General features: G+C 43.1%; 27 protein-coding genes. 5 read left to right on the top strand and 22 right to left on the bottom strand.

Annotated elements, in window-relative coordinates:
* Nucleotides 1-209 precede the first annotated feature (209 nt).
* Nucleotides 210-1,499 (top strand): DUF1080 domain-containing protein, encoded by a 1,290-nt coding sequence (locus RDN79_RS14905; RefSeq protein ID WP_298555078.1) that lies wholly within the window; start codon nucleotides 210-212, stop codon nucleotides 1,497-1,499.
* A gap of 59 nt (nucleotides 1,500-1,558) precedes the next feature.
* Here the strand turns inward: RDN79_RS14905 and RDN79_RS14900 are convergent, their stop codons facing one another.
* From RDN79_RS14900 to RDN79_RS14820, 17 genes are all read right to left on the bottom strand, one after another.
* Nucleotides 1,559-1,930, bottom strand: a complete 372-nt coding sequence (locus RDN79_RS14900) for a hypothetical protein (protein ID WP_298555075.1) — start codon at nucleotides 1,928-1,930, stop codon at nucleotides 1,559-1,561.
* Between the two features lie 124 nt (nucleotides 1,931-2,054).
* Entirely contained in the window at nucleotides 2,055-3,653 is a 1,599-nt protein-coding gene (locus tag RDN79_RS14895; RefSeq protein WP_298555072.1) for a beta-N-acetylhexosaminidase, read from the bottom strand.
* Between the two features lie 333 nt (nucleotides 3,654-3,986).
* On the bottom strand, nucleotides 3,987-5,204 hold the full coding sequence (locus tag RDN79_RS14890; RefSeq protein WP_298555069.1) for a glycoside hydrolase family 99-like domain-containing protein: 1,218 nt from the start codon (nucleotides 5,202-5,204) through the stop codon (nucleotides 3,987-3,989).
* 18 nt (nucleotides 5,205-5,222) lie between these two features.
* Complete coding sequence (locus RDN79_RS14885; protein WP_298555066.1) at nucleotides 5,223-6,932, bottom strand: RagB/SusD family nutrient uptake outer membrane protein; 1,710 nt, start codon at nucleotides 6,930-6,932, stop codon at nucleotides 5,223-5,225.
* Between the two features lie 26 nt (nucleotides 6,933-6,958).
* Entirely contained in the window at nucleotides 6,959-10,369 is a 3,411-nt protein-coding gene (locus RDN79_RS14880) for a TonB-dependent receptor (RefSeq protein ID WP_308573256.1), read from the bottom strand.
* A gap of 306 nt (nucleotides 10,370-10,675) precedes the next feature.
* Complete coding sequence (locus RDN79_RS14875) at nucleotides 10,676-11,614, bottom strand: FecR family protein (protein WP_298555060.1); 939 nt, start codon at nucleotides 11,612-11,614, stop codon at nucleotides 10,676-10,678.
* Between the two features lie 76 nt (nucleotides 11,615-11,690).
* Nucleotides 11,691-12,239, bottom strand: coding sequence for an RNA polymerase sigma-70 factor (locus RDN79_RS14870; RefSeq protein WP_298555057.1), 549 nt, complete (start codon nucleotides 12,237-12,239; stop codon nucleotides 11,691-11,693).
* 194 nt (nucleotides 12,240-12,433) lie between these two features.
* Nucleotides 12,434-13,639, bottom strand: a complete 1,206-nt coding sequence (locus RDN79_RS14865; protein WP_298555054.1) for a glycoside hydrolase family 88 protein — start codon at nucleotides 13,637-13,639, stop codon at nucleotides 12,434-12,436.
* Nucleotides 13,636-15,495, bottom strand: a complete 1,860-nt coding sequence (locus RDN79_RS14860; protein WP_298555051.1) for a heparinase II/III family protein — start codon at nucleotides 15,493-15,495, stop codon at nucleotides 13,636-13,638. The genes RDN79_RS14865 and RDN79_RS14860 overlap by 4 nt, the downstream gene beginning before the upstream one ends.
* A 16-nt stretch (nucleotides 15,496-15,511) precedes the next feature.
* A complete protein-coding gene (locus tag RDN79_RS14855; protein WP_298555048.1) occupies nucleotides 15,512-18,595 on the bottom strand; it encodes a polysaccharide lyase family 8 super-sandwich domain-containing protein in 3,084 nt (1,027 codons plus the stop codon).
* A 147-nt stretch (nucleotides 18,596-18,742) separates the two neighbouring features.
* A complete protein-coding gene (locus tag RDN79_RS14850) occupies nucleotides 18,743-21,400 on the bottom strand; it encodes a heparinase II/III family protein (protein ID WP_298555045.1) in 2,658 nt (885 codons plus the stop codon).
* 7 nt (nucleotides 21,401-21,407) lie between these two features.
* A complete protein-coding gene (locus RDN79_RS14845) occupies nucleotides 21,408-23,441 on the bottom strand; it encodes a right-handed parallel beta-helix repeat-containing protein (protein WP_308573255.1) in 2,034 nt (677 codons plus the stop codon).
* Nucleotides 23,442-23,601: 160 nt separating this feature from the next.
* Complete coding sequence (locus RDN79_RS14840) at nucleotides 23,602-24,594, bottom strand: DUF4466 family protein (protein WP_298555039.1); 993 nt, start codon at nucleotides 24,592-24,594, stop codon at nucleotides 23,602-23,604.
* A gap of 15 nt (nucleotides 24,595-24,609) precedes the next feature.
* A complete protein-coding gene (locus RDN79_RS14835) occupies nucleotides 24,610-25,113 on the bottom strand; it encodes a hypothetical protein (RefSeq protein WP_298555037.1) in 504 nt (167 codons plus the stop codon).
* 17 nt (nucleotides 25,114-25,130) lie between these two features.
* Nucleotides 25,131-27,020 carry a RagB/SusD family nutrient uptake outer membrane protein gene (locus RDN79_RS14830; protein ID WP_298555035.1) on the bottom strand — a complete coding sequence of 630 codons (1,890 nt, stop codon included), beginning with the start codon at nucleotides 27,018-27,020 and terminating at the stop codon, nucleotides 25,131-25,133.
* Between the two features lie 11 nt (nucleotides 27,021-27,031).
* Nucleotides 27,032-30,385, bottom strand: coding sequence for a TonB-dependent receptor (locus tag RDN79_RS14825; RefSeq protein WP_298555032.1), 3,354 nt, complete (start codon nucleotides 30,383-30,385; stop codon nucleotides 27,032-27,034).
* A 210-nt stretch (nucleotides 30,386-30,595) separates the two neighbouring features.
* A complete protein-coding gene (locus tag RDN79_RS14820) occupies nucleotides 30,596-31,654 on the bottom strand; it encodes a FecR family protein (protein ID WP_298555030.1) in 1,059 nt (352 codons plus the stop codon).
* Nucleotides 31,655-31,837: 183 nt separating this feature from the next.
* Here RDN79_RS14820 and RDN79_RS14815 point away from each other — a divergent pair, with 183 nt between their 5' ends.
* Both RDN79_RS14815 and RDN79_RS14810 read left to right on the top strand, forming a co-directional pair.
* Nucleotides 31,838-32,392 (top strand): RNA polymerase sigma-70 factor, encoded by a 555-nt coding sequence (locus RDN79_RS14815; protein ID WP_298555027.1) that lies wholly within the window; start codon nucleotides 31,838-31,840, stop codon nucleotides 32,390-32,392.
* A gap of 116 nt (nucleotides 32,393-32,508) precedes the next feature.
* Nucleotides 32,509-35,325 (top strand): TonB-dependent receptor, encoded by a 2,817-nt coding sequence (locus RDN79_RS14810; protein ID WP_308573254.1) that lies wholly within the window; start codon nucleotides 32,509-32,511, stop codon nucleotides 35,323-35,325.
* A gap of 358 nt (nucleotides 35,326-35,683) precedes the next feature.
* On the opposite strand, the gene RDN79_RS14805 is transcribed toward RDN79_RS14810, so the two are convergent.
* Complete coding sequence (locus RDN79_RS14805) at nucleotides 35,684-36,283, bottom strand: rhomboid family intramembrane serine protease (protein ID WP_298555022.1); 600 nt, start codon at nucleotides 36,281-36,283, stop codon at nucleotides 35,684-35,686.
* 157 nt (nucleotides 36,284-36,440) lie between these two features.
* Between RDN79_RS14805 and cls the strand changes: the two genes are divergently transcribed.
* Complete coding sequence (cls, locus tag RDN79_RS14800) at nucleotides 36,441-37,886, top strand: cardiolipin synthase (RefSeq protein WP_298555020.1); 1,446 nt, start codon at nucleotides 36,441-36,443, stop codon at nucleotides 37,884-37,886.
* On the opposite strand, the gene RDN79_RS14795 is transcribed toward cls, so the two are convergent.
* Genes RDN79_RS14795 through RDN79_RS14785 form a run of 3 tightly spaced genes read right to left on the bottom strand, consistent with a single transcriptional unit; the run spans nucleotide 37,858 to nucleotide 39,869 of the window.
* A complete protein-coding gene (locus RDN79_RS14795; RefSeq protein WP_298555017.1) occupies nucleotides 37,858-38,415 on the bottom strand; it encodes an RsmD family RNA methyltransferase in 558 nt (185 codons plus the stop codon). The genes cls and RDN79_RS14795 overlap by 29 nt on opposite strands.
* Nucleotides 38,403-39,230 (bottom strand): DUF3822 family protein, encoded by an 828-nt coding sequence (locus tag RDN79_RS14790; RefSeq protein WP_298555014.1) that lies wholly within the window; start codon nucleotides 39,228-39,230, stop codon nucleotides 38,403-38,405. The genes RDN79_RS14795 and RDN79_RS14790 overlap by 13 nt, the downstream gene beginning before the upstream one ends.
* Before the next feature lie 9 nt (nucleotides 39,231-39,239).
* Nucleotides 39,240-39,869, bottom strand: coding sequence for a hypothetical protein (locus tag RDN79_RS14785; RefSeq protein ID WP_281714874.1), 630 nt, complete (start codon nucleotides 39,867-39,869; stop codon nucleotides 39,240-39,242).
* 92 nt (nucleotides 39,870-39,961) lie between these two features.
* Between RDN79_RS14785 and RDN79_RS14780 the strand changes: the two genes are divergently transcribed.
* A complete protein-coding gene (locus RDN79_RS14780; protein ID WP_298555001.1) occupies nucleotides 39,962-41,380 on the top strand; it encodes an ATP-dependent RecD-like DNA helicase in 1,419 nt (472 codons plus the stop codon).
* Nucleotides 41,381-41,642: 262 nt separating this feature from the next.
* Here RDN79_RS14780 and RDN79_RS14775 read toward each other — a convergent pair whose 3' ends face one another.
* Entirely contained in the window at nucleotides 41,643-45,269 is a 3,627-nt protein-coding gene (locus tag RDN79_RS14775) for a DUF6383 domain-containing protein (RefSeq protein WP_298554999.1), read from the bottom strand.
* Between the last annotated feature and the right edge of the window lie 886 nt (nucleotides 45,270-46,155).

Here is a 46,155-nt window from a genome sequence, read left to right as displayed (position 1 = left end):
ACTTTTTTTCATCTTTATCCACATCTCTATTTTCAGGCTTTACACACGGCGTTTAATGCGTATTATAATGTACAAGAAAAACAGCCTACAGGCAAAAGAGATACTATACTTTTGAGTATCTCAAATCATAGGTATGAATTGGGGAACTCATTACTATGATGTATCTTTGTCACCATATCAATTATTCACCTAAAAAACTTAATTCAAGAATGGAATCAGTAATGAAAAGAACGACAGCCACCGGCTTTTTGGCCACTTGTGCCATATCGTTGGCCCTATTTTCTTCGTGCACCGGCGTAGAACCCAATACGCTTACGCCCGAAGAAATCGCAGACGGCTGGCAACTCCTCTTCGACGGAAACACATTGAACGGTTGGAAAGACTACAACGGAACCACCCTGACGCAACCCTGGCACGTGGTCGACGGATGCATCCAGGCTAAAGGAGACGGCAGCGATGCGAGTGGTTATATCGTAACCGACAAACAGTATGAGAACTTCGAATTATCCTGGGACTGGAAATTATCCAAAGGAGGTAACAGCGGTATGCTATACCACGTAGTCGAACGTCCTCAGTTTGCCGTTCCTTATGTCACAGGCCCGGAATACCAGTTAATAGACGAACCGAACTTCCCGGAACCGCTGGAAGAATGGCAAAAGTTAGGCGTGGATTATGCTATGCATCTTCCCGATAAGTCGAAAATGAAAGTAAACCCGCAAGGAAAATGGAACAATTCAAAGATTGTATTCGACAACGGGCATGTAGAACATTGGCTGAACGGAGTCAAAATTCTGGAATTCGAAGCCTGGACAGACGACTGGCATGCCAAAAAGAACAGCGGCAAATGGGCGAATGCTCCGGAATACGGTTTGGCAAAAAAAGGTGTCCTTTGTCTGCAAGACCACGGATATCCTGCTTCTTTCCGTAATATCAAGATTAAAGAACTACCCCGCAAAACACGAGAAGTGACCTTATTCAACGGAACAGACCTGAAAGGCTGGGAAGCTTACGGCACAGAGAAATGGTACGTTAAGGACGGCATGCTGATCTGCGAAAGCGGCCCTGATAAAAAATACGGCTATCTGGCTACACGCGATTATTATGACGATTTCGACCTGACGGTAGAATTCAAACAAGAAGCCGACGGAAACTCCGGCGTATTTATCCGTTCTTTTATAGAAGAAGATGTAAAAGTAAACGGCTGGCAGGTAGAAGTAGCTCCCAAGGGCCATGACACAGGCGGCATCTACGAATCATACGGACGCGGCTGGCTGATCCAAATCCCGGATGAAAAAGAAAATATCCTGAAAGAAGGCGACTGGAACACCATGCGTATCAAAGTACAAGGAGACAATGTCCAGACTTGGTTGAACGGTCAAGAGATGGTCAATATCAACGACGAAAAGATCGGAGCCGGACAGGGACGCATTGCTCTGCAAATTCATGATGGAGGCGGTATCAAGGTTCTCTGGAGAAACCTGAAAGTAAAAACATTATAAGTTCTTGTCCCGTAAAAAACAACTCCCGTCCCAAACTATATGAGACGGGAGTCGTTTTTTCATCCCTTGCGACCATGTCCTTTACGAGGAGACTGGGAACGTTGCTTTTCGAGATATTGTTTATACTGATCTTCCGTCAATATCTTTTTCATCTCCGCATCCCGCTCATTCCGCATGGTAATCATCTTTTCGCGCATCTTCCGGCGATCCGAATCAGCCTGTTTTCTTTCCGCTTTCATCTTATCTCTGAACTCAGCTTCTACTTTGCGGAAATCTGCCGCCTGTTTCTCATTCAATTTCAGATCGGCAATCATCTTTTCACAACGTTGTGCCGGATCACCTCCTTTTTTTGCACTTCGTTTGCCACCCTGGGCAAAAACTGAAACCGAACTGATCAAGAGAACCAAACACAATCCTATTACCTTCTTCATAAACTAATTACCTGTTATTAATATTAAACTTATTTGTTTTTGAAGCGCTTCTGGATAATAGACTTGGAGACGGACGAAAGGTTTAACCCGGATCAATGTTATTTTATTATTTAACAATGATTTACTATTGAACCGGCCCACAGGTAATTCCTTCTGCATTCCATTTTTGCAGGAAGAAATCCAACTTGTTCAGGAAACGTTGATAGTCCTTGTTCGAAGCATCTGTCCACCCTGTTTCCGCATAAGCGGCCAGGCGGGGGTAGACTTTCAGATTCATGCTCTCGACTGTCGGAATAAATTCTCCCCACATCTGGCATCCCAATCCCAACACTTTACTTTTCTGATCATCCGTCAGGCCTTCCGGTACAGGATTGAACGAGTAAGCTTTTTCCATAGGAATCGACTCGTATGAATAATCCAGATAGGTATATTCATGATAAGAATTCACGACATCATATCCTTTTTCTATTGTTTTCCTAACAAGAGCCGTGTCTCCTTTCCAGAAATGGACAACCGTGCCGGAAGCCAACTCTTGTTTTACACCTTCCGTATCGGCATCCGATTGATATTCATGCAATTTATCTCCGGTAATTTCATTCCATCCCATCATTCTCTTGCCTTTTGCTGCCAACATATTGGATATCTCATTCGTAAAATAGACCTGGAGCTCAGCCGGAGTCTTCAGGTTATGTTTGGCCATATAAGCACGGACCACAGGGGAGTTTTTCCATTGGTCGTACTTTACTTCATCGCCTCCGATATGGAACACGGCTCCGGGGAAGATCGCAATCACCTCATCCGTCACATTGTCCAAAAATTGCATTACTTTAGGATCGGCCACATTAAAAACTTCATAATGCACGCCGAATTTACCCGGCACTTTGATCTGCTTCCCGCTTGTACCGAGCCAAGGATAAGAAGCGATTGCCGCACTGGCATGTCCCGGCATACTTACCTCCGGCACTATCGTGATGTGACGTTTAGCCGCATACTCCACAATCTCTTTTAAATCTTCCTGCGTATAAAAACCGCCATGACGTTTACCGTCATATACGTCACTCCCAAAATGATTAATCTCGGAAGAGTCCCTGAAAGCTCCTATTTCCGTGAGTTTCGGATATTTCTTTATCTCGATACGCCATCCCTGATCATTCGTCAGATGCCAATGGAAAACATTCATTTTCAGGTCTGCCATGTCATCCAGCAATTGCTTCACCACCTCTTTGCCTTTGAAATAACGTCCTTCATCCAACATAAAGGCACGCCAGGAAAAAGCAGGATAATCCGTAACGGTCGCTTTCTGTACCATCAACTTGCCGTCTTTTTCCTTGATCACCTGCCGTAAAGTCTGGACACCATTCAGAATACCGGCCGGTGAATTGGCTTTTATCATGATCTTTCCGGATATAGCGTCCAACACGTAGCCTTCCTTTTTATCCGGCAAAACCGCAGGATCCAACTGTAAGGTTATATCTGCCTTTCCACCACCATCTTTCAATACGGCTTCGACTGAAAAGTCGGAAGACAAATAGGATTGAAGAAGTTGAGCTTCATTCGCCAGTTCTGAAGGATAAGCGACAACCGGCTGACTTTTCAATTTGACAAACCCGGAAGTGTAGGCGATTTCCGCCGGTTGGGGAATCACGGCATATTCTTCTACCGGAGGTTCCTGACAAGAACAAAGAAATGCCAAACAAAGGGAAATAAGAATACTTGACTTCATAGATATCTGAATTTAAAGTTAGCTCAATATGATAACTGTATCACACTGAACTACAAAATTAATCTTTTTATCTAATAGTCGAAGTGCTATATCTAAAAAACAACACTTTAATGTCTTAATGTCAAATTGACTAATCAGCCATCTTTTCTTTGACATAAATCCAATCAAAAGCAAAGGTTTTATTGCCGAAGACATTTTCCAAAAGTTCTTGTTTTACAATAAGGAAGTAGATTGAACCGAATAGAACCGCAATATCACGAATGATAGCCCTTACAAATACCGTCCCCAAAACCGAATATCTGTAAGGGCAAAAAATAATTATCCAAATATCAACTATTTGGTGTATTTCCCATATTTACCATCAACCATCACATCTTTTACCACATTCAGATAATCAAAACCATATTTCATATCCGGTAACAGATAAGCACCTTCCACCCATTCATTCCAGGCATAAAGTGTAATCAACTTTGGTTGATCAGGATGTTCATCACAATACTCTTTTGCCTTTTGCAAAAAAGCGGCAAAGCTTTGTGGAGATTGGTTCAAATGAACCACATCTTTCTGTGTCTTATGAGGGAAACGAGGCGTATCATCCCAACCGATAGAGGCATTCGGAAAATAAGGGATAGAAACTGCTTCATCCCATTTCTGAAGACGTTCCAACGCTTCCGTACCCCAACGGACATAATCTTCATAGATCGGACCGCCCCAATTGTATTGTGTCAAACTATTAACATCTAACGCTTTGATCTTTTCAAGCAAACCTTCATTCGGTACACCACCAGCCATCAATTGGACATGTAACCCAGGAAATCCTGCCTTTTTTACTTCTTCCTTAAAATACTCCAGGCCTTTACGAGTTTCTTCCACACTTCCGAAAGTTTTAATCAGATTATCCAAACTAAAAACAGAAAAGACCGGCTTACCATCCAATTTCAAATAATTCGGTTGTTTAAAATACTGGTCGATCACGCGTTTTACAACTATACGGAAATTCTCCCAATCGATAGCCCCATCCCACAAACGAGAGTTATCTTCTTTATAACGGTGTACATTCCAATAATTTCGTGCCACATCATGGTCAGCCCACATGATATAGAAATTCATTTTATGATTATTCTGGGCTTTCAAAAAACCATCATTTAAGCAGCCTTCCAGAAACGGACCGTTATTGAACCAGTACCAATCGAATATAAACGTATTCACACCGTGGTCGGTAGCTGCATCGATCCATTTCTCCATTACTTTACGATCATTGTCCAACTCGTATCCCCACAAAGGCACTTTCGGTTGATAATGTCCTTCAAAACGAGGATTTCCCTTTTTAATAATTTCCCACTCTCCGGTTCCTTCCGGCCATAGCACTTTATTTCCCATCGGATCGTCATGGCAAGAAGGCCAAATATAAGCAGCCACATAATACTCTGGGACGGCATTGGCATGAACCTTCTTTTCCCCATTTTTCTCCGCCTGCACATTCAGGCAGGCACCCATCAATAAACCCATGCACATAGTGCAAAACACCAACCAACTCGATTTGATTCTCATAATATGACAATTTAATGATTAATTCCATCCTGGATTTTGTCTCAGATTAGGATTCAATGTTAATTCATCCTGCGGAATAGAATACAAATAATCCTGTTTATCTCTAAATTGATAACCATCAGGCATTACTCCTTTATAATAGTCAATCAATCCATTTTCGTCTACCTTTGAACTGAAATTCGGATTTTGAGCCAAATCAACGGGATATCCTTTCGGCCGTTTATTCTTAAAGAGCGTACTTGCCGCCCATCTCATATAATCTTCATCCCGTTGTCCTTCCAAAGCCATCTCCACTCTCCTTTCCCTCCGGATCTCATATAATTCATCCGTAATGGAATACCCATAGTCCACCTTATTCTTGTCCAGACTTTGTGCATTCACGGTAAAATCAGGCATTCCGGCACGTTGTCTCAATAAATTCAAAGCTTCGTATGCAACCGAATTATCCAATTCACATTTGGCTTCTGCATAATTGAGCAAAACTTCACCATAACGCAACAGGATAAGCCCAGTTTCTGCCTGTGTTTCCCAGGATTTTCCGGCAGCCGGGGAATTGGGGTTTGCGGTCTTTTTTACCTGGAAACCTGTCGGACATAATTGTAAGGCACCACCTTCAATGGCCGGTCCATTAAAATAGGCATTCTCTCCTACTGACATCAAATCGCCGGGAATCCAAACGGTCGATTTTAAACGGACGTCACAATCTTCTGCGATCTTCGTCAAAAATGCATTTCCCTTATTCGCTGCCGCCGTGTTCAAATAGTCATACGGCTTGCCATTTTTACCTAAATAGGAGGAAACGAGTTCCCAAGTGATACCCTTCGAGTTACTGTTATAGGTAATAAATCCTTGGGTCGAATTGCCAGCCCCTTCCGCAGCATTGAAAGCGCGATAGAGAAGCACTTCATTTACATCCGACATATTATCGAAACCAAACAATTTATAATAGTCTTCATCCGGATTTCCCGTACTATAAATGCCGACTTTATAATCTCCCTTCATCAGTTCTTCCGCCGCTTCCACACAAATCTCAAAGTACTTGGACGGATCAGCTCCGGCAGTTCCGAAATCCGTACTTGCATGGTATTTTTGCCAAGAACCTTCAAATAAAGCGACACGGGTCTTAAACGCCAACGCTGCTTCTTTATTAATCCGGTTATTCCCGACATCTTTTCTCAACTCAAGATGTGTAATGGCATTATCGAGGTCTGCCAATATCGAATCGGCTATCAACAAACGAGAATCCCTCGGACGCATCAACTCTTCGGCATCGTCCATTTGTATCACATGTGAATACCAGGGAACATCCCCGTATTTCTTCAATAAATTAAAATAGAACCAAGCACGGAAGAAATAGGCCTCTCCCAAATACTGCTTATATGCGTCATATCCACTTTGACATTTCGTATAATGTTCAAAGAAGATATTTACATTACGGATGCTTGTCCATTCTCCAGTCCAATTGCCGGTAGTTTTTGAACGGACCCCATTCATGACTACGCTCGGACTTCCGGTTATCATATCGTCATTATCCGTTGCCATCTCCGCAACCATCTGTGTCCATGGACAAAATGATGGATAAAATTGCCGCATATAATATTCCAACTCAGTCGAAGTACTCCAATAATCATCCATCGTAATTTTATCCATCGGCTGCAAATCAATAAAATTCTCACACGAACACAATAATGTCATAAATGAGACTGCTGTCAATATGAATCGTTTCATAATCTTTTCTCCTTAATAAATTAAACTTAATAAGTTACAGTCAAACCAATAGAATAGATTCTATCAGCACCATAAGTCAAGCGTCCCGAACCGGCAGTGCCAAAAAACTCACCTCCTGTAGGAAAACCGACCGGAGCAACCGGGTCTATCCCGTTCGGCAACTTCGAAAATGTCAATAAATTCTCACCTGAGAAATAGATCCGAAGCTTTTCCAAATGCATCTTTGAAGTAATACTACGAGGGAAACTATAGCCTAACTGAACATTTTGCAAACGTAAATAAGCCGCATTCTGCAAATAGCGCGTATTCGCATGATTTTTATTTTTCGCTTCTTCCGTATTATTCAGATAAGGTCTGGGCCAATAAGCATCCGTATTTATATTGGCATCCCCTTCATACAATCCGCTATATTTAGAACCCGGCTGATCTCTAAAATAATCCAGATGTTCAGGAGTCAGACAAGACTCCCACCAACCGCCCATAAATCCCCAATATATATTGGATCCGCGGTAGAAATACATATCCTTTTTAGCAACGCCTCTCCAAAGCATAGAGAAATCAAAACCTTTATAAGACACGCCTCCGTTTATCGTATATTGATAATGAGGTTGATCATTACCGATAACCGATAAATCACCATGATTTCCAATCGTATTCGTTCCGTTATTGACCTTACCGTCATGATTTATATCTTCATATTTTAAATCTCCGGTATTCCAATTAGCAGCAATATGAGTCATATCGACTTTTGACAAATATGAATCCAGATCCTCTTGCGAGCGAAACAAATCATTCACGGTATATCCCCATATATCACCGACCTCCGCTCCTTCATACCAGGTAGACAATGTCCCTGTCGGATTAAAATATTTTGTGACAACAGATTTATAGTCATACAAACTTACACCTATATTATACGACAATCCATTTTCCAAAGCATGTTTCCAATTCAAACTAATTTCCCAACCGCGGGTTCGCAAAGTCGAATTATTCTCTTTAGGGACACTCGTACCCAATACACCTGGCATCGCCTGAGACGGTCCGACCATATCAATAGTCCGTCTTTCAAACCAATCTGCAGTAGCCGACAATCGATTATTCAAAAAAGACAAATCCATCCCGAAATTAGTAGTAGTAGCCGTTTCCCATGTCAAATTTCTATTCACTAAATTAGGTCCAGAAGTATAGCCTACCGGCCTCGTTGAACCATAATTAAAGATCCAGTTCAATTTACCAGCTGATATCGGAATTAATTCCAAATCGCTATAAGGAGAAATATTCTGATTTCCTAATTGTCCCCAAGAAGCTCGAACTTTCAGCGTATTGACATAAGGCTCGATATTTTTCCAAAACGATTCATTATATAAATTCCACCCGACAGAGAAAGACGGGAAGGTTCCCCACCTTTTCCCATTACGGAAAACGTAAGACCCATCATAACGGACATTCGCTTCAAATAAATATTTCTCTTTATAATTATAATTCAATCTCGCAAAATAACTCTCCGTAGCATTATGAGCCAAAGCTTCTGACAGAAGAGCATCACCGGTTGCAGTCGGGAATGAAGGCACTTTTTCTGAAATTAAATCAGTTTTATAACCTTGAACCCATGATTCATCTCCTCGTTCAAACTGCATACCCGCTAAAATTGTAAAGTTATGTTCTTCATTGATATCAAAATCGTATGAAGTATAAATATTTGTCGTCCAATACTTTTTTATGTATTTTTTCCGAGTCAGATTATTCGGGATGCTTATGCCGTTTTCATATGGTTGATTATTTATATCATATGTATATATATACTTTTCCACTTCCGAAATTTCCTGGTTATACACATTATAAGCGAAATCCGCATTAATCTTCCAGCCTTTCAACGGGCGAAGTTCCATCCGAAAATTATTCCAAAAATCAATGTCATCCTGTTTGTCTGTCCCTGCCGACATAGAAGGAATATGAGACTCAAACATATAATTGCCAAATCCATCATATAATGGTGTAATAGGATAATTGCGAGAGATATGACGATATAAGAAAGAATAGTCTCCCTCATTCGTCATATTCGGTTTTTCCCTGATCTTCTTTGCAAAACGTGTTTCATATCCGAAATCCCACCAATCGGTAATAGCCACACTGATTTTTCCCAATGTGTTCATTCTTTTAAAGTAGTCCGTTCCGTAATTCAACACACTGCTGTCGTCCATATAACCGGCAGAGAAATAATATGAAACCTTATCCATACCTCCATGCAAAGAGATATCATGCTTCTGATTCACGCTATTACCAAAATAGATATCCCACCAATCCGTATTGGCATAATTCAAGTTGGCATTATTCCAAACATTTCCTTCCGGCATTGCTCCAAAGATCGTAGCGCCTTCCGGCCAACCAGGGATTGAATTTTTAATATATTCAAAATCTCCTTTTTGATAGGCTATAACACGGTCAATGGTCTCGTTGCTAAACGGATGTCCCCCCATATTATCTCCCGCCTCATTCAAGATTCGGGTCCAAGTATAAGAGTCCAAGCTTTCCGGAAGTTTCTGAGCAGTCTTTACAATCAAATTACCAGTATAAGAGACACTGACTTTCTCATTCTTCTTTCCTTTTTTCGTTGTAACCAAGATAACACCATACGGAGCTCTTGCACCATAAATGGCAGAAGCAGCAGCATCTTTCAAAACGGAAACCGATTCGATATCTTCCGGATTCAAATTATTCAAGTCACCAGGAAAACCATCGATCACGACATAAGGTGATCCCCCATTCAACGATCCCATACCACGAATCGAAATATTCATGGTTGCTCCAGGTTCAAATCCATCCTGTGTACCGATATCAAAATTAAATCCGGGTGCAGCACCCTGTAGCAATTGGGAAACTGTCGAAGCCTGACGATTTTCAAAATCTTCATTAGAAATCACATTTACGGCACCTGTCAGATTTACCTTTTTCTGGGTTCCGTAACCTACGACCACGACCTCATCCAGACTTTTCGTATCTTCAATCAGATTTACATTCAACATATTCCTATCTTTTACGGAGACTTCACGCGTCATATATCCAATGAATGAAACCTGTAAAACATCCGTATTGGAAACTTCCAATATAAAATTTCCATCCACATCCGTAACAGTGCCATTCGTCGTTCCTTTTACAACAACATTAGCACCTATCACCGGTTCGCCGCTCTGATCTTTCACAGTACCCTTCAACACTTTTCCTTTTTGTTGTGGAAGATCCTCTTTCTTCATCAACAAGATATTATTCCCTTCCACTGCATATCCGATATCCGAGTTCTCAAAAATTCGGTTCAAGACATTAATAACGGAAATATCCGAAGCATTGAGAGAAATTCGTTGGCTCAAATTCACCTTTTCATTGCTGTACACGAAAAGATAATCGGTCTGGTCTTCTATCTGTCTGATAATTTCTTTCACTGACAACTTGTTTGCCACAATATTGACACGGGCTGTCTGGGAACTCACGTTTTCAGAAAAGACGACCGACACACATAATAACAAAAAACTTAAGATTAACTTCATTACTCTACATGTATGTTTAAATTCACTTAATAACAGGGTATAGTCTGTCCCCGTACACTTTTTTTTCATAACTTTGTAGTATCAAAATGTTAGTACTCGATTTAATTACTGGTTATGTCAACAGGCTGACATTTTCACCGGATTATGCTGGAACCATAATCCGGTTTTCATTTTATCTATATTCCTTATTCCATAGGCAATTCATTTTATAGTTATCAGATTCAATTCATTATCTTTCACATAGGTAAATTTATGCTCTAACTGCAAAACTTTCAGCACTTGTTCAATTCCATCCTTTACGCGGAATTTACCGGAATAACGTTCTTTCAAGAAAGGTAAATCCGCTACTTCTATTTTGATATCATAATATAAGCGCAATTTTTCGATTATCACATCTATCGGCTGGTTACTAAAACTGAGGAGCCCTTCTTTCCACTTAAAATAGTCCATACTACCGATCTGGGCCGAAACATATTTGCCATCTCTATAAAGAACCTGCTCACCAGCCGTCATTCTATATTTTCTGGAACGATCCGGTGAATTCAACTCGACACTCCCTCTCAATAATGCAATATTGAATTCCTCGATACCAGAATAAGCAGACACATTAAATTCCGTTCCCAGCACCGTCACGTTCATTGATTTAGTTCTGACAACAAAAGGATTATCTCTATTATGCCTAACATCAAAATAAGCCTCTCCATCCAATTCAACCTGCCGAATACCTTCTTTAAAACTGCTCGGATAGACCAGTTTCGAGTTTGCATTCAGCCAGACTTTCGTACTATCAGGCAAAATCAATTCTGCACGTTGCCCAGCTGGAACATATAGAGTCTGAAACGAAGGAAGAGATTCCATTTGATCATCTTTTTGCAACAAGAAATTTCCGCTGAGCAAAATCAGTGCGATGGCTGCAACTTTTAGCAATTCTATTACGATACGGCGAAAGACGGTGCGAGCTACTTTTTCTTTCTTTCGTTCTTTTGTTGACTGATTAAGAATAGAAATATCATATAATTTATGCAAAGTCATAAATTCTTTTACATGCTTTTCATCTGCATCCAACCAGTCAACGACTGTTTCAACTTCCTCAGCCGTAATACTGCCCTCCACGTATTTTTGCAATATCTTCTTATCCATATTTATTATCTCTTACTTAAAGAGACAACACATAAAGAAGAATCCCTAAAACAAAATTGCTTTTTCTTGAAATATTTTATCGCATAAACAAAAAATAGAAAATCGGGAGGTATTCTTTTAAGGCAATACGCAATAGCTTTAATGATTTTGTTATGTGATATTCTACGCTTTTAGTACTTAAAGAAAGTTCATGGGCTATTTCTTTCACGGATAAAGACTCATAACGACTCATCTCAAAAACACGCCGAGTTTGTTCCGGTAAAGATTGTAATGTTTTATCTACAATCTGAGTTATTTCCGAAGAGAAAATTTCTTCCGGGTCGCAGGCTTGCAAAGTTGTAATCCGGTAATTCAGATCACGGATCATCTTAGAAAAGATAGATTCTGTCACGGATTCTTTTACAGTCTGATGTTTCAAATAGTTCAGCGCCCCATTCTTTAAAATCGCTAATAGCAATGACATCGGATGTTCTACCGTTTCTTTTTTAGTGGTTTCCCAAAAGCCGATCAGAGCTTCCGAAACAATGTCTTCAGCGATCATATCGTCTCTGACATACGATTTCACAAACAGAAACGACCGCTTGTAATAATTGGTATATATATCACTAAAACTAATGGTACTCATTTTTCTGACAGATCTCCAAAATGTTCCGTCTGCAAATGTACTCTTTTTAGCAAGAAAGCAAATTTAAATGGAAGATTTTATATAAAACAACTTTAATACTGTATATAACTCCATCCTAAATATCCAAACCAAATAGCCCATTGCAGCAATATGCCGAAATGGGCTATAAAACAACCTTATCGCCAGATTAAAAACTACTTTTCCAAATTCATTTTCCGAATAAGCGCTTCCAGAAAATAATAATCAGCATAAACGATCGGTACGTCTATCTCTGTCCCTGCCGGTTTGTGGCCAGTGCTGGAACGCAATAAAAAACCATGCATCCGATTCAAGGGAACCCTATAGGATTCCGTCAGATTTTCCAAAATGGTATCAGCCCATTTTTTATATTGTCCACCCTTATCCGAATAAGCCGACAATTCATATAAAGCAGATGCGGTTATCGTAGCAGCCGACACATCCCGGGGAGAGGCTGGGATCTCTGGGTCATTATAGTCCCAATAAGGGATCAGATCCGACGGAAGATTGGGATGATGAAAGATAAAAGAAGCGATTTGTTCCGCCTGATTCAAATATCTCCTGTCTCCAGTCTCCCGATAACACATCGTATAGCCATATAAACCCCATGCCTGTCCACGCGCCCAAGCAGACTCATGAGCATATCCCTGATGGGTATGTTTGTTTCGGACATTACCGGTTATCGTATCGTAATCAATCACATGGTAAGAACTATAATCTTTCCTGAAATGATTCTTCATCGTATTATCGGCATGAGTCACCGCAATTTTGTAGAATGTAGAATCACCCGATGCTCTGGTTGCCCAAAACAGGAATTCAAGGTTCATCATATTATCTATGATAACCGGATATTGCCATTTGTCTCCATTATGGTCCCAGGAACGAATACAACCGACCGCCGGGTTAAAACGAGAGGCCAAAGAGTTCGCTCCCTCCAGCAATACCTGTTTATATTTATCCGATTGCCCCATGCGGTATCCGTTGCCATAGCTGCAATAGAGCATAAAGCCCAAATCATGAGTGCCCCTATATGATTTTAAAGGCTCCAACAATTCAGTTTGAAACTCCGCCTTTTTTTTCCAGAAATCATCTTTTGTATATTCATACATATACCAAAGTTCACCGGGGAAAAAGCCACTACACCAGTCCCTGGCACGAACCAATCGCAGGGAGCCGTCAGACTGGATATTACGTGGAGATGGCAGTTCTTCCGGCGTCTTGCCCAGAGAATTCCGGACATTTTCCGTTTCTGTCAAAGCATAGCGCAGTTGCTGGTCTGCAAAAGCAAAATCCTGACTGACCCAATCACCCGCTCTTTCTCCTGTACAGGAAAGAGCCATCAAACCGACACATATAAAAGAGAATGCTTTTTTCATCTTCATAATACCGATTTATATGTGACATTTTTATTTTCTCCCGGTAAAAGGAATACTCTAATACTCTGTTTGGCAGACAACTCCAAATCCGTATCAAATCCTATAATTGAAATACCCGGATTCGGTGAATCATAGCTAAATTCAGATTGGGCAGGTGAAATATGCCAGCGGACTTTTTTAGGACCTTCCACCTTTATATACAACTTCTTGCCATTTTTCTCCAATAACATGACATTATCAGCTACAATCTTAGCAGAAGCCGGAGTTACCATCGTCCACGTCATCATCGTAAACCGCTTGGTTGCCTCAATCACATCTTCCACCACCACATATTCTTTATCGACTAAGGAAACAGCCCGTTTTGCACTTTTTACCTGATCCTTATACACCGGGGTCAAATCCGAAATAACATACATGTTATTTTCCTGATCCGAATAACCGTCAATCTGAGCTTTGCCCTTTACATCCTGGTATTTATGATTAAATGATAATGTGTTATGGACAAAATTATTATAACGGTAAACATCCCAACGTTGAGAATTCTGGCGCGAATTCCACAGTTCAACCCCTCTCGTTTCCAATCTGTTGTACTCTTCTCCTCCCATATCCATTCCCCAAAGGACACCATCCGCTTCCAATAAAAAACTACCGACATCCATATGTCCGTGATTGACAGAAGGCGACCCCATTTTCATACCGACATAAACGGCAGACGAATCATTCCAGGAAGAACGCATGAAACAAACCGGATTATCCCCTTGCGCCATCCATGATAGTCGAGCAGGTTTCTGTGGATTCGCCAATGAAGCAGAAGCGCCCCAAATCAACATGGCCGGAGCCAAACGATTCTTCTTGATCCGTTTTTGTCCGTCTTTTTTATATAGTTGTACCTGGTTATATAAGATAGAGGCATCTTTTGTCTTATCATAAAACCAAAACATAGTCGGTGCTAAAAAGGCATTTCCTCCATTGTCAGAATAGGCAAAGTTTTTCAGATTTGGAGTAACGGCATGTAAGATATATTCACCTGTCTTTAAGAAACCGGGTAACTCACTTAATCCATAATCCGTTCCAAAGGCCTTTTCTATAGCACTAAGAAACATGGCATTGAATGATGTTCCATAATCCCAATAACCAATACCTTCCGGATAAGCTCCGTCAGGGGCATAGTGCCCCATAGGAATCGAGATTTTATCGATAGCCCGGTTTATGACAGTCCGTGACAACTCCGGTTCTTTCTCCCATATAGCCAAAGCACCATAAGTAACGCCTGCATGACAAACCTGGCTCCAATTGTGGACAGCATTGACAAACCAATTGTATCGTTCATCGAAGGAAGGTTTCAGACCTTTTTCGACAATCGCTTTTTCTATTACCTCCTTTGTCTGTACCGACAATTGAGGATAAAGCCAATCATATCCGATCGCCAAAGCCATCGTCATTTCCCCCACATCCAGGAAATGGGAAGGATTCCAGTCAGAAAAAGAGGCCGCTTTCAACATCTCGCTCTCCGCCCGTTTCAGAAACTCATTCTTCCCAGTCATTCTATAGGCATAACTCAGAATGAAAATGCGGCGTAGATTTTCTCTCGATACACTCAATAAGCGTCTGCCGGTCTTTATCCGTTCATTCAAGGGCAGTTTTACGATTTCTCCCGCTTCGTCCACTAATGACAGATGAATATCTTTCCAAACAGCATCCTTCATTATCACTTTTTTCAACGCTTTTTCTTCCCCCTTCTGTAATAGAATCCGGGGATGACCGGACAAGCGGGCAGAAGCATTCACAAACTCTTTTTGTGCAAATGATGCATTGTGGCAACAAAGTAAGGCCACTAACCATACCAAAATACGTGCTTTCATCCTTCTTAAATTTAAGTTACTTATTATATATCACACTCTTTCCTGCATATTCATTTTGAGGCAGATCTACGGAAATCCGGGTTAAAGCCTGTTTTCCGTCCCATTCGGTTTGTATATTTTCTTGTGCCGTCCCAACGATTCTCTGATTGACAGACAGATGGAGTTTCTTCATGAAACGGGTCGGATCAGAAACGCCCAATGTAAGTATTTCACCGGCATCGTTATATTTCACCATCAACATTCCGGGAGCATCCATCTCCACCACGATCTTGTCATGGATCCGAAGCGTTCCACCTTTATAAAAGACCGCATAAGCCATATTTAATCCGTCATGCCGGACAGCCTGCACATCAGGACAATTCGCCAAAACAACCACTCCTTCCTCTTCTACCTGTTTCTCGATAGACAACGGATCGGCGGAAGGAACGACCATATAGGCATAACCTTCATTATTCGGATAGCTACCGTGATCGACAGAAAGGGTGAACACATCTTGCTGAATAATGTCTGTAGGTGTAGTAGTCTGCCGGTTAGCAATCTTCCAGCTTCCTTCCGTACGCTGATTGGACAATATGACATTCTCTTTATTGAGGAAATAATACCCCACTTTGTCATGCACCACCCATCGTACCTCTTTTTTCATACGAGAACCCCGTTCTTGCGGATGAATGCCGTCAGCATCGCTTACGGTCACCTCTCCCTTTAAGAGACATTGATTGACTGTTGTCAAAACCTGGTTCTTCATCCGGCTGGATATGTCCGTCCCCAAACAAACGTATGTTTTATCGAAGAAGAACCATGCTTTCTTGGCCGCTAAACCTGTGTGCGGACTTTTGAAATCGAAACCAACCGCCCCATATGTTCCATCTGTAACCGCCCCGACATAATCAGTCAATCCCCATTTCTGAATTTCATTCTCACCCGGCATCTTATCCAATTGCACAATCGTTGCCCCTGGTATCTTCATCCAATCATAAACAGGAGTCAATCTTTTATATTCATCTCCCCTGACAGAAAGATAATTTGTCCCGTCGCCTCTAAAATGATTCATCAACCCTTCCCCATTATACGGTTCTTCCATATTGGCATTGCGGGTAGAATACATTCTGACAGAAGTATAAAAGTCAGGACGTTGGAACACAAAATGATCCGTTCTCCAAAAGAATTTGGCAAAAGAGCCCGGCCGGCAGGAGGAATCCCCTTTTCTTAAACAGATGATATTATCCAATTCCGCTTGCCTGTAATCAGTCAGGTTTCTCAACTTTTCAGGATCGGAAGGGCTCCACACCCTTTCTTCACCCGGCCGGGTGATGTCCCGGTTCAAGATACCCGGATCCGAAATCCTTCCATAAACCATCTGTTTGCAAATGCCGTCTAAATAATAGTCAATCAATAACCGGACAGCTTGTTCCGAAAAACGGAATTTCGTATCCGCCACATTCGAAGCCCACTCTATAAAAGCGCTGGCATAACCGGAACCATAAGAGAGCGTGTTGTTCACCCAATCTGTCCGGTGATGGAAGCTAAAATCATGTTGCATGCCTTTTTCGGTCGAGAATTTGATTTCCCCCTCTATAATTTTCATCAGCATGGCAACCTCTTGGGCATCTCTTTTAAAAAGAGCCGCTTTCGCTTGCAGACCTGCGATCTTTATGCGATCACCGCTGGGACGTGCTCCCCAAGCATTGATATTCCCACGGCCCGCTATTTCCAACATCCGGCCCGATTCTTCCGGGGACAAATCCCGGTCGAGTATCAATAACATGCTCACCATCGTATTAGGCGTACCAATTTGGTTCCACCACCAATTCTCACAAATGAAATCATTTTCCAACCAGAAAGCCAATGCCTGATGAACGGCTTTCCTTACCTGTTTATTTCCTTTGTAAGGGGATCCTTTCTTTTGATAAGCGATGCTTAACGCCAACATATTGCTGAGATGCCGTTCGTGTTGGAAAGCCGTACGGGTGGTATCGACATAGTCTATCCCCGGCCACCTGCCATCCGGCTGAAGCGTTTCCACCAATGTCTTGATCCGGCCGTCAGAAACCGGAGCGCCTAATAATTGCATGGCAAAACGTTTTCTGAGTTTCTCTATATCGGCATCTTTTTTAGCCACAGACGATTGCCCTCCCTCATTATACCCATTTAAAGAGAGCGGCATCAATGTCGGGAAAACCCATGCAAAATGGTGTACCGGATAAATATGAGGGCGGCTATTTTCAACATATTCCCCATATGCAGACTCCCCATATATACCCGCCATAGCCTCCAGCAAATTGTCCGGCCAAGTGGCATGCGTCCCAACATTCGGTCCTTCATACCACTTCCATTCAGATGGAGATTTTTGATAGCGAAGCAGATAGTCCAATGCCTTTTTGACCGACTTTCCCTCCTGTTCCCATAAGAACAGATTCTCACCCGTCAAATTATAGGCGACCCAAAAAGAAGCAGTCATAGGAGCCAACGAGAAATAGGTATACCAAATACCATTCTTCTCGCGAACCACTTCTGCCGGCATGTGACCGTCACTTGCGATCTTATCACCCAAATCACCTTTAATCAACTTGATATTACGTTCGATTTCCTCTTTATCATCCAAAAAAGAAGCGGCTAACAAAGAGCCCAGACGTCCCCAATCAGCCCAATTATTCTTCCGTTCACGAATTTCATTTGTCGCTTTCCGATAAACGGACATCACCCAATCCTTAAAAAGCCGCTTCTCATCGGCGTCCCATACCGAGGTATCATCCATTAACTCAGCTGCCATTAAAAATGCCGACCCGGAGTAGCTCATCACCAATGGTCCATCCGGTTCCGAATATTTCTTATTAATGGTAGCCCATGCATTCATAAAATAACACGCTTTTTCTCCATACCTTTTCTTTCCCGACAACCGGTAAGCCAGTGCAGAACAATAAGCGGCAAAAGCATCCTGTTGCAACGCCAACGAATTGGCCCGGTGCTCTTCGGGTTTCACATAGTAGCCGGGAACAGCAAAGTCATTTCGTGCATGGTGAGTGACCTGCTGAATGGAATCTGCATAACGGATCAATTGCACATACGCCGTATGATACGGTTCCTGTTTCCGTCCTATCATTTTTTTTACAAAGGCTATTTGTTTTAATGGATGCATGCTATGGTTCGCCCATAGCGATTGGTACATGCCAAACAAACAAAAAGACATCAATATCCCAATAATTACTTTTCTCATAACATTCCTATTATTTCATGGTACTATTTTCAATCACTTCATCTTAAAGACTCTCTCGCCTCCAGTCAAGTAGAAAGGTTCTTTCAACATCCCATTTTTCGCTTGTATTTTTATCGGACAATTAGAACGGACAAGAAGTGAGGTTTGATCATATTCCATATAAAAACTACCTCGATTCTCCGATTCAACCTTAAATTCCTTGTTTTCTACAAAAGATCCATTTCCTACATACACACTATTTTTTCCTTTCCGCTTTGCAAAAATAGCAAAATCAGCACAACATTTCTGATTATCCAATATAACAGGCCCATCTTTCAAAATATTAACCAATGTAAAAGTATCACCTTCTTTTGTATTTACTTTAATAGCACAACCTTCTTTTCCCTGAGGATCCAATTTAACCCGGTCAACAGATTCGATTAAACCGGCGGATACCTTATCTGATATAGGTTCGTAAACAGCGACAAACGGTTCTTCTACAGCAGGTTTCTCTTTCCGCATCGTAACGACAAGAGAAGGTTTGTTTTGATAAGGAGACGAAGCGGTTTTCGCACTTGGTGCTAAAGCCGTAAAATAAGAGACATCTGAAGAGGCCGGCATCCACATCTTCATGTAACTTGTTCCCGTATTTAATAGTCTTGCAGAAAATAAAGCGACAACCGTATTTTCATTGAGTCCGGTTGTCCGTACCGAACGGAAATATCGTAACCCCGGACGGTCCTCTCCAACACAAGGATAAGACGGAAGCCCTTCTTGTTTCAAAACCTTTCCGTCTTGTGTATAAAGAATCACACTATCCCCTATATTATGATACAAATAATCATTACTGACCGCATTATCGGAACGATAAAAATCCACATAAAAACCATGTTTCTCATCAATACGAAGAATCGATAATAAACGATCTTGATGGGTCTTTGTCGAGCCATCATAATAGTTTGTCAATGTATAAGAAAACTCATCAGAGATGGCCTTTTTACCCGCTAATGGTTCCATTGATACCAACTCTACCTGCCCTATCCTTTTCGTTCCACCTCCACCTCTAAACGGAGTTACCGAAGTAGAGGCTCCTGCTGCTACAACCGTATTATGAGCCGCCCATTGCGTATAATAATTAACATGCATCGGATGTTCATAGGTAGGTCCATTACCCGGATCGATCCCTTGAACAGTTCCGGCTCCATATAACTCCATGCTCATGCCATTGGAATGATTATGATTATAAGTAGCTCCCTGCACTACACACATCAGCCCGTACTGCGGATCTAATCCATTTCTCTGAAGATAACAAGATGCAAAATCCAACTTCTCCGATCTATTCCAAAGATGATTGTCCCCACTCTTTGCCTTCGGTAATTCAGGCAAATAACATAGCAATCCGGTCAGTCCGGATTTTGAACGGTCATATTGTCCTGCCTGTTCCAAAATCATGGCTGCATTCAACAAATCCGGAAGAATCGGTAGCTGATATTTGTCGGCCATCAGAATAGCACTCTCCAAGCACTCCATGCTCTGACGCGGCCTACCCGTATCGCCAAAAGCCGAAGCGGTTAAGTCGGGAAACGAATACTTCAACATAACATAAGAAGCATTCAACAAAATCGGATATTGATTAAAAATCCGATACCCATTATTTTCAAGCATGAGTGCAGCTTCCATTAACTTCGATACCGGATAATTATGATAACCTCCCGGCTCTTTCCAATGTCCATCCGGTGTAAACCACAACTTGGATGCGGAAGGTAAGCTTAGTTGTCCGCAACCGTCCACAACCGTATCCCGATTCAAATAAAAATCCAAATAATAATTCCTTTTCCGTGCATCTTTTAATGATAACGCTGCTGCGACCAAAGTCGAACTTTCAGCGGCAAACCAGTTATTCCCAGTATATCCTCTAAACGACAACGTCCAAGCGACCTTTTCAAAAGCCTTGTCATAATTTCCCAAAGGATACTTATATTTTACCAGATAAGGATACAAGAAATCATAAGCCAAAATCAACGGTTTCTCTTTCTCATCCCCCAACGTCTGGATATCTAAAAAGCCGGTACGTCCCGGGCCGTCAATTGGTTCCTGATAGACAACTCCACTTACCCACTGGTTCAAAATATCGGCAGCAAACTTAGCATATTTTTCTTCTCCTGTCAGCCAATAAATGACAGAAGCCTCATAAGCCAATGCATTGATCCTACCGTTAATAGCGGCCACATATGCCTGCGGATCCACACATTCATATTCCTGAGTGTCCGGATTCAGCAAATTCATTGTCATAGACGTGTCATTCGGGACAATATCCTCCATTTCAGGAACAACATAAGCCCGGCCTTGCGGTGTGATCGGAGAACGTTTATGCGGCGATACCCGTACTGTCGGAACCGGAGCGTCACCTTCGTAACCAATCAATCGTGTACCTTCTTTATCTGATATAAAACGGGTATAACGTTTTCCGGGAATCCTGTTCATCAAATATCGGTCCAAAATCCAATCCGGTTCTGCCTGATGCCTTTCCACATAGACAGCCAACCGTTCCTTTGTCCGATTGAAAATATGTTTCGCCCAAGCCTGTTTCTCTATTTTATCCAACACAGCCACTTTATCCTCATCTTTGACAAGGATATGCGGATATTTCTCTGCCCGAACCGGTAAGCCGGCAAACAAGACTAAAATTACAATATATATCGTTTTCATCATTTGTTCATTATAATTGTTCCAATTGCAGTTTTTTCTCAGAAGAAAGCCATTCCTGCCGCTTTTCTTTACCGTTCCATCTATAAAGATTATCTTTTATATCTGTTTCTTTCATGCCAAATGCCCGAATACCATACTCATTATTATACTGAATCTTATTATGCCTGATTTGAATCAAGCTGGAGCCATCATGCAGATATTCCCCCATAAAACCACATCCGTCATTCCCTTCAACCAGACAATTTTCGATTTTGCCGTTATGACATTCGGCCATCATCAGGCCATGCCAACCATTTCTGGCAATTTCGCAATTTTCTACCTTTAATGACTTACAATGATCAAGAACCAATCCGCAACCACGTATGGATGTATCGAATCGTGAATCCTTTATCATAATATTGGAGGAGTGTTGGATCATCAGGTTATGTTGTAACCTTGGACCGGGAACGACATGTGCGCCATTTTCGGTAAAATCACAATGGTCGATCTCGATTCCTTCCGCATCCGATATATAAACACCTGATCTGGAAAAGTTGATCACAGTCAGATTTTTCAATTTAATATTGCCGAAAGCATGTCCAGCTTCTCCTCTCATGGAAATTCCCGCCAAAGCATTACTATAACGCCCGGTTCTGTAAAAACGTCCGGAATTCGGATCATAAGCTTCCTGATGTTCTTTGGAACCATCCACTACAAGATTCTCTATCGTAATATTTTTCGCATCCAAATCGCCCAATAAGACAGCTGCCGTCCGGACCGTCGGTTCACAAATCAAGACTGTGCTCCGCCCTTCGCCACAGATATGTATATCAGAAGGAATGGTCAAGGATTGTTTCAAGCGATATTCACCGGCACGTAAAAAAAGCGTTTTGCCAGAACCGGCATTCGCATTCAATACTGCTTGAAGATCTTCCCGGTTATTTACTTCGATCACAGAATGCCCCATCGGCTGAACCTGTTCCAATGTCGCACCTGCATGATAGGCGATCTTGCTTTCCTGAATATCAACAAGTTCAGAAGGTTTCTGCCGGAACTCTTCACGAAATGCGGTCAGCTTCCATAGGGCATTTGCCGGATGGTTCATTTTAGTACGACCACATAATTCTCTCAGGTAAGGCATGTTGACTCCCTTTGCCGTAAAATGATCGATGCAATATTCAAATCCTGCACGATATTTAAACCGTTCCCGTTGCGAAGGCACGCCATAAGCATAAACAGAATCACCGCATATAAAACGTGCAGAATACTCCAAACCTAAAGCCAACCTGTTATCCGCAGCACTGAACAGGTCCACCCCCTGTGTATAGGCGATACGTGCCGCTCCTGAAAATTCATAAAGCCCCATTTGAACATGTCCCTGATCCCGACGGGTCTCCTGACATTGGCCGGTAGGATAAATATATTTAATCAGACTACCATTCGCATTAGCATGCAAATAATGGTAAACAGCATTATCGAATAATTCCCTATTATCCGTAAAAACAGCAATGGCCAACAAGGTATGCATGATCGCTCCATCCCAATTGCCGTTTGCAACAGGAAAATAGTAACGAATAGTCGGATAGAAAGCCGACATCATCAATCGTGTCATATTTTCCGTATCTTTCTTTTTCCACCCAGGATAAGTATAGCGCAAAATCTCGGCAGCATTACAAAACTCATAACCGGTCAATGCTACAAGCAATTTGGCGTTATTCTCATCGAAACTGCGTAAAGTATTGGCCCACTTTTCAATAATATCGACCACCATTTCCGCATAGCGATCTTCTCTTGAAATATACCATAAGACCGCACAACTATACGCCATACGTGCAGATTGTGACAAATCCTTACCTCCGATATCAGGTTTGGAATAGGGTCCACTGATCACATGAGCAAAAGGTTTTACTTGAAAATCCAATGGTGTTTTTTCCTTCAACAAATCATAAGCATCTTTCCAAGGTTGTTCTCCCGCCAGAACTTGCTTACGCATATACTCCAAGTCTGCTTGGTTCATATCTATTCCAGGATGCACGAACTGTTGGGCCGTCCCGATACCGGTCATCAGCAAAAACGCAGTCACTAACAATAAAAATCGCATGTTGTGTCTCATGATATATTGGTTTATATAATAGGATAGACTAAAAATAAAACGAGGTAATCAGTTGGTAAGTCGAAGAATATAAATTCTGCAACTTACCAACCTTTCAACTCATCAACAAAACTTACATTTTATACCTTTTGGCACTAACAGTCACCTCACTCGCGGATGCCTTGTTAATATAAACATATGCCCTATATTTACCGTCGGCCGTCTCAACCCATGCACCGGCCTCTTCTTTTAATCCTAAGATATAGTTCGAACCTTTAGACATATCGATTGTCTCCAAATCCAAGTCATCAACAAATTTGCTGTATTGCAAGTCGGACAGTTGCCGATCTTGCAGACCATAAATTTTGATCATCTTGGTATTATTGACAAAACCGGAAGGAAGTTCCGTTCCACCCATATATTCCTTTGGAGAAGAGGGTGTATAAAAGGCATGTGACAAATCCGATTTTTCACTGTACGCATACATGATATCAATCTTCGCAGCCAACGAAGGGTCAGCCAGCAAATCTGCCTTTGAATAAATATGCAAGGCCTCTCCTTCATTCGAGAAGGAAAGATAACATTTATCATTAGTCACTGACAAATTTTTGACCATATCCATTTTTGAAATCTTATACGGACCTAATTTGTATTCCGCAACTTGACCGTTACTGGCTTTAACCGAAAATGAGAACTGTACATCTTTGCCACGAGCTTCTTCCGGAATAATATAATAATAACGAAGAGTTGCCGCACAGGTATCAACTGTAAAGTCTATAGCAGTTGTTGTCCCGTTCGTTTGCGAATCAGAACAAACTTTTACCGGAATATCCTGACCGGACGAATTGGTATAATACGAATTCGGATCAAAGTAAGTACCGGCAGCACCTGCAATGCTGCTCACAACCTGAGCAGACGACAGTTTCCCAAGTTCATTAGGAATAGCCATCGCATAGGCAAATTCTATTTCATTGCCTACGATATTCGGCGCAACAGGCAGACTGCGTTTGATACAATCATTGCTTAATGCAGAGACCGGATCCTTCAATAACACAGGATCATCATCACATGCAACCAAAGTTAAAGCAAATGACAACAATACAAAATAATAATATTTCAATTTCATACTTTTCATCTTTTATTATTGCAATGGTCTTTCTACTATAAGGAATATGTATTCCTTTTTAATTTCACGATTACCGGCGATGACAGTGAACCGTTTGGCCGTCGAAGGAAATGCCGACGGATTATTTACAATACGTTCACCTAACTGATCCGACGGATTCCCGGACTTCCAATCACCTTCGATGAATTCCATATTCATTTTGGAACCGGAGAAATCCATCCACTCCGTAATTTTAGGAGCCAGTTTTGCATCTTCACAAAGAGATATACGCGGCCACAAATTATTAAGGGGCGTACCAAACTTAACATACATGACAGCCACCTGAGCAGTCGTATCTATATAGGCATTACCTAACTTAACTGTCTGATAGTCCGTATCCCACAAATCGAAATTACTCACATAGCACTCTGCCCTTGTCGTGATCAGCAAACCGTCTTCATCTACAGGAAAATCTTCACATGATGCGGCAATCAAGGCAATGAACAAAAACAAGCAAATTTTATTAATCATCTTTTTCATATCATCCAATTTTTTAATTACAACCATGGTGTATTCTGTGTCAAATTCGGATTCTTATTCCTTTCAGAAGGCGGAATCCGGAAGATATAGTTTCGTTGGTAATTCAATAAGGCAGTATTATTAAAAACAGTCTGCCTCAAAGCACCGTGTGTGTCATACATCCTGACTCCCGGAGACGTCTGCGGGGGTAAGAATACCCGTTCAATGGAGCGCCAACGACGAAGATCAAAGAAACGTTGTCCTTCCGCAAACAGCTCTACGATTCTCTCCTGCTCGATCGCATAAAAGAAAGTCAACTTATCGGCATATTTCTCAGGCTTCAAGTCTGGCAAATTACCACGATGCCGAACCCGGTTAACCACATCGAGTGCCAAACCTCCATCACCAGTAGGGCCATACGCCTCATTGGCCGCTTCCGCATACATCAAATAGACATCGGCCAGACGCATTACCGGCATATGGTAATCACCATCCGAACGTCCCTGTCCCGCATAATTGCGGACAAACTTTCTCATAATGTAACCGGTCTGATCTCCATCGGCATTGATAGCCCCATACCCATCTACTGTACCTTTCAATGTCTTATACTGATATTTTCGAATCTGATCAAAAGAAAGGCTTAACATAGTCACCATCGTTTCTCCATCCCATAATAAAGTCGATTTCATACGGTAATCACGGTTTTTATAAGATTCCGGATTTAACGCAGAATTAACAGCCGTACGGGCATCTGCATCAGCCGGATTCTTCGGGATCAGCTTCTCGCAAAAATCACCGGTGACTGTAGACTGATAACGGTCAGCCAATTCAGCACGTGGTTGCCCCCAACCTTGGCTACCTTCTGTAGCACGAGTACCGAAGTCCCTCATCAACTCTTCTCCCTGTCCGGTTCCGGTTCCACCATGTGTAAACCCGACCATCAGTTCAGGGTCCGTATTGGCTGTCGGCAAAAAGAGATAGAAATAATTAGGCAAGACTTCACATCCTCCCATTTCTCCCCAATCGCCAGGTTCGCCGTTACGGAACAAGTTAATACCTGATTCCTCGATCACCTTCTTAAAATCGGCGGCAGCATCTTTATAGGCTTGTGCCGATTCAGACGCATTAGGCGTAAATGTATCCAATTCCGGCCAACCTCCATCAGGAGAGACTGGAGTATCCCACGGCCAAGAAGTACGGTTCCAGCAAGCCCAAAAAAGTTGTAATTTGCCACGGAATGCCAAAGCCCCCCATTTAGTAAAACGTCCTAATGCCACTGGTTTCGCCGGTAATTTTTCCCAAGCATAAGTAAAGTCATCATAAATATGCTGCTTTATTTCCGTAATAGAAGTACGGGAAATGTTAGCAACCTCATCATTACTCTCTATTATCTTATCGAAATAAGGTACATCTCCCCACATGGAAATCAGGCGGAAATAAGCCATTCCTCTCAACATCTTAGCTTCGCCAATAAAGGCTTCCAACTTTGCTTTGGATTCTTCCGTCTTTACATCGGGAAGCATTTTTTCTATATTCTGAATAGCATAGTTGGCACGATTGACTGTCGCATAAGCATACTGATAGTAATTGTCAAAACTGCTACCGTAGGTGGAAGAAGGATTGTTATAAGAGCCGCTACGATAAGCGATACTCCGGTCTCCGGTTGCCTGAGAAGTCCCGACATTTCCTCTGAACCTCAGGTATTCCGTATTTCCATCGAACACATAATCACGATTGAACATAGCCCTCGCCTGGCTATAAACACCATTGATAGCATATTCCGCATCACTTTCTGTTTTCCAATACAAGGAAGAGGCCAGTTCTCCCCCCGGAGTCTGGTTCAATAAATTGTCAACGCATGAAGAGAACGTCAGATTAGCTCCCACAGCACATGCGATCGTTAATATTTTCAATCCACTTTTTTTCATACCATTACTGTTTAAAAACTAACATTAAGACCGATTGAGAAAGACCGGTTGATCGGATACAAGTCACGGGCACTGTTTTTCTTTTCAGGGTCCAGACCCGGATATTGCGTCACGGTAAACAAGTTTTCGGCAGAAGCATAAATCCTCAAATTCGTCATTGAAATTTTGGACAAAAGCTTTTTCGGCAGGTTATATCCCAACATGATATTTTTCATTCGCAAGTAATTCATATTATAAAGCCAATAACTGTTATCGCTTCTATCCGTACTTGTTCCTAATCTCGGCCATTCTCCACCTCTATTCTCCAAAGACCAGGGTTCGGTCCAGTGATCCCAGGTGGAAGCATAACGCCTGTCGGCAAAAGCCGTATTATTAAAGTCAGTAAGCCAGAAATCCTTACGTCCCAGACCTCCGTTAAACAGCATAGATATATCAAATCCTTTCCAAGCCGCCTGCAGGGTAATGCCGTAAGTAGTTGTCGGACGGTCCCGCTGGATATTCGGATAAGCCTTTTTATCTTTGCCATCGATTATGCCATCCCCGTTCAAGTCTTTACGGATCACATCGCCCGGCGATAAACTTTGAGGCGTATTGTTGTAAATATCCTGCCAAGTTTGTGCTATACCATTATTTTCATAAATATATAGGAAATGATAAGGCATATCCAAATAGATCCAACCACGACTGAGGAACTCGTTCCACTCTTTCAATACTGTCCGGGTATAAGCTCCGTTCAGATTAACAGAATATTCCACATTGCCGATTTTATCTTTCCACGTCAAATTCAATTCCAACCCTCTATTCAGCAAATCACCGATATTGGCGCGAGGAGCACTATATGCCCCGGTCAGATGGATTGACATTTGAGACGGACGATTCATGCCTGTACGCAAGCGGTTATAAAAATCGATTTCCGTACGTAAACGATTATCCAAAAAGCTCAAATCCAAGCCCACATTAATATCCGTAGAGACTTCCCAAGAAAGGTCCTTGTTGATCATTTTCTTGTTCACGAACCCTTTAACAACATCACTCGACATATAATTCATCGCGGTCAAAGTTTCCAACTGTTCGAAACGTCCTACTCCCGAATTGTCTCCTAACTTACCCCAAGAAGCACGGAGTTTACCACTTGATAACCAAGAGGAAAAATATTTCTTCAGGAACTCTTCTTCTGTAAAGCGCCAACCAACTGCTACTGTTGGGAAAAAGCCATACTGATGACCTTTGACAAACTTAGAAGAGCCATCCAAACGGAAACTAAATTCCAATAAGTATTTGTCGTAAGCACTATAGTTCAAACGACCAATATACGATCTCAACCCTTCAGAAGCAGAACTACCCGAATTGCTTTGGACGTTTGTCAGCGCAGAATTGATTTCACTGGTCGACGGATGGATACGATCATTACGAGACGCCCCCGTCGAACGGGTATGCCAATACTCTTCGCTATAGACAAACATTGCACCGATATTATGATTCTGCGCAAGAGTCGTTTCATATTGCAAACGACCGTTCAACTGCGTCTTGTAGTTGGTAGTATTATTGTCGCTGACACCCACATTATCGGCAACATAGTAACGTCCGATATCCTTTCCTGTCTGAAAATCATAAGCTGCTCCCGTCGGGACATCAGCCCTTTTCTGAAAATAGTTGCTAAAGCTCAGAGCATAATCGACATGGGCAGTAAAGCCCTTAAAGACATTCCAGTCCAAATAGATACTTCCGTTCAATTGCTGACGAGTCTGCTTCGGATTACGAGTGTCAAAAAAGGCGTACGGGTTGTATGCCTGGATATCTTCGCCATACGCCATAACACCTCCATAACGGCCGGTCACAGGATCATAAGGAGTCACACCCGCAACTGCATATTGCATATCACCACCTCCGGAATCGCTGGTATCGTTGTTCGTGATGCCATCGGCATAACCGCTATACGTAAATTCAGACCAGTTACCATCAAAACGAGCCCCTACTTTTACATTATTGAACATATTATAGTCATAATTAAAACGGGTATTATAGCGCTTGAAATCGTTTTTCATCTGCACCCCCTCTTTGTCCATCATACCGATAGAAATGTAAAAATTAGACTTGTCATTTCCACCGGTTGCAGAAAGCGTATAGTTTTGAAGGGTACCGGTACGCATGAAGGTATCAAACCAATCCGTATTCGGATAGCGTAGCGGATCGATCATTCCTAACGCCATCCATTGATCGATCGTTCCGTCTTTGAAATTGTAGCTTTCACGCTTAGTGCCTGATGCTGCCCTGAATTGTTGCAATGTCAAGGCACGCGGGTAATCATCCATAAAGTCATAAGAACGTGATGGTTTTTCTATCGCATAAGACCCCGTAAAATTGATACTCGTCTTTCCCTTTTTACCTGTACGAGTCGTTATCAAAATAACCCCATTGGCAGCACGGGATCCGTAAATAGAAGCAGATGCCGCATCTTTCAATACGGAAATACTCTCAACATCAGCCATATTGATACGGTTGATATCGACATCCGGCATACCATCAACGACTACTAACGGACTGGTATTGTTTACCGTACCCATACCACGAATCATCAAAGATGCCCCATCATTCCCCGCCATACTGGTTGTTTGGGCAACCTGTAAACCAGGAACCAAACCGGAAAGTCCGGAAGACACATTGGATATTGAGCGGCTCGATATTTTTTCATCAACAGTGACTGCGGCTACCGCTCCAACCAAATTGACCTTTTTTTGAGTACCATAACCGACAACGACAACTTCCTCAATTGCTTGAGAATCTTCTTTCAATGTCACATTTATTTCCGATTGCCCCTTTACCGGAATCTCGATGGAAGTATACCCGATATAAGAAATAATCAAAACCGCATTGTCTGGCACATCCAGACTGTACCGCCCATTTATGTCAGTGATCGTACCCGTCCCATTATCTCCCTTAAGCACGACATTCGCACCGATGACGGGTTCTCCTGTTTGATCCTTTATAATACCGGTGATTCGTTTATTTGCCTGGTATTTTTCATTTTTCGAAGGGATGGCAGATTCAGTCAGAATAATGTCTTTATCTACGACCTTATAGGCTATATTACTGTTTTTAAACAAAATGTCTAATACTGTAAAGATATCCTTGTTATCTACGGCAAGCGTTACTTTACGATCGACATTGACCAATTTACTGTTATAGAAAAAATGATACTCCGATTTATTTTCTATAACGTTTAATACCTCTGCTATACTCTTCCTCTCTGCATTAATAGACAGTATCGTATTTGAGGCATAAAAATTGGATGCAAATACTGTTCCCACGCAAAGGAACAGAAATAAAAAAATAAAATTAAATACTCGATAAATACCAGATTTCATGAAATCTGGTATTGGATCACAGTGATCCAATCGACCATCATTATTTTTAACCATACTTGTAATTATTGATTTAAGATTAAATTAAATCCGGAGATCCAGATTATTAATTAATTTGACGAGAAAAATCCATATCTATTTTTCTGCCGTTCTCTCATTCATTATCAGTTCATTTATTTCATAAGCATTAAATTTAAGTTAAACATCATATTATCATTTTATCCTGCGAAGCACAACCTGTTCCCGTTGCTCGGACAGACTGTCATCCATTTCCATTCGTTTTATCGAATAATCAATCCGGGAAGAAATCCTAAGATAATCTAAAACCTGCGGTAACTGCCGATTATTAAAAGTACCGGTAAAGCGATACGAATCAAGCACCGGATCCATCACCTTAAAATCGACATTATAAAAATTAGCCAAACACCTCAAGACTTCGGGCAAAGGCGTTTCTTTAAATACCAAACGTCCATCCTTCCAAGCAATCTCATTTTCAACATCAACATTCATAACTTCCAAAGTCTTATCCGTTAAATCATAAACAGCTTTTTCCGACGGATACAAATTTCTTTCACTTGTTTTTCCCTCCTCTTCTTCCATTACTATATCAACAGCACCGGAAACCAAAGTCGTTTGTACAACCTCCTCTTTCTCATAAGCCCGAACATTAAATTCCGTCCCGAGCACCTTCACTTTCAAGCGGTCATGAGAGACACTCACAATAAACGGGCGTTCCGGATCATGTTTTACTGAGAAATAAGCTTCACCGACAAGCATCACCTTCCTCTCCTTTTCATCATACGAAGAAGGATAAGATAGCGTACTGCCCGAATTCAAATAGGCAATCGAACCATCCGGTAAATCAAGACTTGTCCGCACACCTCTATTTGCACAGACCGTTATCTGCTGCGGAACCAATACAGAAGACTTCCACAACGAAAAAGAAATAGCCGTCGACATAACCAAAAGTCCTATAAAACACGCCGCAACAATAGAAATTCGGTATAACCTTCTATTTTTCTTACGTTTATCTATACGCTTTTGAACCATCTTGTAAGCCTCGATAGAATTTCGGGAAAGAATTCGTTCACGTGTCTGAGATGTATAAAAAATACGGGCTGTCTGTAATGCGGTTTTCTCATTTTCTTCTGAAACCCGCATCCAATCTACCACACGCTTTCCTTCCTCTCCCGTCGCCCAACCTCTAAAGTATTTGAAGAGCAAAGTAAAATCAGGATTTATTCCGTTTATATGTTCTTTACCGATTTCCATTCTATATATACGACAAACCCGCATAAACCATACCCTAAACAAAAAATACAGTTTTTGCAAAAAAAATATATGTCAATGATACTTTTGCTAAAGTTTTCAGGAAAGAACCTGCTCATAGGTTCAAAATAGTTTTATTATTTTTTACCTTTGTGCAAAGAGATAAAAAATCTAAAAGGAAAGGGTATGGACGATAACAACTTAATAACCCAACTACAACAAGGAGACAAAAATGCTTACAAACAACTGTTTATCAAGTATTACTCCCCCCTTTGCGAATATGCGTCCCAGTATATTTCCGATGATGATTCGGAAGAGCTTGTGCAGGAGTTGATGCTTTTTCTCTGGGAGACACGGGAAAATCTTGTGATCGAGACGTCCTTGAAATCTTATCTGTTTATCTCCACCAAGCACCGTTGCCTCAATGCGATCAGGAAAAACCTGTATCACGAACGTATCCATAACCAGATCTATGAGAAGATAAAAGACCAGTTTGAAGATCCGGACTACTATTTCGTGAATGAACTGACGGAAAACATACAGAAAGCGATCGAGAACCTGCCCGAAACCTATCGGGAAACATTTGCCATGAGCCGATTCGGGGAAAAGACGAATGTGCAGATTGCCGAAAAGCTCGGAATATCGGTAAAAACCGTCGAGTACAGGATATCGCAGGCACTTAAGATACTCCGCCTTAAACTGAAAGATTATCTCCCGCTTCTGATAAACATCCTGGGATAAAAGCGCATTTCCAAATTCGTTAATAAATTAAAATCACACCAAACCTTATTAAACTTCCCGAAAACTTCCGCGTCTATCTTTTCGTACTTAATATCAGATAAGATAAAACAAAAGTTATGAAATCGGGAAGGTATTTTTTTATTCTGTTTTTAATTCTGTTGACTATGCCTGCATATGCACAAAAAGGTGTAGACATCACCGGAACGGTGATTGAGGAGGGGACCAATGAACCGATCGAACAAGCAACGGTCCGTTTGCTAAGCGTCAAAGACAGCTCCATGATCGGAGGAGTCGCCACATCGCGCAACGGAGGTTTCGTACTCAAGAACATTAAGAACGGCAGCTACTTGCTGCACGTGTCGTTTGTCGGATTCGATCCGCTCTACCAACCCCTGCGCATCACAGGGAAAACCAATCCTGTCAAATTAGGCAAACTCGCACTTGCCGACGGATCGATCCTATTGGGCGAAGCTGTCGTGGTCGGGAAAGCGCCGGAAGTAACCGTGCGCAACGATACGATGGAGTACAACGCCGATTCCTATAAGACCACGGAAGGTTCCACGCTGGAAGACCTGCTGAAAAAGATGCCCGGTGTGGAAGTGGACAGCGAAGGGAAGATCACGGTCAACGGAAAAGAGATCAAAAAGGTACTGATCGACGGAAAAGAGTTCTTCTCCGACGACCCGAAAGTGGCCTCCAAGAACCTGCCGTCGAAAATGATCGACAAAGTACAGGTGTTGGACAAGCTGAGCGATATGGCCAAGATGACCGGCTTCGATGACGGGGAAGAGGAGACTGTCATCAACCTGACCGTCAAGCCCGGCATGAAGCAGGGCTGGTTCGGGAACGCTTTTGCCGGCTACGGCAGCGAAGACCGGTACGAAGGGAACTTCATGGTGAACCGCTTCATCAACAACGACCAGCTGACCTTGATGGGAGGCGTCAACAACACGAACAATATGGGGTTCTCGGACCTTGCCTCCAGCATGTTCTCAGGGATGGGCGGACCACGCGGACGCCGGGGCGGAGGAGCCGGCAACGGGATCACGACATCCGGCAACATCGGCCTGAACTTCAGTAAGGAGTTTAACCCGAAGCTGACGGTCGGGGGCAACCTCCGTTATTCTCATTCCGACAACGACGCGATCAGCAAGAGCAACAGGCAGAATATCCTACCGGGCGACAGCACCTCCTTCTACAACGAAAACAACAACAGCAACACGCGCAGCGACAATGTGGCTGCCGACCTTCGTATGGAATGGAAACCGGACTCGCTCACCCAGATCATCTTCCGTCCGAGTTTCAGCTATAGCGACAGCCATAGCCGCGAAGGGAGCACCTTCAACACGCTGAGCGGAAACCGCGACACGGTCAACATCGGCGAATCCGACTATCTCTCCGACGGAAGCGGGTACAACCTCAACGCCCGCCTGGAATTCAGCCGGAAGCTGAACAGCGAAGGGCGTGTTTTCAGCGGATCTTTGTCGGGAGGACTAAGCGATTCCTATAATAAAGGACTGAACTATTCGAACACAGAATACCTGATGATGGCGGACGGCATGGACAACGAACTGGTGGACCAGCGTTTCCGTTACGACAACAAAGGGTTCAACTACCGGGCTTATCTGTCCTGGGTAGAACCGATCGGCCACAACAACTTCATCCAGGCCACCTACAGCATCCGGCAAAACAAACAGGAATCTCTGAAAAACTCTTACACCCGTGAAGAAGGAAACGAAGAGTATAATGTATTGGACACGGCTTACAGCAAGAGCTACCGCAACAACTTCATCAACCAGCAGGTCAGCCTCGCCTTCAAAGCTGTCCGGGCAAAATATGATTACACGGTCGGTTTGACGGTAGACCCGTCCCATAGCACGAGCGAGAACTTCGTGGGCGACACGGTCCTTTCCAAACTGTCGCGCAACGTGGTGAACCTTTCACCGATGGTCCGCTTCAACTATAAATTCGACAAGCGGACAAACCTCCGCATCAACTATCGCGGACGTACCAGCCAGCCCAGCATGACGCAACTGCAACCCGTGGCCGACATCTCCGACCCGCTAAATACGACAATGGGTAATCCGGATTTGAAGCCGACTTATACGAACGATCTGTTCGTCCGTTTCCAGAAATTCGTGCCGGACAAACAAACGGCTTTGATGGTGATGTTGAATTTCAACTATATAATCAACGACATCGTCAACAAGTCCGCCTATATCGGCAATACCGGTAAGAAGATGACAACCTACGACAACGTAAACGGGAACTACAACGGGAACATCCGCGTCCTGTTCAACACACCGTTCAAAAACCGGAAGTTCTCAATCAACTCCATGACAATGGCCTCTTATGCCAACAAAAACGGTTTTATCAATGAGGAGAAGAATACGAACAAGAACCTGATTCTGATGGAACGCGCCGGAATCGATTTCCGTTCCGACTACCTGGACCTCGGACTCAACGGTAACATCCGTTACAACGGGACGCAGAACTCACTCCAGGGACAGAGCGAACTGAACGCTTTCAACTACGGCGTGGGCGGAACGACAACGATCTATCTCCCTCTCGACTTCAAGGTGGAAAGCGACATCAACTGGTCGACCAACTCCGGCTATTCAGACGGGTTCAAACAAAACGAAGTACTATGGAACGCCTCTGCATCCAAATCTTTCCTGAAAGGGAACCAGGCGACACTCCGTTTCAAGATATACGATATCCTGAAACAACGCAGCAACATCTCCCGCAGCGTGACCGCCAGTTATACACAGGATTCCGAATACAACACATTGGGTAGCTACTTCATGGTACACTTCATCTACCGCTTCAGTATCTTTAAAGGAGGAGCCAGCATGAACGATGTGCCCGGACCGGGCGGAAGAGGGCCGAGACATGGCGGTCCGATGGGGCCGCCTCCGGGTGGAAGATTCTAATGATTTATCCGTTACTTTTGGCTTGATCCAAAAGTAACCAAAAGATCAAGGCTGAACCGTCCAGGCTACTCCGGGGAAAGGCTACGCTTGACGACCGTCCGCTTAGGCCTTTCTTAGAAAGCTCCGCTTTCTCTTGGGATGGCCGATACTGCCTGCTACATAGGTGTCGGTATCGGCCATCCCCAAAGAGCCGTCAGGCTCTACTTCCGGCCTAAGCTGGCGAGCGTTAAGCGAAGTGACCGGAGTGAGCGCCCGGAGCGTCTGCTGTCCCAAGCGAAGCGAGTTTCAGACGCGACAGCGAACGAAGGAAACGGAGTAGCGAGGCAGATTCAGCCTTGAACTTTTGGTTACTTTTCTTTCAAGAGAAAAGTGACAAATAAAACCTTTTGATCAACGAAGGCTCCAATATCGCCGGATAAATCAAACCGTAAAGCGCTCCGTAGAAGTGGGCGTTATGATTGACATTATCCCCCGCCTTTTTCGCCATATACTGGCAATAGGCCAAGTAGATCACGCCAAAGACAATCCCCGGAATCGGCAGTACGGCAAAAAACAGAATCTTTCCCCACGGGTCCAGGAAGATGGAAGTGAACAAGACAGCCGATACAGCTCCCGAAGCACCTATCGATACATAATAAGGATCATTCCGCCTGCGGATCAGGTCATACAGCGAAGCGGCGACCATCCCGCCGAAATACAATCCTAAATAGCTGCCCGTACCGAACCCCAAATAGCCGAAAGCACGCTCCATATACGTCCCGAACGACCAGAAAGTGAACATATTCACAAGCAGGTGCGTCATGTCGGCATGTACGAAACCATGCGTGACCAACCGGTACCATTCCTTATTATGAACGGTACGATACGGTATGAAAGCCAACTTCCGGAACAACTCATGGTTGCCGAAACAGATATAGGACACGATAACCGTGATCCCGATAATAACATAAGTAATCATAGTCTATTCTCTAATTAATGACGTCAAATGTAGTAAAGATTGAACAATGTTTCCCTTATATGGTTTACAAAAACAAAGCTTTTGCATTTGCTATTTCCGTTTTAGCTTCCTATCTTTACGAATTACAACATACTGACAGATATAAAAAACATCCGGAATGCTGGCACTCATACACATACATATACAGTGGATAGTAGGTATAATATTCATCATATTATACTGCGTCACCATTTTAGGATTGGTGCTGGTTATCATCACGGAGAACCGGAATCCGTTGAAAACGATCCCCTGGGTGATCGTGTTGCTGCTTGCCCCCGGTATCGGGCTCCTGTTCTATTTCTTCTTCGGGCAGGATAACCGGAAGCAACGGATCATCTCCCGGCGCACCTACAAACGCATCATGAAACGTCTGCAGGCAGGAAAGCTCCCGCAAGACACCTGTTCCGTCCCGGCCCACTACCAGCCATTGGTCACACTGTTGACCAACAGCAACCAGTCGTCCCTGCTCTACGGAAGCGACATTACGATCTACACAAACGGGGCAGACAAGTTCCACGATCTGCTGGAAGAGATTGCCCAAGCAACCCATCATATCCATATTCAATATTATATCTTCTGCGACGACGAAGTCGGCAACAAGGTCAAAGAACTTTTGATAAGGAAAGCCCAAGAAGGCGTCGAAGTCCGTGTCCTTTACGACGATGTGGGCTGCTGGAACGTGAAAGACAAGTTCTTCAAGGAAATGTCGGATACCGGCATCGAAGTCCATGCTTTCCTGAAAGTAGCATTCCCGGTCTTCACCAGCAAGGTAAACTACCGGAACCACCGGAAAATAGTGGTCATAGACGGTAAAGTCGGTTTTATGGGCGGCATGAACATTGCAGACCGCTATACGAAAGGGACCAGCTGGGGGACCTGGCGGGACACGCATTTCAAGATCATCGGAAAAGGGGTGCACGGTTTACAGGCCGCTTTCCTGATCGACTGGTATGTAGTCAGCAAGAAACTCCTGAACGAGAAGATCTATTATCCGCCGCTTCCGGTCTATTCGGACGATAACATCATGCAGATCTGCACCAGCGGGCCCGTCGGACAATGGCGTACGCTCTTGCAAGCGGCCATCTTCACGGTTGCCAACGCCAAGAAATATGTATTTATCCAGACTCCTTACTTCCTTCCGACCGAAGGACTGAACCAGGCTTTGCAGATAGCGGCTTTGGGAGGCGTCGACGTGCGGCTGATGCTTCCCAAGCGTTCGGACACCCGTACGGCGAACATGGCGACCCACTCTTTCATTGATGAAATGGTAAAGGCGGGCGTCAAGGTCTATTTCTATAAACCGGGATTCCTGCACTCGAAACTGATGGTGGCGGACGACGAACTGACCTGCATCGGTTCCGCCAATATGGACTTCCGCAGCTTCGAGCATAATTTCGAGATCAACGCGTTTGTCTACCAGCCTTCTTTCGCCCAGCAGATGAAGAAGGTGTTCCTGCACGACATGCACAGTTGCGAACGGCTGGTCCCGTCACGCTGGCTGAAGCGCCCGGTCAAGCAGCGCATAGCCGAATCGTTCATGCGCCTCTTTTCTCCCCTTCTTTGATAAAGATGGAAAAGTTCACCGAACCGTAGACGCGGTGCTGGTAGAAATAGGGCAACCCGGAGAAATCATTTGTCTTCGGATGTTCCATCACAAAGATTCCCCCATCCCGCAACAGGTCGCGTTCGAAAACCAGTTCCGGCACTTCGGGCAACTCTTTCAGGGCATAAGGAGGATCGGCAAAGATGAAATCGAAACGCTGAGCCGGAGCCGAATAGAGATAACGGAAGACATCGCCGCGGATCAGCGTCAGCGAATCCGTTTTCAGTTCCTTGGCGACTTTGGCGATAAAAGAAGCATGCGCATTATTCTTCTCGACAGCCGTCACGCTCCGGCATTCGCGTGAGAGCAGTTCGAAAGAGATGCTTCCCGTCCCGGCAAACAAGTCGAGCGCGTCCAATCCCTCAAAATCGATATGGTTGGAGATCACATTGAAGATATTTTCCTTCGCAAAGTCCGTCGTCGGGCGGGCGCTAAAGGTAGACGGGACGTCAAAACGTCGCCGTCCGTATATTCCACTTATAATTCGCATAATGATAAAGCTATAAGATCCAGCGGAGCCTGCAACACTTCCGGCCCCAGCAGATAGGCTTCGGAAGGGATCTCCAGCGGATCGATGTATTGTAAATAATTCCGCAACGTGCTTGTTATAGCACTCCGTAAAGGCACATCGCCGAAAAGACGCAACTGGTCTTTCTGTTGATCCATTCCGGCCTGCTTCCATACATATAATATATAATACAAAATATCGTCCGTATGTTCATACTCGAACGAGTTCACGAAAAGCAGGTTTCCCTGCGCATAGCACGCCACGTCCATCCTCCGCCGATGCAGCACGACATATAGCTGGCGGGGCAAACGTGCACGGCTCTGCTTCTTCCACAACGAAAGCAGCGGACTGACATGATGGACAAAACGGGGATTGACCAGCGAACGGGAACAAAACTCATAGACTTCCTCCTCCACCCCGAATATCAATTCCGCCTGTTCATCCTTCAGTTCATTGCTCAGGCAACGTCCTTCGGGGGAAGAAAACGCGAAGGCGAGCAGCTCGGCCTTCTGTTTCTCCTGAAAAACATCTTTCGGCACAAGCGTGTACTGAGGAGTGACACAAACCAGATTGACCTGTTTGTAGAACCAGGTCAGGAAATCATTTTCGAAGAAACATTCTTTCAAGGAAGAGACATAAGGTTTTGTCCGGTCGAACTCGACGTCTCTATAGAAGAAACTCTCGTTCACCGAAGGGCTGTATGCGGAAAAAGAAAGTCCACCCGACCGGAGCCGGATGGACATTATGTAATTTTCCGAATTATCAGCTGTTAACTTATCAGACAGGTTAATAGCCATAGGCAATCATTAATCTTCCCAGTTACCTGCGTTGTTATTGATTTCTTCTACGGAACCTACGCGCAGACCCGGATATTTGTTCATCTTTTCAGCCTTATCCTTCAAGTTGTACTCCAACTGCTTGTTCAGGTCGCCCAAATAATCATCATACAAAACGCCACACTGGAAGACTTTCACCGTATAGCCGGAACCGGAAGTCAAAGTAGCCGTATCCATAGTGAACTGTACATTTGTTTCCGGCACGTTACGCAAATCGTCTACGTTATAGCCTTTGCCGAACAATGTATCTACAGCTGTCACCCAAATAGTGTCACGTCTGATCAATCCTTTCTTGACAGCTTCCTTTTCAGTCATACCTTTTTCAAGCTGTTCGTCCGTCAACACACCCTCCTTGATAAGGAACGGCAATTTTTCGTCCTTTAAGAACTTACACAGTTCATCGAAATTAGCGGCATGCACCTTGTGAATGTTCTTGTACTCGATCTGAGCTTTACGGATATCAATCAAACGTTGTTTGATCAAAGTCTCGCGCCGTTCCTTTTCAGCATCAAACTCCTTCGGTGTCATAATACTTCTGTAGCACATGTACGCAAGCAGTAATACTGCCACAGCCAATAAAATCTTTAATGTAACTTTCATGGTTTATATGTTTTTTGAATTTATTTCGTTCGGCAAATTTAAAAAAGAATATTTAATACACTACCTTTATCGCGAAAATTATTACGATCAAAATGATAAATAGTTATTTAAGCCGCCAAATTACACAAAATTTCCCATATAATCCGACCGAAGACCAGGTTTTAGCATTAAATGTCCTATCCGGTTTCCTGCTTTCGGAAGAACCGGATTCGGTTTTATTACTGAAAGGATATGCCGGAACGGGCAAAACGTCGCTGGTCGGAGCCTTGGTGAAGACGATGGCGGAGCTAAAACAGAAAAGCATCCTGCTCGCCCCGACCGGACGGGCGGCAAAGGTATTTTCCGGCTATGCCGGGCAAAAAGCGTTCACGATACACAAGAAGATATATCGCCAGAAAGCCTTTTCCAACGAACCGACAGGTTTTCATCCGGCCGATAATCTGCATAAAGACACGCTTTTTATAGTGGACGAAGCCTCGATGATCGCCAACGAAGGGTTGGACTCGTTCGTTTTCGGTACCGGACGCCTGTTGGACGACCTGATCCAGTATGTCTATTCCGGTGAAAACTGCCGCCTGATCCTGATGGGCGATGTGGCACAGCTGCCTCCCGTCATGCAATCCGAAAGCCCGGCTCTCAACCCGGAAATACTGCGGGGATATAATCTGAAGGTACAGGAAATCACGCTTACCCAGGTGGTACGCCAAAGCGAAGACTCCGGGATCTTGTTCAACGCTACCCGCCTACGGGATGCTTTGCGAAACGAGACGGTCGAGATTTTCCCCAAACTAAGGCTGAAAGGCTTCACCGACTTCAGGAAGGTAAACGGGGACGAACTGATCGAAGAGATCTCCTCGGCCTACAGCCGGGACGGGATCGAAGAGACCATGATCATTTCGCGTTCCAACAAGCGGGCTACCATCTATAATAATGGTATCCGCAACCGCATCCTGTATCGGGAAGAAGAACTTTCGTCCGGCGACAGGCTGATGGTTGCCAAGAATAACTATTTCTGGACTGCCGATAATAAGGAGATGGACTTCATCGCAAACGGCGAAATCATACAAGTGCTGCGTGTACGAAGGACTTACGAGCTCTACGGTTTCCGTTTTGCCGACGTATCGGTCCGTTTCCAAGATTACGATCTCGAAATGGAGGTCAAGATCCTCCTCGACACCTTGCAGACAGATGCCCCCGCACTGCCTAAAGAGCTGAACGACAAGCTCTTCTATACCATCCTCGAAGATTACGACGACATACCGACAAAGGCCGGGAAAATGAAAAAGATGAAAGCCGATCCGCACTACAACGTCCTGCAAGTCAAATTTGCCTATGCCGTCACCTGCCACAAGGCACAGGGCGGACAGTGGATGAATGTCTTTCTGGATATCGGCTATATCACGGAAAAAATGCTTGGTGAAGATTTCTACCGCTGGCTTTACACCGCCTTTACACGCGCAACCCACCGCCTCTACCTGGTGAATCTGCCGGAAGAGTTCGAGGAGAAATAAACGACGAAGCCCCGAAAGCGTTTCCACCTCCGAGGCTTGTTTTGTGTACGCCTTCATCCTTCACAGGGGAAAGGCTACATTGAACTTTTCAATTCAATATACTTTAGTATTATTAATATTAAATCCGGCCGCCTGTTCGCCTATCGCAGGGTAGTTGCCGTTTAACGGGCACACGGCCAAACACTTTAGAATTATTTGATTATAAAAATCTTCCTGTTGCCGGGGGATTCATCCCCCGGCAAGGGATATTTGTTTGTTTCTATTATTTTACAATTGCCTTGACAGCTGCTTCACCTTCGACAGCTACTACTACCACACCTGCCGGAGCAGCGATTGTTGCGTTGCTTGAAGTGATAACTGTGTTAGCTACTTCCTGGCCTAAGATGTTAGTGATAACAACTTTCTTGCCTTCAGCGTTAACGATTCTTACAGCGCCCTTCTGAGTGATTACAGCTACTTCAGATGCGTTGATTGCTTCGTTTGAAGTAGGAGCAGAAGCATTTTCTACAGTTACTTTTACACCTTCTGCAGCAGAACTTACAACCAGAACACCATTCAAATTACGAACGTAATCAGAAGAAGCTACATTCTTCACGTTGTATACACCTTCAGCTTCATCCTTAGCCTGTACAAATTCGAAACGGAAGTTATTGATACCCTTCAGCAATGTAGTCTTGTTTGCACCCTTACCGGCACCTGCTTTAGAATCGATTGTTACAGTATCAGGAGCCATTTCTTTCAACTTGCTGTCATAATTCATGACAATCAGAGAATCGGCGCCATAAGTCTTAGCTTCGCGGAATACAAAACGAGTTGCGCTATAAGCCGTATATTTATCCTTCAAAGCTGTAACAGCTGCTGAATCTTTTGCGTTGTACATGAACAGACGGCTTGCTTCAACACCTTCGGTAGCAGCAACACCCTTTGTAAGATAATAAGAAGGAACAGCCTGGTCTTCATATTTTGCAGTATCCAACCAGAAAACGAAGTCAGATTCAGCGTATGCAGCCTTCAAGTCGCCTTCGCGAACAGCAACACCATTATTCTTAGCGTCCATTGCGAAATTGTCGCCTGTAGATGTTTTGATAGTTACATGCTTCGGCAGCGTGATCAAAGAAGCAGGAGACGGTTCTTCAACCATGTCGAATACATAAGCGTTCGTAGCAGTTGTAGCAACCAATGAAACGTTACCGTTCTGATCAACTGTCAGCTGATTTGCAGGAGTAAATTTCTTAGCAGCGACAGCACCAACCAATACTTCATACTGACCTTCATTCTTTGTTGCACGCAGTGCGAATACTGTAGCAGCAGTCGGTTTTACAGTTGTAAATACAAGCTGATTCGATGTGTTTTTAACCAGATAATACTTTTCGTCAGCCATCAAGCTGTAAGAAGCGATATGAGAAGAATCGTCTGCCATAGCTTCTATAGATTCCTGTGTCATCTTAACCATCTGTGCATCTTCAATTTCACCCTTAACGAATGCCAAAGAAGAATCTTTCTTCATGACCATATAGCCGGCAGCATCACCGCTCAGGAATGATTTAACCTGCAATGCATATTTTGTATTTACCTGGTTGAAATCAGTAATATGTTTGTAACCAACATATTTACCGGCTTCACCCTCCGGAAGAGCGACAACTGCCAACTGGATCGTATCCGAACCCATCGCATAGATATTATTATCGGCATCTACAGTAAACAGCTTGCCACCTAATGTCACACCTGTTTCACGGTTCATAAATACATAATTGTTTGTACCGGCAACTTCTTGTTCAACAGTCCACTGTGAACGAGAGACCAAAACAGAAGAATCACCAAATGCAGTTGTAGTATAGAATGCTTTGTCTCTATTAGCATTCAACTTGCTTGCATCAGCCTTGTCTGCATTATTCTTAGAAATAATGAAGTAGTAAGCTTTTGTGTCCAGATCTGTTTTTGCATCACCCATGTTGAAAGAGATTACGGTTGTGAAGTTTGCAACATTATCAGGATTATAATCAGAAGAGCTCTTCAAAATCGGAGTGATCTGGATCTGGTTCTGAGATTTGCGGTAACCGACAACGGCTGCCTGATCTATTATTGCAAAATCATTAAAATAGACTTCACGCCACAACTGGTCATTATAAGGAGCTTTAGGAGCCCAAGTTTCAATTGCTAAAGAGTCACCATTTACATTATCTACATACTTTGTAAATTTGAATGCATAAGGTAACAAACTGTTTCTTCCTTTTGCAGCAGCATTACCAGTGTTCGTCGTTCCATAAGAGGCATAAGCCAATGTATCCACAGAAAAACGTACATAATCCTGAGTCGGTGTTAAACGAACCGTATCAGCTACTACATACATCTGAGGACGAACAGCATCTGCATCAGATGATTTCTGTCCTACAGCCTCCAAGTAAACAGCATTTGAAATAGTAGATGTAGTTGCTCCACGAGTACAAGTCGTTTTGCCTGCGGCAGTAGTATATGCTTTTGCTATCGTTGCATCTGCTGTAGCCAACGCTGCATCAAACAATGCATTTAAAGCAGAAGCGGCAGCAGAATATTGAGTTGATCCTACAAAATTAGTTGGATTCGCTGTTGTTAAATTGCCCGTTGTAGCAGTAGGATTCCAGGCCCAAATAGCATTATTAAATGCATCAAAGCTTGTTTCAACTTCAGGGCCAGCAAATAAAGCGCCTAAAGATAAACAGTCAGCCGTAGTAGTAGTCAAAGTTGCAGCATCAGCAGTTATTATTGCGATTTTTGCAGCGGCAGCAGTGTAAGTGCCCAACTCTGTTCCAAGCAAAGTTCCATCGGCTTGCGTTTTAACAGCAGCAGCCAAAGTTGTAACAGCGTCTATTTTTGTCTGATCACCAGACCCCAATAATGCATAGGCAGAGCCACTGGTTTTTAAAGCATCAAGAGCTGCTTTATCTGCATCAGCATTTTCAGTAGAATATCCTTCAGCAGCATTTGCCGTTCCAAATGTAACTGCAGCACCACTACCTGCGTTATAAGGTGCACCATCAATAAACGATTTAAGACGTTGATCTAATAGTAAAATAGCAGCTTCCACAGTAGTTTTTGCTGTATTCATTTTTTCAAGTGCAGCATTTCTTGCAGCATCAAAACTTGGGTCAGGATTCAATAATGCATGAATCGGATGAGTACCATTTATTTCAGTAGCAGCCACAGCCTTCAACGTATACTTCGTAAACGGATTTTCATAAGCGTCCGAAGTTGCATTTGTCTTGAAGTTCAGTTTAAAGCCTTCAGAAGACATAACTGCAGCCAAAGCAGTGGCATCCAAAGCTACCGGAGCCGGAGAGACTAATTGGAAATTAGCTGGGGAAGTGGCAGTTGCACCAGCACCTACAACAGACATCAACTTGATTGTGTTATCGCCTGTTGCCAACCACAGAACAGAGTCTTTTGCAGCCTTATCTGCTTTTACAGTATAAGTCAAATTGAAACTCGTTTCTGTTTGTGTAATCTGAGTACTTTGTGACCAAACCTTTACACTACCCGGACGAACACCCATTGCAGCTGTAGCATCTAAGTTGTGATTAGCACGACTCGGGTCCATAGAGAGTTTTTCACCAGTATATTTGTTTGTAAACTCATACTGATAAACTACACCACCGTTTGCAGTAGCAACACGTTTCTCTGAAACGCTCCACAACAGCTGATCAACCTGCTTTACTGTTAAAGTTGCAGGGTCATACAGGCACAAGCTATCGGCCTTTAGAGTCTCATCAGACAGGCCAACATACTTGTTAGATGTCGCTTCCTTCAAATGATAATACTTCTTTGCAGATAAATCCGCTGGACTTGCGTTTACAGCAGACAATCCACCGGCTACCAGAACGGCAGCCAAAAGAGTAGAAAATCTCTTGTTCATAATCATTAAAAATTAATTGTTAATAAAATAGTGTTTAAAAATCCAACAACTAATTTCACGAAGGGGAGAGCAACTCCCCGCGAATGATTATGAACGGGCATAAAAAAACGCGGGTCTATTGTCTATTATTTAATTGAAGGCTCTGGTAAGCCCGTGTTGCAATAATAGAACAATAGCCCGCGCCTATACGATATAACATACTCTTCCCATAATAATGGTAGAAGAATTTATACGTAATCAGCGCAAGCATTTACTGTCTATTATTCCGCAACACTTAAAAATTTACCAGATTTTCAATTAGGAATAATCTTCGTAAAATGCTTACAATATGTAAACGATCCCGCGCTCTGTGAGCCGCTGCCCACTACGGAATCGTTGCAAAGGTAAATAGGTTTTCCGAATCAACAAGAAAAAATGCCCACTATTTTCCAAAATATATGGGTTACAGAACAAAACAATGCCGTTTATGCAACATATCCCCCAGGTTCCGGGGATAAAAAGGAAGATAAGTGAAACGACATTGTTTCCTACCGCGAAACAAAAGTCTCCACGGTCGAAACTTTTGTTTCACGGCTTGAAACTTTAGTTTCGACCGATGAAACTAAAGTTTCCCTTAAGTGAAACTGAAGTTTCAAAGCAAGCGAATGTATGAAACTTTAGTTTCAAACTTTTTTTCAACTGAAACTTTTCCATTTAAGTTGAAGGAAACAGAACGGTCGGATATTCTTATGATTACAAAACATATAGGTTTCAAAATCGAGTCTCCAAACAGTGTGAACCCTAATTACATAAAATAACCTGGGAGGATTTAGAGGATAATTTAAGAAAAACTGAATCTTGTGAAAATAAATTTGTTTTCGCCTTTCCTATATATAATATTTGCCTA

Origin of the sequence: uncultured Parabacteroides sp. (assembly GCF_902493135.1) — a bacterium.
Classification (GTDB): Bacteria; Bacteroidota; Bacteroidia; order Bacteroidales; family Tannerellaceae; genus Parabacteroides.
This window is presented reverse-complemented; position numbering and strand designations above follow the sequence as displayed.

What these genes read in the sequence shown, in the direction of transcription:
- RDN79_RS14890 (WP_298555069.1), bottom strand. Translation starts at nt 5,204, where the DNA reads ATGAGAATCAAATCGAGTTGGTTGGTGTTTTGCACTATGTGCATGGGT.
- RDN79_RS14855 (WP_298555048.1), bottom strand. Translation starts at nt 18,595, where the DNA reads ATGATAGGACGGAAACAGGAACCGTATCATACGGCGTATGTGCAATTG.
- RDN79_RS14795 (WP_298555017.1), bottom strand. Translation starts at nt 38,415, where the DNA reads ATGCGAATTATAAGTGGAATATACGGACGGCGACGTTTTGACGTCCCG.
- RDN79_RS14875 (WP_298555060.1), bottom strand. Translation starts at nt 11,614, where the DNA reads ATGGATAAGAAGATATTGCAAAAATACGTGGAGGGCAGTATTACGGCT.
- RDN79_RS14900 (WP_298555075.1), bottom strand. Translation starts at nt 1,930, where the DNA reads ATGAAGAAGGTAATAGGATTGTGTTTGGTTCTCTTGATCAGTTCGGTT.
- RDN79_RS14790 (WP_298555014.1), bottom strand. Translation starts at nt 39,230, where the DNA reads ATGGCTATTAACCTGTCTGATAAGTTAACAGCTGATAATTCGGAAAAT.
- RDN79_RS14905 (WP_298555078.1), top strand. Translation starts at nt 210, where the DNA reads ATGGAATCAGTAATGAAAAGAACGACAGCCACCGGCTTTTTGGCCACT.
- RDN79_RS14820 (WP_298555030.1), bottom strand. Translation starts at nt 31,654, where the DNA reads ATGGAAATCGGTAAAGAACATATAAACGGAATAAATCCTGATTTTACT.
- RDN79_RS14780 (WP_298555001.1), top strand. Translation starts at nt 39,962, where the DNA reads ATGATAAATAGTTATTTAAGCCGCCAAATTACACAAAATTTCCCATAT.
- RDN79_RS14840 (WP_298555039.1), bottom strand. Translation starts at nt 24,594, where the DNA reads ATGAAATTGAAATATTATTATTTTGTATTGTTGTCATTTGCTTTAACT.
- RDN79_RS14810 (WP_308573254.1), top strand. Translation starts at nt 32,509, where the DNA reads ATGAAATCGGGAAGGTATTTTTTTATTCTGTTTTTAATTCTGTTGACT.
- cls (WP_298555020.1), top strand. Translation starts at nt 36,441, where the DNA reads ATGCTGGCACTCATACACATACATATACAGTGGATAGTAGGTATAATA.
- RDN79_RS14845 (WP_308573255.1), bottom strand. Translation starts at nt 23,441, where the DNA reads ATGACCGGTATCGGGACGGCCCAACAGTTCGTGCATCCTGGAATAGAT.
- RDN79_RS14835 (WP_298555037.1), bottom strand. Translation starts at nt 25,113, where the DNA reads ATGAAAAAGATGATTAATAAAATTTGCTTGTTTTTGTTCATTGCCTTG.
- RDN79_RS14865 (WP_298555054.1), bottom strand. Translation starts at nt 13,639, where the DNA reads ATGAAGATGAAAAAAGCATTCTCTTTTATATGTGTCGGTTTGATGGCT.
- RDN79_RS14895 (WP_298555072.1), bottom strand. Translation starts at nt 3,653, where the DNA reads ATGAAGTCAAGTATTCTTATTTCCCTTTGTTTGGCATTTCTTTGTTCT.
- RDN79_RS14885 (WP_298555066.1), bottom strand. Translation starts at nt 6,932, where the DNA reads ATGAAACGATTCATATTGACAGCAGTCTCATTTATGACATTATTGTGT.
- RDN79_RS14860 (WP_298555051.1), bottom strand. Translation starts at nt 15,495, where the DNA reads ATGAAAGCACGTATTTTGGTATGGTTAGTGGCCTTACTTTGTTGCCAC.
- RDN79_RS14830 (WP_298555035.1), bottom strand. Translation starts at nt 27,020, where the DNA reads ATGAAAAAAAGTGGATTGAAAATATTAACGATCGCATGTGCTGTGGGA.
- RDN79_RS14775 (WP_298554999.1), bottom strand. Translation starts at nt 45,269, where the DNA reads ATGAACAAGAGATTTTCTACTCTTTTGGCTGCCGTTCTGGTAGCCGGT.
- RDN79_RS14825 (WP_298555032.1), bottom strand. Translation starts at nt 30,385, where the DNA reads ATGAAATCTGGTATTTATCGAGTATTTAATTTTATTTTTTTATTTCTG.
- RDN79_RS14850 (WP_298555045.1), bottom strand. Translation starts at nt 21,400, where the DNA reads ATGATGAAAACGATATATATTGTAATTTTAGTCTTGTTTGCCGGCTTA.
- RDN79_RS14785 (WP_281714874.1), bottom strand. Translation starts at nt 39,869, where the DNA reads ATGAAAGTTACATTAAAGATTTTATTGGCTGTGGCAGTATTACTGCTT.
- RDN79_RS14815 (WP_298555027.1), top strand. Translation starts at nt 31,838, where the DNA reads ATGGACGATAACAACTTAATAACCCAACTACAACAAGGAGACAAAAAT.
- RDN79_RS14805 (WP_298555022.1), bottom strand. Translation starts at nt 36,283, where the DNA reads ATGATTACTTATGTTATTATCGGGATCACGGTTATCGTGTCCTATATC.
- RDN79_RS14870 (WP_298555057.1), bottom strand. Translation starts at nt 12,239, where the DNA reads ATGAGTACCATTAGTTTTAGTGATATATATACCAATTATTACAAGCGG.